This is a genomic window from Endozoicomonas sp. 2B-B, assembly GCF_053470045.1.
Map to the genome: position 1 here is coordinate 2,282,501 of NZ_JBLZMU010000001.1, position 57,671 is coordinate 2,340,171.

General features: G+C 42.8%; 50 protein-coding genes, 2 rRNA genes and 2 pseudogenes (2 of these 54 running past the window's edge). 23 read left to right on the forward strand and 31 right to left on the reverse strand.

All coding sequences use genetic code 11. The features are described 5' to 3' along the window. Both ACOMHB_RS09370 and rrf read left to right on the forward strand, forming a co-directional pair. Positions 1 to 658, forward strand: a 23S ribosomal RNA gene (locus ACOMHB_RS09370) (it extends 2,445 nt beyond the left edge of the window). Positions 659 to 868: 210 nt separating this feature from the next. Next, positions 869 to 984, forward strand: a 5S ribosomal RNA gene (gene rrf / locus ACOMHB_RS09375). A 56-nt stretch (positions 985 to 1,040) separates the two neighbouring features. On the opposite strand, the gene ACOMHB_RS09380 is transcribed toward rrf, so the two are convergent. Continuing rightward, positions 1,041 to 1,589, reverse strand: a complete 549-nt coding sequence (locus ACOMHB_RS09380; RefSeq protein WP_448216396.1) for a sugar transferase — start codon at positions 1,587 to 1,589, stop codon at positions 1,041 to 1,043. A 130-nt stretch (positions 1,590 to 1,719) separates the two neighbouring features. On the opposite strand from ACOMHB_RS09380, the gene ACOMHB_RS09385 reads away from it, so the two are divergent. The 4 genes from ACOMHB_RS09385 to ACOMHB_RS09400 all read left to right on the forward strand — a co-directional run bounded on the left by ACOMHB_RS09385 (position 1,720) and on the right by ACOMHB_RS09400 (position 4,903). Further along, positions 1,720 to 2,286 carry an IS607 family transposase gene (locus ACOMHB_RS09385; RefSeq protein ID WP_448216397.1) on the forward strand — a complete coding sequence of 189 codons (567 nt, stop codon included), beginning with the start codon at positions 1,720 to 1,722 and terminating at the stop codon, positions 2,284 to 2,286. Between the two features lie 22 nt (positions 2,287 to 2,308). After that, on the forward strand, positions 2,309 to 2,914 hold the full coding sequence (locus tag ACOMHB_RS09390) for a hypothetical protein (RefSeq protein ID WP_448216398.1): 606 nt from the start codon (positions 2,309 to 2,311) through the stop codon (positions 2,912 to 2,914). After that, on the forward strand, positions 2,857 to 3,297 hold the full coding sequence (locus ACOMHB_RS09395; protein WP_448216399.1) for a zinc ribbon domain-containing protein: 441 nt from the start codon (positions 2,857 to 2,859) through the stop codon (positions 3,295 to 3,297). Before ACOMHB_RS09390 ends, ACOMHB_RS09395 begins: the two co-directional genes overlap by 58 nt. Positions 3,298 to 3,338: 41 nt before the next feature. Further along, a protein-coding gene (locus ACOMHB_RS09400) for an IS3 family transposase (RefSeq protein WP_448215008.1) occupies positions 3,339 to 4,903 on the forward strand; the annotation gives its coding sequence in 2 pieces (ribosomal slippage) (positions 3,339 to 3,792 and positions 3,792 to 4,903; 1,566 coding nt in all). 64 nt (positions 4,904 to 4,967) lie between these two features. Here the strand turns inward: ACOMHB_RS09400 and ACOMHB_RS09405 are convergent. Next, entirely contained in the window at positions 4,968 to 5,525 is a 558-nt protein-coding gene (locus ACOMHB_RS09405) for a sugar transferase (protein WP_448216400.1), read from the reverse strand. A 1-nt stretch (position 5,526) separates the two neighbouring features. Then, positions 5,527 to 6,495, reverse strand: a complete 969-nt coding sequence (locus tag ACOMHB_RS09410) for a UDP-glucose 4-epimerase family protein (protein ID WP_448216401.1) — start codon at positions 6,493 to 6,495, stop codon at positions 5,527 to 5,529. Between the two features lie 187 nt (positions 6,496 to 6,682). Between ACOMHB_RS09410 and ACOMHB_RS09415 the strand changes: the two genes are divergently transcribed. Further along, positions 6,683 to 7,036: a hypothetical protein gene (locus ACOMHB_RS09415; RefSeq protein WP_448216402.1), complete on the forward strand. Its 354-nt coding sequence runs from the start codon at positions 6,683 to 6,685 to the stop codon at positions 7,034 to 7,036. Between the two features lie 162 nt (positions 7,037 to 7,198). Here the strand turns inward: ACOMHB_RS09415 and ACOMHB_RS09420 are convergent, their stop codons facing one another. From ACOMHB_RS09420 to hutI, 24 genes and pseudogenes are all read right to left on the reverse strand, one after another. Then, entirely contained in the window at positions 7,199 to 8,311 is a 1,113-nt protein-coding gene (locus ACOMHB_RS09420; protein ID WP_448216403.1) for a glycosyltransferase family 4 protein, read from the reverse strand. Between the two features lie 25 nt (positions 8,312 to 8,336). After that, on the reverse strand, positions 8,337 to 9,050 hold the full coding sequence (locus ACOMHB_RS09425) for a sugar phosphate nucleotidyltransferase (protein ID WP_448216404.1): 714 nt from the start codon (positions 9,048 to 9,050) through the stop codon (positions 8,337 to 8,339). 5 nt (positions 9,051 to 9,055) lie between these two features. Then, positions 9,056 to 9,646, reverse strand: a complete 591-nt coding sequence (locus ACOMHB_RS09430; protein ID WP_448216405.1) for a D-sedoheptulose-7-phosphate isomerase — start codon at positions 9,644 to 9,646, stop codon at positions 9,056 to 9,058. Between the two features lie 575 nt (positions 9,647 to 10,221). Next, a pseudogene (locus ACOMHB_RS09435) lies at positions 10,222 to 10,887 on the reverse strand (TylF/MycF/NovP-related O-methyltransferase). Positions 10,888 to 11,152: 265 nt separating this feature from the next. Beyond that, positions 11,153 to 11,731, reverse strand: a complete 579-nt coding sequence (locus ACOMHB_RS09440; protein WP_448216406.1) for an ABC transporter ATP-binding protein — start codon at positions 11,729 to 11,731, stop codon at positions 11,153 to 11,155. Positions 11,732 to 11,872: 141 nt separating this feature from the next. Next, positions 11,873 to 12,655, reverse strand: a complete 783-nt coding sequence (locus ACOMHB_RS09445; protein WP_448216407.1) for an ABC transporter permease — start codon at positions 12,653 to 12,655, stop codon at positions 11,873 to 11,875. 444 nt (positions 12,656 to 13,099) lie between these two features. After that, a complete protein-coding gene (locus ACOMHB_RS09450) occupies positions 13,100 to 14,218 on the reverse strand; it encodes a glycosyltransferase family protein (RefSeq protein WP_448216408.1) in 1,119 nt (372 codons plus the stop codon). Beyond that, positions 14,218 to 15,321: a non-hydrolyzing UDP-N-acetylglucosamine 2-epimerase gene (wecB, locus tag ACOMHB_RS09455; protein WP_448216409.1), complete on the reverse strand. Its 1,104-nt coding sequence runs from the start codon at positions 15,319 to 15,321 to the stop codon at positions 14,218 to 14,220. The genes ACOMHB_RS09450 and wecB overlap by 1 nt, the downstream gene beginning before the upstream one ends. Positions 15,322 to 15,335: 14 nt before the next feature. After that, the gene (locus ACOMHB_RS09460) at positions 15,336 to 16,319 is read right to left on the reverse strand and encodes a GHMP family kinase ATP-binding protein (RefSeq protein ID WP_448216410.1); all 984 of its coding nucleotides are present in this window, start codon (positions 16,317 to 16,319) and stop codon (positions 15,336 to 15,338) included. A 656-nt stretch (positions 16,320 to 16,975) separates the two neighbouring features. Then, a complete protein-coding gene (locus ACOMHB_RS09465; RefSeq protein WP_448216411.1) occupies positions 16,976 to 17,749 on the reverse strand; it encodes a hypothetical protein in 774 nt (257 codons plus the stop codon). A 249-nt stretch (positions 17,750 to 17,998) separates the two neighbouring features. After that, a complete protein-coding gene (locus ACOMHB_RS09470) occupies positions 17,999 to 18,166 on the reverse strand; it encodes a hypothetical protein (protein WP_448216412.1) in 168 nt (55 codons plus the stop codon). 150 nt (positions 18,167 to 18,316) lie between these two features. Continuing rightward, complete coding sequence (locus ACOMHB_RS09475) at positions 18,317 to 18,556, reverse strand: hypothetical protein (protein ID WP_448216413.1); 240 nt, start codon at positions 18,554 to 18,556, stop codon at positions 18,317 to 18,319. An 83-nt stretch (positions 18,557 to 18,639) separates the two neighbouring features. Next, positions 18,640 to 18,705 carry a hypothetical protein gene (locus ACOMHB_RS09480; RefSeq protein WP_448218624.1) on the reverse strand — a complete coding sequence of 22 codons (66 nt, stop codon included), beginning with the start codon at positions 18,703 to 18,705 and terminating at the stop codon, positions 18,640 to 18,642. Between the two features lie 58 nt (positions 18,706 to 18,763). Beyond that, positions 18,764 to 18,881, reverse strand: a pseudogene (locus ACOMHB_RS09485) (IS66 family transposase); the annotation flags it as partial. A gap of 215 nt (positions 18,882 to 19,096) precedes the next feature. Then, positions 19,097 to 20,017, reverse strand: a complete 921-nt coding sequence (locus ACOMHB_RS09490) for an NAD-dependent epimerase/dehydratase family protein (RefSeq protein ID WP_448216414.1) — start codon at positions 20,015 to 20,017, stop codon at positions 19,097 to 19,099. Positions 20,018 to 20,021: 4 nt separating this feature from the next. After that, complete coding sequence (locus tag ACOMHB_RS09495) at positions 20,022 to 21,245, reverse strand: methyltransferase domain-containing protein (protein ID WP_448216415.1); 1,224 nt, start codon at positions 21,243 to 21,245, stop codon at positions 20,022 to 20,024. Then, complete coding sequence (locus tag ACOMHB_RS09500; RefSeq protein ID WP_448216416.1) at positions 21,215 to 22,195, reverse strand: class I SAM-dependent methyltransferase; 981 nt, start codon at positions 22,193 to 22,195, stop codon at positions 21,215 to 21,217. The genes ACOMHB_RS09495 and ACOMHB_RS09500 overlap by 31 nt, the downstream gene beginning before the upstream one ends. A gap of 387 nt (positions 22,196 to 22,582) precedes the next feature. Next, complete coding sequence (locus tag ACOMHB_RS09505) at positions 22,583 to 23,086, reverse strand: FkbM family methyltransferase (protein WP_448216417.1); 504 nt, start codon at positions 23,084 to 23,086, stop codon at positions 22,583 to 22,585. Positions 23,087 to 23,845: 759 nt separating this feature from the next. Beyond that, positions 23,846 to 24,712: a class I SAM-dependent methyltransferase gene (locus ACOMHB_RS09510; RefSeq protein WP_448216418.1), complete on the reverse strand. Its 867-nt coding sequence runs from the start codon at positions 24,710 to 24,712 to the stop codon at positions 23,846 to 23,848. Positions 24,713 to 24,798: 86 nt separating this feature from the next. After that, positions 24,799 to 27,705, reverse strand: coding sequence for a glycosyltransferase (locus tag ACOMHB_RS09515; RefSeq protein WP_448216419.1), 2,907 nt, complete (start codon positions 27,703 to 27,705; stop codon positions 24,799 to 24,801). Continuing rightward, positions 27,702 to 29,534: a glycosyltransferase gene (locus tag ACOMHB_RS09520; protein ID WP_448216420.1), complete on the reverse strand. Its 1,833-nt coding sequence runs from the start codon at positions 29,532 to 29,534 to the stop codon at positions 27,702 to 27,704. Before ACOMHB_RS09520 ends, ACOMHB_RS09515 begins: the two co-directional genes overlap by 4 nt. 55 nt (positions 29,535 to 29,589) lie before the next feature. After that, a complete protein-coding gene (locus ACOMHB_RS09525) occupies positions 29,590 to 30,528 on the reverse strand; it encodes an NAD-dependent epimerase/dehydratase family protein (RefSeq protein WP_448216421.1) in 939 nt (312 codons plus the stop codon). 547 nt (positions 30,529 to 31,075) lie between these two features. Beyond that, the gene (lhgO, locus tag ACOMHB_RS09530; RefSeq protein ID WP_448216422.1) at positions 31,076 to 32,257 is read right to left on the reverse strand and encodes an L-2-hydroxyglutarate oxidase; all 1,182 of its coding nucleotides are present in this window, start codon (positions 32,255 to 32,257) and stop codon (positions 31,076 to 31,078) included. An 831-nt stretch (positions 32,258 to 33,088) separates the two neighbouring features. Next, positions 33,089 to 34,330 (reverse strand): imidazolonepropionase, encoded by a 1,242-nt coding sequence (gene hutI, locus ACOMHB_RS09535; RefSeq protein ID WP_448216423.1) that lies wholly within the window; start codon positions 34,328 to 34,330, stop codon positions 33,089 to 33,091. A 280-nt stretch (positions 34,331 to 34,610) separates the two neighbouring features. Between hutI and putP the strand changes: the two genes are divergently transcribed. Next, positions 34,611 to 36,140, forward strand: a complete 1,530-nt coding sequence (gene putP / locus ACOMHB_RS09540; RefSeq protein WP_448216424.1) for a sodium/proline symporter PutP — start codon at positions 34,611 to 34,613, stop codon at positions 36,138 to 36,140. A gap of 93 nt (positions 36,141 to 36,233) precedes the next feature. Then, a complete protein-coding gene (locus ACOMHB_RS09545; protein WP_448216425.1) occupies positions 36,234 to 36,461 on the forward strand; it encodes a hypothetical protein in 228 nt (75 codons plus the stop codon). Positions 36,462 to 36,590: 129 nt separating this feature from the next. Here ACOMHB_RS09545 and ACOMHB_RS09550 read toward each other — a convergent pair whose 3' ends face one another. Beyond that, on the reverse strand, positions 36,591 to 36,923 hold the full coding sequence (locus ACOMHB_RS09550; protein WP_422409404.1) for a hypothetical protein: 333 nt from the start codon (positions 36,921 to 36,923) through the stop codon (positions 36,591 to 36,593). A 242-nt stretch (positions 36,924 to 37,165) separates the two neighbouring features. Here ACOMHB_RS09550 and ACOMHB_RS09555 point away from each other — a divergent pair, with 242 nt between their 5' ends. The 11 genes from ACOMHB_RS09555 to ACOMHB_RS09605 all read left to right on the forward strand — a co-directional run bounded on the left by ACOMHB_RS09555 (position 37,166) and on the right by ACOMHB_RS09605 (position 51,117). Then, positions 37,166 to 38,584, forward strand: a complete 1,419-nt coding sequence (locus tag ACOMHB_RS09555) for an isochorismate synthase (protein ID WP_448216426.1) — start codon at positions 37,166 to 37,168, stop codon at positions 38,582 to 38,584. Further along, positions 38,559 to 40,301, forward strand: coding sequence for a 2-succinyl-5-enolpyruvyl-6-hydroxy-3-cyclohexene-1-carboxylic-acid synthase (gene menD, locus ACOMHB_RS09560; protein WP_448216427.1), 1,743 nt, complete (start codon positions 38,559 to 38,561; stop codon positions 40,299 to 40,301). The genes ACOMHB_RS09555 and menD overlap by 26 nt, the downstream gene beginning before the upstream one ends. Further along, a complete protein-coding gene (menH, locus tag ACOMHB_RS09565; protein ID WP_448216428.1) occupies positions 40,298 to 41,125 on the forward strand; it encodes a 2-succinyl-6-hydroxy-2,4-cyclohexadiene-1-carboxylate synthase in 828 nt (275 codons plus the stop codon). Before menD ends, menH begins: the two co-directional genes overlap by 4 nt. A 12-nt stretch (positions 41,126 to 41,137) precedes the next feature. Next, positions 41,138 to 42,172 carry an o-succinylbenzoate synthase gene (gene menC, locus ACOMHB_RS09570; protein ID WP_448216429.1) on the forward strand — a complete coding sequence of 345 codons (1,035 nt, stop codon included), beginning with the start codon at positions 41,138 to 41,140 and terminating at the stop codon, positions 42,170 to 42,172. After that, positions 42,148 to 43,554, forward strand: a complete 1,407-nt coding sequence (menE, locus tag ACOMHB_RS09575; protein WP_448216430.1) for an o-succinylbenzoate--CoA ligase — start codon at positions 42,148 to 42,150, stop codon at positions 43,552 to 43,554. The genes menC and menE overlap by 25 nt, the downstream gene beginning before the upstream one ends. 83 nt (positions 43,555 to 43,637) lie before the next feature. Then, positions 43,638 to 44,225 (forward strand): RNA 2',3'-cyclic phosphodiesterase, encoded by a 588-nt coding sequence (gene thpR, locus ACOMHB_RS09580; RefSeq protein WP_422133052.1) that lies wholly within the window; start codon positions 43,638 to 43,640, stop codon positions 44,223 to 44,225. Between the two features lie 419 nt (positions 44,226 to 44,644). Continuing rightward, positions 44,645 to 45,076 carry an L-alanine exporter AlaE gene (gene alaE, locus ACOMHB_RS09585; RefSeq protein WP_448216431.1) on the forward strand — a complete coding sequence of 144 codons (432 nt, stop codon included), beginning with the start codon at positions 44,645 to 44,647 and terminating at the stop codon, positions 45,074 to 45,076. 542 nt (positions 45,077 to 45,618) lie between these two features. Further along, positions 45,619 to 47,358, forward strand: a complete 1,740-nt coding sequence (locus ACOMHB_RS09590; RefSeq protein WP_448216432.1) for a dipeptide ABC transporter ATP-binding protein — start codon at positions 45,619 to 45,621, stop codon at positions 47,356 to 47,358. Between the two features lie 134 nt (positions 47,359 to 47,492). Further along, positions 47,493 to 49,052, forward strand: a complete 1,560-nt coding sequence (locus ACOMHB_RS09595; protein WP_422133055.1) for an ABC transporter substrate-binding protein — start codon at positions 47,493 to 47,495, stop codon at positions 49,050 to 49,052. 128 nt (positions 49,053 to 49,180) lie between these two features. Further along, positions 49,181 to 50,161 carry an ABC transporter permease gene (locus ACOMHB_RS09600; RefSeq protein WP_448216433.1) on the forward strand — a complete coding sequence of 327 codons (981 nt, stop codon included), beginning with the start codon at positions 49,181 to 49,183 and terminating at the stop codon, positions 50,159 to 50,161. Continuing rightward, the gene (locus ACOMHB_RS09605; RefSeq protein ID WP_448216434.1) at positions 50,158 to 51,117 is read left to right on the forward strand and encodes an ABC transporter permease; all 960 of its coding nucleotides are present in this window, start codon (positions 50,158 to 50,160) and stop codon (positions 51,115 to 51,117) included. Before ACOMHB_RS09600 ends, ACOMHB_RS09605 begins: the two co-directional genes overlap by 4 nt. Positions 51,118 to 51,171: 54 nt before the next feature. Here ACOMHB_RS09605 and ACOMHB_RS09610 read toward each other — a convergent pair whose 3' ends face one another. Next, a complete protein-coding gene (locus ACOMHB_RS09610; RefSeq protein ID WP_448216435.1) occupies positions 51,172 to 52,332 on the reverse strand; it encodes a glycosyltransferase family 87 protein in 1,161 nt (386 codons plus the stop codon). 273 nt (positions 52,333 to 52,605) lie between these two features. On the opposite strand from ACOMHB_RS09610, the gene hemG reads away from it, so the two are divergent. After that, a complete protein-coding gene (gene hemG, locus ACOMHB_RS09615; protein ID WP_448216436.1) occupies positions 52,606 to 53,220 on the forward strand; it encodes a menaquinone-dependent protoporphyrinogen IX dehydrogenase in 615 nt (204 codons plus the stop codon). Between the two features lie 239 nt (positions 53,221 to 53,459). Beyond that, on the forward strand, positions 53,460 to 54,263 hold the full coding sequence (locus ACOMHB_RS09620; RefSeq protein WP_448216437.1) for a M23 family metallopeptidase: 804 nt from the start codon (positions 53,460 to 53,462) through the stop codon (positions 54,261 to 54,263). Positions 54,264 to 54,429: 166 nt separating this feature from the next. Here the strand turns inward: ACOMHB_RS09620 and ACOMHB_RS09625 are convergent, their stop codons facing one another. Further along, on the reverse strand, positions 54,430 to 55,713 hold the full coding sequence (locus tag ACOMHB_RS09625; RefSeq protein ID WP_448216438.1) for an ankyrin repeat domain-containing protein: 1,284 nt from the start codon (positions 55,711 to 55,713) through the stop codon (positions 54,430 to 54,432). Between the two features lie 381 nt (positions 55,714 to 56,094). Between ACOMHB_RS09625 and msrA the strand changes: the two genes are divergently transcribed. Beyond that, positions 56,095 to 56,736, forward strand: coding sequence for a peptide-methionine (S)-S-oxide reductase MsrA (gene msrA, locus ACOMHB_RS09630; protein WP_448216439.1), 642 nt, complete (start codon positions 56,095 to 56,097; stop codon positions 56,734 to 56,736). A gap of 292 nt (positions 56,737 to 57,028) precedes the next feature. On the opposite strand, the gene mnmC is transcribed toward msrA, so the two are convergent. After that, positions 57,029 to 57,671: the end of a bifunctional tRNA (5-methylaminomethyl-2-thiouridine)(34)-methyltransferase MnmC2/FAD-dependent 5-carboxymethylaminomethyl-2-thiouridine(34) oxidoreductase MnmC1 gene (mnmC, locus tag ACOMHB_RS09635; protein WP_448216440.1), read on the reverse strand. 1,370 nt of this gene lie beyond the right edge of the window; only the last 643 of its 2,013 coding nucleotides appear in the window; the start codon falls outside the window, past its right edge; its stop codon occupies positions 57,029 to 57,031.

A 57,671-nucleotide genomic window follows, 5' to 3' on the forward strand; every position in this document is an offset into this window, starting at 1 on the left:
TTGACTGGGGCGGTCTCCTCCCAAAGAGTAACGGAGGAGCACGAAGGTTGGCTAAGCACGGTCGGACATCGTGCGGTTAGTGTAATGGTACAAGCCAGCTTGACTGCGAGAGGTACATCTCGAGCAGGTACGAAAGTAGGTCATAGTGATCCGGTGGTTCTGAATGGAAGGGCCATCGCTCAACGGATAAAAGGTACTCCGGGGATAACAGGCTGATACCGCCCAAGAGTTCACATCGACGGCGGTGTTTGGCACCTCGATGTCGGCTCATCACATCCTGGGGCTGAAGCCGGTCCCAAGGGTATGGCTGTTCGCCATTTAAAGTGGTACGCGAGCTGGGTTTAGAACGTCGTGAGACAGTTCGGTCCCTATCTGCCGTGGACGTTGGAAGTTTGAGGAGAGCTGCTCCTAGTACGAGAGGACCGGAGTGGACGAACCACTGGTGTTCGGGTTGTGTCGCCAGACGCATTGCCCGGTAGCTAAGTTCGGACGGGATAACCGCTGAAAGCATCTAAGCGGGAAGCCCCCTTCAAGATGAGACTTCCCTGGCCGCAAGGCCCATAAGAGACGTTGAAGACGACGACGTTGATAGGCGGGGTGTGTAAGCGTTGTGAGGCGTTGAGCTAACCCGTACTAATGACTCGAGAGGCTTGACCATATAACGCCAAAGCGATTTGCGCAGCGAAGCTGCCAGCAAAAGCTGGAAGCCTGAAGCTTGAAGCCGTACACAGTGAACGAGAGTGTTGAGCAAGAATAGGCGACACAGCTTAAAAGAGATTTGGATTCCAGAGCCTTAGTTTTCGAGAAACAGCTTCAAGCCTCCAGCTTAAAGCTTCCAGCTCGAGAGCCAACGGCTCGACCAGTTTTGCCTGGTGACCATAGAGTGTTGGAACCACCCGATCCCATCCCGAACTCGGAAGTGAAACGACACATCGCCGATGGTAGTGTGGGGTTTCCCCATGTGAGAGTAGGTCATCGCCAGGCATTGAATAAAGCAAAACCCCGGTTGAGAGATCAGCTGGGGTTTTTGTTATTACTACTCATCGCACCCGGTCTCCCTGACCTTTCCCCGTCGCAGTCATCAAAATATATTTAAAATAATCCCGAAGAGTTAAGGATCGAATCATCTGGCTGTCTGTCTTGGCAAGCAGTTCAGGGGTAGACATATCAATCTGTCTGACTTGCGCAAGTCCGGTAAGGCCAGGCAGAACGTTATACACTCCGAGTTGTTCACGGGCCTCAATCAACTTTTTCTGATTAAAAAGATTAGGCCGTGGGCCCACCAGACTCATATCGCCAACAAGCACATTCCATAGCTGTGGCAGTTCGTCCAGCTTGGTTTTACGTAAGAAATGACCTAGCGGCGTAATGGATGAGGAAGGGACAAGATGACTTGCAACAGAGAAAGTATCCACTTGCATGGTACGGAACTTCACAAGCACAAACGGCTTTTTATAACGGCCAACCCGTTCCTGGCTGAACAGGGGAGAGCCGGTATCAAGAAGACCCATAATATAAATTACCAGAAGTAAAGGCGAGCTGAGAATAAGGCCGAGTAGAGCCAGCAGGCAATCAAGGAAACGATACACTTCATTTTTTACCTGGAGAATAGGCCAAAACGGTAGCCCGAATACCCTGTTCGACAGTCAAATAAAATTGCAACAATCGCAAAATCAATTACGCCAGACACAAAATAAATCGTCAAAAGGTGAATTTATCTTGTGGGGTTCAACTACAAAGCTAGCCAAGATTGAAGGCGTAACCAGCCAAACTATGAGGCGCAAGATCGAAAGCGGTCACTACGAAAAAGTGAAGCAAACCAGTGGTGGTCACTTCCGCATATTCATTAACCAGCAGAGGAAGATATGCTATACAAGAGTGAGTTCTGAAAAGCAAAAATCCAGCATTGACACGCAAAAGTGTATCTTACTCAAAGAGCACCCTGATGCAGAATTTATCAGCGACATTGCCAGTGCTTTCAACTTTAAGCGAAAGGGACTGCAAACCATTCTGGAATCAGCGGTGTGCGGAAATCCAACCCATATTGTGGTTGCCACAAAAGATCGCCTTGCCCGATCAGGGTTTGGACTCATCAAATGGCTTGTTGAATTATCGGGAGGACACATCGAGGTTTTGGATGACCCGGATAACGCCAGTGAGTCATTCGACACCCAAGAGCTTATCGGTTTCATTACCTCATTCTGCAATAGCCACTACGGGAAGCGATCTGCTAAAAGACGCAAAGAGAGTAGCGTCAAAAAAGATCAGGTTTTACCCAGAGAATAAGCAAGCCTATCACGATGCCCTGATGCTCTACCGCAGGTCGTACAACCTTGCTGTTGAGCGTTTCCGCAACGATGACTATAAAGATGCCAGCGGAAAATTCATCAACATGCGACCTGCCATTAAAGCTCAAGTGAAGCAAGAGCAAAAAGAAAGTGGCAGGGCTTATAACTCGCTTGTTTCTGATAATGGAACACTGGCGGCAGCGACTACATTCAAAGCGGTCTGCGTGCACAACAAGAAGCTCAATGGAGCTAAAGAGGGCTTTGCAGAAATCAGTTTCAAAAGCCGCAAAGGTAGCAGGCACTCATTCTCTATTGACCGTTTGCCAAAGGGATTAAATCCCTGCGTACAGGCTCTTGGCAAGATTCACCTGACAGAAGATGTGCCAGCAGAAGCGATTGGTAAATCTTGTGTCGTAACCTACGACAAAGGTCGCTGGTTCATTCAGGTTCAACAACATATTGAGCTAAATCCCGAAATCCGAGGGAAGGTTAGATGCGTTGGAGTTGACCCCGGAGTTCGCACCTTTGCCACGTGCTACAGCGAAAAAGAGGCGTTGAGTTCCCCGACATGCCCCAGTGGGCAAGAGATCGGATTATTCATTTCAACAGGGAAATTGACCGGCTGAAATGCAAAAAGGATGACATTGTTCTTGATCTGCATAACCGGCTGGCGTTCGAGTTGGTGTCGAACTACGACGTTGTATTTTTGCCAACCTTTGAGACAAGAGGTATGGTCACACGCAAAGATAAGAAGGTTCGCACCATTCGCCGTAACACCTGCCGCCAGATGCTTGACCTCAATCACTACCCATTCAAAAAGCGGCTTAAGTGGTACGCAAAAAAGTATGGAAAGCATGTAGTTGATTGCAACGAAGCCTATACATCCAAGACTCAATCATGGAACGGGACCATTGACGAAAAATTAGGTTCTTCCAAAATTATTAAGGGTGAGGGCTTCACCGTTGATCGTGATATCCCGCTGTGTCAGGATAGTTGTCCCGCTCACTGATTAACCAATAAAAGCTAGACAGTGGGCGATGGACGTTGAATATGCCTCGTTTTTCAGAGGAACGTAAATCAGCTGTTTTGAAAAAACTGTTACCACCACACAATCGCTCTGTGCCGGATGTTGCCAGAGAGGAAGGTATCAGCGAACAAACCCTGTATAATTGGCGTAAAAAACTACGGGACAAAGGATTACCTGTGCCAGGGAACGAACAAAAATCAGAACAATGGTCTGCTGAAAGCAAGTTTGCCGTGGTCGTCGAAACCGCTGCTTTGTCAGAAACAGAGTTAAGTGAATACTGCCGTAAAAAAGGGCTTTATCCTCAACAAGTCAAGGAGTGGAAGCACGCTTGTATTTCAGGTGCTGTTCAGGCTTCTCAGCGTGCAGACCAGGAAAGCAAGCAATTAAAACAAGAGCGTAAGCGCAATCAGAGCCTTGAAAAAGAGCTTCGCCGTAAAGACAAGGCGTTGGCAGAAGCTGCAGCCCTGCTGGTGCTATCAAAAAAGCTCGATGCCTTCTACGGGATAGACAGCGAGGACAACTGACACCTGTCGATAAGCGCCGCCAACTGCTGACATGGTTTGATGAGGCTATAGCAAACGGCGCTTCTCGCTGGAAGGCTGCTGAACAATTGGAAATATCCCTGAAAACACTGAATCGCTGGCGCGATGACAATGGTGCAGTGTTAACGGACAAACGCCCGGATGCCTTGCGCCCGGTACCCTCTAACAAACTGACTGAGGAAGAGGAGCAACGTATTCTGACTATCAGTAATGAAGATGAGTATGCGAGCCTGCCACCATCGCAGATCGTGCCAGCCCTTGCAGACAAGGGAGTATACGTTGCTTCTGAATCTAGCTTTTACCGTGTGTTGAAAAAGTATGGTCAGTTGCACCACCGCGGTCGTTCAAGAAAGCGATCGAAAAGCAACAAGCCGACAACCTATGTTGCTACTGGCCCTAACCAGGTCTGGTGTTGGGACATCAGTTACATACCTTCCAGGGTACGCGGCCAGTTCTGGTACCTCTACCTGATACTGGACGTTTACAGTCGTAAGATTGTTGGTTGGGAGATTCATAGCCGTGAGTCTGGTGAGTTAGCCAGTGAACTGATTAACCGGACAATGGTGGCTGAAAAATGCACTAAAACACCGCTTGTACTGCACTCAGACAATGGGGCTCCAATGACGTCGAGTACCTTTAAGGCCAAGCTTGAGGAATTGGGCATTATTCCCTCTCATAGTCGCCCAAGGGTGAGTAACGATAACGCATTTGCAGAATCGATCTTTAAAACGGTGAAGTACTGTCCTCAGTGGCCATCTCAAGGTTTTCTGACGTTAGAACACAGTCGACAGTGGATGCTGAAGTTTGAGCGCTTTTATAACAATGAACACCGCCATAGCTCAATCCGCTTTGTGACACCTGCGCAACGGCATGAGAAAAGAGATCAGGAAATCCTGAATCACCGGAAACAGGTGTATACCAAAGCGCGAGAAGCTAATCCAACGCGCTGGTCAGGAGTTATCAGAAACTGGGAGCCTGTAGGTGCGGTTGCACTGAATCCTGAGCGGTTGTCTGAAGCAAGAATTAACGAGAAAAAGGCAGCCTAAAATTCAGTTTTCGGGACAACTATCTTGAAAAACTCCGATATCAACGGTGCCAGAAATGTCTTTCTTAAGTGTTTGACAAGGTAGCTTGAACCTTATCCATAACAGCGAGCGTTGCGCTCGTTGCGGTTTTAATCAAGAGCCTCGTTAAGGTTTGGATCATTTGGTTGTCTGTTCTGGCAAGAAGTTCAGGGGTAGACGTATCAATCTGGCTGACTTGTGCAAGCCCGGTAACGCCTGGCCGCACATCATAAATACCTAGTTGTTCACGAGCTTCAATCAGTTCTTCCTGATTAAAAAGATTTGGTCTTGGTCCTACCAGACTCATATCGCCGAGCAGAACATTCCAGAGCTGTGGTAGTTCATCCAGCTTGGTTTTGCGTAGGAAACGACCCAGCGGTGTAATGGATGACGAGCAGACAAGATGACTGGGAACAGAGAAAGTACCTACTTGCATGGTACGGAACTTCAAAAGAACAAACGGCTTTTTATAGCGCCCAACTCGCTCTTGGCTGAACAAAGGAGAGCCAGTATCGAAAAGACCCATAATATAAATCACCAGAAGCAGAGGTGATCCAAGAATCAAACCTATTGAAGCCAGCAGGCAATCGAAAAAACGGTACACTTTATTCTTTATCTTTACCTTGGGAGTAGGCCGCAACGGTAGCCTGAATACCCTGTTCGACAGAATAAGGGGGTTCCCAGTCTAAAAGATGGATTGCTTTTGCGGGATCAACCTGTAAATCACCAATCAGCTTGCTTGTCAGCTCTCGTTTACCAACAAGAATTGCAACAGCACGGAGCATACAGGAAGGAACCGGTAATAAATGAACAGATCGTCCGAGTGAAGTTCGTAATAGCCTCACGAGCATAGCTAACGAGAGATCGTTATTATCTGAAATCAGAAATGTCTGGTTTGCTGCTGCCGGATGGTCAATGCATCTGACGATAAAATCAGCCAGATTGCCAACGTACAGCATACTTCGGCTGTTGTTTATAGCGCCAAAAGGTAAAGGCAAAGCGCTATCAGCAACCTTTATCAGGCTGAAAAAATTGGCTTTGACACCAGGGCCGTAAACCAGAGGTGGGCGGATAATGACCAGATCCATAGCGGTCTCATTGATAATACGCTTTAAGCCAATTTCAGCCTCACATTTTGAAATAGCATAAGGGTCTTGTGGAGTGAGCTTTGACGTCTCGTTAAAAGCAGGTAAACCGGATGTGGTTTCACCGTTGACTTTTATGGTGCTAATAAAAATAAAACGTTGAACACCTGCTTTGGCAGCTTGTCGAGCGAGGTTCAATGTACCGTCAGTATTTATCTTCTTGTATTCATTGCGCGAATCGCTGGAGGAAACAACCGTAATATGCGCACGAGCGGCAAGATGGATGACAATCTTGATATTGCGTAATGGCAAGCGCCAGTCAGTTTTACCATCAATATTTCCAACAGTGACTATATTTTTCTCAGGGGATAAATCAGAAAATGCTGTTCGATCTCTGATACAACAACGGTAGGGTAGAGTCATAGTTTTGAGTTTGTTGACCAGTGATTTCCCTATAAAACCAGTGGCACCAGTGATTAAAATAGTCACGATTTAAATTTTTAAATAAAGGTTAGGTTAAACCTCTACTTTTAACTGTTGTCAAAAATCGTGGGTACCATATTACTATGGTGTTATATGGCTAAATCCATTTCTAATTTTTTTATTCATATTTCCAACTCACTGATTTGTTTTGTCTGCTATGTTGTCCCTCTCATTCACTTTTCAGGAGCACAGCATGAGCTTAAACGCTAAACAAACGCCCGAAACAGAGCTTGACCATATCCGAGACACCCTGACGGGGCTTGTCAGCTACGCCAGTAAAACCCGTGCTGAAATGCACCAAGGGTTCGCTCAGATAGACGAATGTTTCGAGCAGGTAGACAAAAGTTTTGAAGAGGTAGACAAACGCTTTGAACAGGTAGACAAACGTTTTGAACAGGTAGACAAACGTTTTGAACAGGTAGACAAACGTTTTGATCAGGTAGACAAACGTTTTGATCAGCAAGGCAAAGATATTGCTGAACTGAAAGCCGACAATGCGGAAATCAAAGAAACCTTAAAGCTCATCCTGTCCAGATTGCCCAGCTAAACGTTGCATACCAAATCAGAGGTCTGCCCTGTCGGTCGGCCTTTGAACAAAGGGTTAGTATGATTAGAAAAAAATCACCGCTGAAGCAGGGCTTGCAAGTAAGACAAAAAAATAAACGTTTGACAATCAAGTTCGTAGTCGTAGCGTTCTAGGCGTGACTTGCTATCGAGCCAATACACTTTTGTACAGTTCAGCATAACCCCTCACCATTTTATCAACGGTAAAAAACTGTTCATAACGGGCTCTGGCATTAGTGCCGAGGTGGGTAGCTAATTGAGGGTTATTCCAGAGAGTGAGCATTGCCGCTTTTAAGGCGGTGGAATTGGAGGGTGGTACGACAAGACCTGTCTCATTGTCAATATTGATATATGTAGTGCCTGTGCCGATTTCGCTTGAGATCAGTGGCTTGCCATACATTGCGCCTTCAACCAGAGTGATGCCAAAAGCCTCTGACCTAAGATGGGATGGAAACACAACACCTAAACATAATTCTAACAGCGCACATTTATCTTCATCAGACAATGCTCCTAAAAAATAAATGTTTCGCAGATCTAGCCTGTGTGCTTGCCTCTTGAGTTCCTTCTCAAGCTTACCGATGCCAACAAGCACAACCGGTAAATCAACACCTTTCATGGATTCCAAAAGAATATGGAGGCCTTTGTAATAGCGAAAGGAGCCAATAAAAAGGAAAAAAGGCGAGGGGATAGTTTGTTGCCACTTGAGTTTTAGAAGGGTTGGAGCAGGTGCGGCAGCATGATCATTTATGCCAAGTGGAATAACGTCAACTTTCTTTTTTATATTTTTTAGCACACAGCTGGTTTTTAAATAATTTGAAGAGGTAGCGACAACCCGATCTACACTCTTCAGAAATAAATACATCAATGGTTTATAGAGATAATATAGATATTTTTGTTTAACAATGTCTGAATGGTAAGTGACTACGGTAGGTTTTTTTATCCTGTTGAAAAAGTGAACAATATCCATGAATGGCCAGGGAAAATGATAGTGTATTATATCTGCGTTATCAGCCAATTCTCTGAAGTCGTTGAACACAGAATATGAAAAACCCATCGACGCCAGATAAAAATCAAGCTTAGAGCGATGTGCCAGATGGTTATCAATTCTTTCATTTCGTGCACCCCCATTTGAACTTAATGACAATACCTCTGATTGAATACCCTGCTTATCACCGTTACTTGCCAGCTGAAAAATAAGATTTTCAATGCCGCCATAACTATCAGGATAATAGGTTTTAAAAAAATGAAGTACTTTCATAAACTCTATCATCAAAAAATGCTATTCAAGTTTTAAACAGTTCCGGGAGCTGATTCCTCAGTTCAACTTGTGCCAACTTGTAAGTCTCTGGTGTGCCAATGTCGATAAAATAGTGTTGTGAATGGAACAGTCGAAAATTATCTTCTCTGGTTAAAGATTCAAAGTAATCATACTCAATAGAAAATGCTTTACCCGAAGGGAAACGGTCCAGTGCTTTTTTTGGTAGTATATAAACACCAGCGCTGATAGTACCGGGGCCAGTACCAGATTTCTCAGCAATTTTTGTTATCAGAGTGCCTTCAGACTCTATACGGGCATAACGGTGTGTATCATCAATATCATAACCAAAAATAACCGGTGATTTGTATTTATCAAAGAATAGAGAAGCGGCATTAATATCTATATCCAGATAAGTGTCACCGTTCATCACCAATGCAAAATCTGTCGACATTTTTTCGGTAGCCAGCTTAACTGCGCCGCCAGTACCCAATAGTTGATTTTCCACAACGTAAGAGAGTGTTAGCGAGAATTGTCTGTTTTGAAAGTGCTGAATGATCGACTCAGCTTTATAACCTAAGGACAGGATAATGTGCTGTATTCCTTCAGTCTCTAGCTTATGGATCAAAATCTCAAGAAAGGGCTTGCCGGAAATCAACGCCATTGGCTTTGGTATATCCCCAATCTCCGATCGTAAGCGCGTACCCAAGCCACCAGCCAGTATAATTGCTTCAGAAATCATATTGATTACCCGTTATCGAAAAGCGTAGATTCTACAGCGCCACATAAAATATGTCCTAATAGCAAATGTCCTTCCTGAATACGAGGTGTTAAATCATGAGGGACTCGCAAAGTAATATCACATCGTTCAACCATTGCCATACTTTCTGGCTTGGCACCCGTAAGGCCAATGCAGCTAATATCACGAGTACGGGCAACATCAAGTGCTTGTAGGATATTGGGTGATGTTCCAGAGGTTGAATAGGCAATGAGCACATCACCTGAGTTACCAACGGCTTCAATTTGACGTGAGAAAATAACATCAAACCCATAATCATTACCAATAGCGGTTAACGCAGACGTATCCGTGGTTAGCGCGATTGAAGGTAGGCCCGGGCGGTTAAACATAAAGCGTGATACAAATTCAGCAGACATATGTTGTGCATCAGCAGCGCTGCCACCATTGCCTGCAAACATTACTTTTCGATTATTCTCAAAGCAATGAATGACTTTAGCAACTGCCATATTAAGTGAATTGATAAGCGTTTCATCATCCTGCATTTGAGCAATCAGAGAGTAATGTTGAGCCAGGCTATGTGTAATGTAATTGATACTCATTGATTAATCGTCCAGCATTGTGAGCCTTCATAACAAAACTGGCAGTTACTGTACAGCAACCATTTTCCTCTAATTGTTGCATAGTCATCCATGTCCACTTTGAACCACTGCATACCGTTCTCTGATCCTTTTTTTGAATGATTCTGGTATCTGATCTTTAGTAAACAACTCCACCCATAAGGTCAGATTACTTTACTTAGAGGCTTCTCGAAGCTTGGAAATAGCCAATGACCGTTCTGCACTGACAAAAGCAACCAGGTCAAGATCAGTTGCAGGTTTAGCATGGCCATTCACTCTTGGCCCGCATGCCCAGACCTTGGTAATGGGTGAATGTTACCTCAATAGCTTTTGGATTTGCTTTGGCATATTAGCATTCAGGTCGTTTCCAACGCTGTTTTCATAACCAGGTTTCACCGCTCAAGGATTGATAAAGGTTTATGGAATCTTTGATAATGGCTATGATACATTCAGGTGAAGAGAAATTATGGCTAAAAGTACATTTGCATTGTCCAGTTAATTACTAATTTATGTTCTCCTGTAATACTTTGATCTATTTAGGTTTTACTGTTAGATTTCTATGGCCTATTAACTCTAAAGTATAAACTACCCATTGCATTACAGTTAAGGAATGTGAACATTAATCTAATATCCTTTTCTGTCCATTCTTTGAATGCTTTTGTTTCTCCTTTGTTAAGGTCCCAAGTCCAATCATCAAAAACTAATATTGCACCATCAACTAGTCGGTCTTGCAAATATTCTAAACACTGCACTGATGATCGATATAAATCACAGTCACCTCTGGCAAATGCAACATTTTTAATTGATTGGGCCTATTCAGATTTTAATGAATCTGTAAACCAACCTTTAATCAAATGTATATAGTTTCTATTTTCACAATCCAGGTATTTATAGACTGAATCAAAGTTAGCTTTATACTGTCCCTCATTCCAACAGTCTAAATCATTCTTATCAGTTTTTGGAAGTCCATCAAAACTATCAAAACCCCAGATGTCTCTTCCATTGTTAAAAGATTCCACATGATTGGCTAATACAGATAACCACATACCTTCAAAAACACCGAATTCAACGATGTTCCCTTTGATGCTCTTTTTTTCTAAATCATTGATCAGGTCGCAAGCATAAAGGAACTCTGCTTTTAATGCTGCTTCATTGATTATTTTGAAGTATTCAGTTTCAGGCGGAAATGATGAATATAACCAGAAAAAGGTTTTCTCATGCATTTATCAGCTTTGATGAAATTAGTAGCCCATGCATCGTAATCATCAAGACTATTTTTTTGATCTGTCATTTCATATTTTTCCATGGCTATGTTCCCTTTAATGGTTAGTTGATCCAATGATCAACAATAGCTGCTGTTAATTTTTCTGAAGTCAGCTTCTGGGCTTCTGTCAGCCGCCTTCTCCAGCCCAGGTAATTAGCAATTAACTCTGGGTTGAATATTTTTTTAGATAATGTAGAAGAATTTATTTTAAAAATAGGTGTAGTTTAACCACTTATGTCACTTATTAGACCATTCTTTATATGAAGTATTTTAGTGCAGAGGCTCTCTAAAAAAGAAATATCATGAGAAGCAAATATCAAAATAGAAGTTTTTTCTATTTTATCCTTCAACAGTTTTTCTGCTTTATTCTTAAAATTATTATCACCAACGCTAAAAAACTCATCCATCACTAGAATATCAGGGGTACTAACAGTTGATACTGAAAACATCAATCGCATTAACATTCCTGATGAGTAAGTCCGCACAGGTAATGACAAGAAATCCTGAAGCTCTGAAAATTCTGCAATGCTTTCGGTTAATGTCTGAGCGTCGTCATCTGAGACACCCTGTAGCCTCAATAGTCGTTTGATATTGTTATAACCTGATAATTCAGGCTCCATACCAGCTCCAATTTCTATTAAGGGGGCAACTGAGCCTTGTCGCTCGATGGTCCCAGAAGTAGGCTGATAAATTCCAGTAACACATCGAAGCAACGTCGATTTACCTGCTCCATTATGACCAACGATACCAATGCGATCACCATCTTTAATATCCAGATTGATATTAGACAGCGCTTTAACCACGGTATTTTTGCGCGAGTTGACAGCTATTCGCCCCCCCGTAGCCATACGCAGTAAGTGATGTTTTATTGATGTGCTCTCTATATTGTAAAGGGGGTATTCGAGAGATACATTTTCTAACCTGATACAGGGCATTTTTGCTCCCTATAGCCAGAATGGGATTCGGTATCGGTATTTATCAATCATGATAACTGTAATGATAAAACCGACTAGCAAGGTGCTTGTCATCACAACATAGGAAAAAAATGGGCATGCATGGCCCGTAAGTGGGTCACGGATTGCACAGATAAAGTAAGTAAACGGGTTTAACCATATGACCAACTCTTTAATACCTAACTGTTCCGGTTTGTAGATAACCGGGCTAAGAAAGAAAAGGATGGTCATCATTGATGAAATGGCTGGTGAGAGATCACGATATCTAGCGCCCAAAAAACCCAAAATTACAGAGATCCAGGTAAGGTTGCCAATAACCAAAACAAGTCCTGGAATAATCAGCAAGGTGTTATAATTCAGGTTCGGCGGATAGAGATAAAAAACTACAAATAAGATTAGAAAGTTATGTGCTAGAATAATCAGATTTCTGATGATTGCTACAAGAGGATATATCAATATCGGGTTTATGGTATTTCTAATAATAGGTGCGTTTATGATAAAACAATTGGGCGTCTCCAATATGCACGACGAAAGAAACTGCCAGTTAACCAAGCCTATACATAGGGTAGGAATAAATGTCTCTTTATTTTGATTGAAGAGTATACTCCACACATAACCTAAACCCAATGCACTGATCGCTGTGGTCATTACCAACCAGAATGGTCCTATGACTGATCGGGCGTACCGTACCTTGATGTCATCCCATGCAAGATTAATAACCAGATTTTTCTTTCGATAGGTTTCGGATAATTCATAATAAGAATTTTTGAACATGCGACCTCTTTTTTATTACGACCTAGAAATTATTAGGCACAGTGTTACCTCTATAAAGCCTATTTAAAAGCCTGGCAATGCATAATACGGCAAGGGTTACGTACTCATAGCAGCTTGCATTAAGATATGATGCTCATGTGGCCGTTCTGAAAGGTAAGGTTTGCCCACGTTTTTTAAATCTTCTTAAAACGGTGCACCACATTCAGAAGTGGTAATCCTACGTGATATAAAACGGTTGCCGGTTTCAAGTATTGCCTTAACAGCAGCATTTGGTAAAGAGCAATTGCAAATCATTGTGATTAAGGTGAAATAAAGCAACATATTGCGTTAGTCATCCATAAATATTTAATGCTCTTGACGGTTCAACTATCTTGAAAAAACACTTAAACAGAACTATACAAAATATTTATACAACTCACATAGATGAATGCGTAAAAATATTTATTAAGAAATTATTTTCTCTGAATCAAAAAAATTTGTCGAATTAAAACGACTTTCCCAACAATTGTTTTCATTAAAAAAGTTTTTTTGGTAGTCTGAGAAAGTAAACTCGCTAGCTTTCTTTGCCATAATTTCTATATCATCATAAGATTTACTTATAAAAACGCCTGGTTCATTGCTTCGATGCTTCATTTCACCGAAGTTAGTTGAGATGACTGGAATCCCGGTACCTATATATTCATAATATTTAATGGGGTCTACATAATCAGTTAATACGTTAGATTTAAATGGGATAAGTCCAACATTGAAATCGCTTATTAATTTCATGGCTATGTCATGTTTCTTTGGTGGTAAAAGTTCCACATTTTTAGGTAACAATAACTTGGGGTTGTAATAAATTTTCCCGATTAATTTAATAACATCATTCGGTCTTTTGTTAGCAAGCTTTTCTACCCAAAACCAATCAAACCAAGTAGCCATCACTCCTAAATAACCAAACACAATAGAATTGCCAGGATTTGGCCTTGGCCTTGTGTAAGATATGGATTGAGTATCAAAAGCATTAGGAATAAGTTTTATTCCTGGCTGATATTTTTCCCATTTCTTTTTTAGTTTACTACTGGAAGACCACATAGTGTCAACTGCATCAACAACCTGTTGTTCTATTGCAGTCATTGATCTTCGGGATATTCCTTGATAAAAAGCTGGAACATTATCCATTGCGTCATAAACAGAAACCAATCTCTCAAATTTCTTAATAATAAATAATGCAAAACATGATGGTTTACCAATTACAATCTTTGTATCGTAGCCAGTGATAAAATCTGTAATAGAGTCTATTTGGTATTTCCAGAAGACTGTGTTTATAACTCTAATACAAGGTATAGGCTCTATAGGTAGAGAGACTGGTTTAAACAATTTAATCCATGAAGGGGTGGGTTTGGAATATTGTCCATTAAAGTGCGAAATTCGTCTGAAATCAGCAAGATTTGGTAGTCTTGTCGGATATGGTTCTACCCATAATACTTCTGATTTTGAATATTTATGAAACCATTCGACAAACTTATGCGGTCGCTGCACAAAGCCTTGCCATGGGACTGGAGAGAGATACAGCAGTTTCATTAGGCTAGCTCTGATTTTAGTGTATTTACTATTCGTTCTGATGCACGTCCATCGCCATAAGGTGAAGTTCCTTTGGCCATAGATTTGTAAGCTTGTTCGTTATCAAGTAATTTCTGAGCTTCAGAAACAATTAATTCATAATCACATCCTACTAGTTTGACTACTCCTGCTTCGATAGCTTCAGGGCGTTCAGTTTTATTTCTCATAACAAGTACAGGTTTACCTAGGGCAGGAGCTTCTTCCTGAATACCACCGGAATCTGTCATAACAATATAAGACTGCATCATCACAGCTACAAATGAAGCATAATCCAAAGGTTCACAAAGAATGATATTCGATACGGAAGCTAAATGCTTATAAGCATTCTCTTTAATATTTGGATTAGGATGAACCGGATATAATAATTCTATAAATGGGTTGTTTTGAGCAAGTATGATTAATGCACGACAAATATTTGAAAAAGGTAAACCGAAATGTTCTCTTCGATGTGATGTTATAAGTATAAGCCGTTTCTTTTCATTAAGTCTTATTTGATGTTTTGGTTTCTTTTTAGATATCATTAATAAAGCATCAATAACGGTATTGCCTGTAACAACGATATTTCTGTCAGAGATACCTTCTTTTATCAGGTTATTTCTTGAACTTAAAGTAGGTGAAAAATGCCATCTCGCCAATCTAGCAGTGATAACACGGTTGATTTCTTCAGGAAATGGACTGCTCATATCCCAGGTACGTAATCCAGCTTCAATATGACCAATGGGAATATGATGATAGAAACAAGCAATCGCTGAAGACATTACAGTAGTTGTATCACCTTGTAATAAGACAGCATCAGGCTTTTCGTTCAGCAAAACTTTATCAATCGATGTTATCAAATCAGCCGTTAACTGATGAAGTGATTGATTGGGACGCATAAGATTTAAATCTATATGTGCAGTAATATCAAACAGATTAAGAACTTGATCCATTATGTGTCTATGCTGTGCAGTACATAAAATGCGTACTTTTACCCAATTTTGATTTTTTAACGCAAGGATGACGGGTGCCATTTTTATGGCTTCTGGGCGGGTTCCAACTATGCAAAGAATTTTTTTCTGAACCATAAATTCACAATCTCTCAGGGTTGATAATAGATAATTTGACTACCCGTTGATTCAAATTTAAAGGGTACATAAATCAAATTACTAAGAGATGCCCTTACTGACTCCTGTTTAGATGGCTCAACAAAAAAAAGCATAAAACCACCGCCCCCAGCACCTATGACCTTACCCCCTATAGCACCAGCTTTAATAGCCTTACAATATATTTCTTCAATCTGAGAGTTACTTACCAAGTGAGAAAGTGACTGCTTGTATTCCCATGCTGTATTTAGCATTTCACCGAAAAGACGAATATCTTCCTTTGAGCTAAGTAAATCAACAGCTTCATTTACCATATGATATAAATGTCTGAGTTCTTTGCTTTTATCGACAAGATTTTTTATTTTTGATTTGGCTATATTAGAGGAAATACGAGACAACCCTGAAAAAAAAAGCATTAAATGATCGTTTAATTCAGATCTTCTTTCATTAGAAATAATGACGGGATTCACTTCAATCTGGCCATTTTTAAAGAAAGTTATGGTGTTCAGGCCTCCATGTGCGGCCGCTGTTTGATCCTGTGAGCCTACTGATTCTTTTAAAATCTCTTGTTCAATACGAATAGCCTCATGACTCAACCATTTTTTTGAAACGCGTTTCCCTTTAAATGCCTGAATCGAGTGTAATATCCCTACAACAAATGATGAGCTAGAACCTAGCCCAGAGCGTGCAGGCAGATCGGCGTCACAATGTATTTCCAAACCCTGTGTTAAATCTGATTGTTCTAAAACAGCTCGGACTGCTCTATGTTCTATATTTTCAATGTTTTTTGCATCTTCAACTTTTGAATAGGCGATACGGTATTTATGATCAAAAAAAGGTGGCAGCTCTCTACAGGTTATATAACAATATTTATCAAATGTTGTTGATAAAACGGCGCCACCATTATTCCGATACCAGTCAGGATAGTCAGTTCCACCACCAAAAAAAGAGATGCGAAATGGAGTTCTTGAAATTATCATGTCATTTGTCTACCTTTCTCTGGAGGTATACATGAAACCCAATTTCCGGATTAGTAAGAGCGCTCCAGTCCATAGCTCTGGGATTACCGGTCCCACGAGGAAAATCTTCTGTTAAAAAATAGGTTTTGAACCGTTTTGAAACCAAAATTATCAAATTTATCTAGCCACCACTCTTTCGGTTTTTCGGTAACGTGTCAGACAGCACAATAATTGGGTAATAATCCTCAGTTAAAGCAATAGAGCTGCAAACGTAACTATTTGGACTGCATATTCTGGTCAGCTTGAACACCCATTCTGCTCTCTTTCTAATCAAGCCATAATCGACGCCTTCAATAGCAACTGCTTCATGACCACGCATAATAAAAACAAGAACAATTCAACCACCTGCGCAACCCAAGTCTGAAAATGAATTTTTCTACCATCTACAGTTTCTGCTGCACGGACATAGCGTAAATGACGAGTATTGTCATTCTTAGTAACCCCCCCCCCAAAAAAAAATGATACGTGGAAGAGGGCTCGACTGATAATCACTGGTTAACACTCCTAGATTAACATGTAAATATTATCAGTTAGTAACAGTAGTATTGTTTATATATGTTAATCATTTTTTAAGAAGATCTATGGCTTAGGTTTTGGAAGAAATATATAAATTTGATCTAATTGTTTTGGAAGGTTGACAAGATTTTTGCTTCACTAGTAAATTCATTCACTACGAGAGTTTTACCATAACTAACCCCAAAGAAGGGGAGACAATTTTTATAAAAGAAAAGATGAGATACTTGTTCTAAGAGTAAACTGAGAGGTTTAAAATTCCTGAAATTAACATCACGCTCAACAATATTCTCACTCAAATAGTCCCATTTTATCTCTCCGTATTCGTCAAAGATTTTATTGAATATAGGCAAATAAAATTCGACATAATCTTCCAGATGTTTTCTGCTTTGAAAACCAACGTAATTACACCAAAAATCAGATACCAAGCAGTATTCATTAAACATATCTATACAGAATATGTCTTCTATAAATTTAAAGCCGGATTCCGTAGAGCCTAAATAACCTTTTTTAATATATTCTTTTATATCAATAAATGCGAAATCTCTATCATAAGATGGCAAGTAGCCGTATCCATATTCCCTCAACCCTTTAAACGCTATGTCTAACAAATCTGATAAATCTATAGCTAACCTTTGATTCTTCTCAAAGAAACGTGAAGATATACAATAAAATGGATATTCACAAAATTTATTCTCGTATTCGTTCAGAATGAAGCTCCATTCTGCGATATGTCTTTTACCTGCTGTAGTCCATTTTTCTGAGATTTCACTTTCGAACAGTGATATAGGTGAATACTTTATCGGTACATTTTCTCGCCTGTCAAAAAAATAGAAACGCGTTCTTTTGTCATCTAAAAAACGAGTGTCAATATCCATATTCCGCTCTAGATGACTAAATCTAAAGGCTGTCAAAACATAAACAGTACCTTTAGAAGAAAATAGCCTATTTAGTGCCTGCCCTAAAAAAACCACAAAGAACTCAACCTTTCAGGCAATAACCAAAATCTTTGGTCAAAATCCAACCTATTTGCTTGAAATCGCACATTCCTCGATGATTTCTAACCATTTTATGAACGAATTTTCATTTTTTGCGTACGGGCCAGCGTCACCCGAAGCCACTTTTCATTAAGCCGTTGCTCTTTTCAGGCCGCTCTTTGCTCTGCCTGGCAGGCCTTCTTCTGCAACAAGGTAACCAACCGATACAGATTGGTGCAGAACATCCAAGGCCACATGATGACGGTTACCATCAACCTCGGTGACCGGGCACCAGACCAGCCCGTGCTGGTCCGGCATTAATATCAGATTCTACTGTAAAGTGTTTCCTTTTGGCTCTGATAAACTCCGGGTGTCGCTCTCGAAGCCTGACCTGTTCTGCCCTCTGCCTTTTTTGGGCAACACTGCCCGGTCGAGGAATTCTTCCAGCTTTTCAAGGTTCTCTTGTGACTAAAAACCCCGGTCATAACCGTCTTGTGTCACCTGTGGTAACCGTTGTTTGACACCTTCGGCAATCAATACCGTGACCTGTTCGTCGATTTGTTTTTCCATAGACAGGTGATGCAAGGTAAAGCCAAATTGATCCTGTAATACGCAGACCCTCTGGTCCAGTTCTACTGGCATACCTGACTTGCCTTTGCTGATCCATTCGGTATGGCTTTCGAACGAGGGTAAGCGCTTAGTCAACAAAACCTAACCCGCAGTGCTTAAGTGGGATATTTTAAAGATACCAGTTTGATGTTCATAGGCAACAGCTGTTCCACGTCCGCGTCTTACTCTGGGGCCGGTAGAATCGTCAATACATGCCGTAGCCACGCGTAAGGCTTATGTCTGTGGATTTTGGCAGTTTACACCAGGCGTACAGAATCGCACCGCTGCGTGTAGCAACGAAACTGTCTGAGTATAGCCAGCTTTTGCGCCCTACCACGAAGGGTTTGATCGCCCGTTCTGATGCGTTGTTATCGATAACCGCAAGACCATTGTCCAGATAGCGCACAAGGTACGACCACTGATTCTGCATATTGCGGATCGCCTCCCACTGTTAAACCTTAAGAACTAAAAAAAGATGCGAAATGTAGTTCTTGAAATTAACATGTCATTTAAAAAAACTTTGATTCAGGTCGCAGTTAGTGGAAATTAAAAAACACTGCATAGTGTAGGAATCGCCTGCTAATACTCAAGATGTTTTTTAAATGATGATGTGATTTATTGAAATTAAATTGCAAAACTCTAGTCTATTTTGTAGGCTTGTGAACGATAAAACCAGTTAATCGTTGACTTTATTCCTGATTTCAAACTAGTAAACTCATAGTCATCCAATACGTTCGATAGTTTATCTATATCAAGAAACTTGGATTTTGCGCCTACATATCTTTCTGTATCAAAATTTACGTGACTTAATGGAAAATCCACTTCATCACAAATGAGTTTTGCGTAATATCGTATAGTGAACTCTTTGCCCGTTCCGATATTGAAAATATCATTATTGTATTGTTCAGTTAACTTCCAGAGTATGTGAACAAAATCATCTATGAAAATAAGCTCACGTTTTTGATGCCCATCTCCCCATAAAACAACATCGTATCCATACTCTTTACCTCTGATGATCTTTCGTATTAAATCGAATATAAAATGCATTTGGCGACCATCAGTATGGTAACCAGGGCCGTATAAAGTGGATGGAACTACATATAGATAATCTAATCCATACTGTTTGTTTAATGCCCTTGCTCCCTCGTAGAGCATTCTCTTTGTCATTGCATATGTATACAAGCTATCAATGGGCTGCCCTTCCATATAGTTGGTCTCAGTGTGTTTTATATCTGGTGCATAGCCGCAACTTGTACCAATCATTATTAGCTTGGAATGTTGCTGATATGAGGCCCACCAATCTAAAACATTCGTGTTGATATGCTGATTAATAATCCACTGTTCCCCAGGATAATGAATACAAAATTCCCCCGCTTGCGTCCAAGCTGCCAGATGAAATAAGTAATCAAACTTTTGGCTGGTAAAATTTTTTAAGCTGTCAGAGTTTCTTAGATCACAGTTTCTTGAATTCAAACACACTAATTCATGGCTCAATGACACAAGATATGAGCATAAAGACGTACCGAGGAAGCCACTACTTCCAGTTATTAAAATTTTCATATGATCACTTAATCTCTACGGGGAAGTAAAATTCGACACCTTTTTCAATGAGATGCTGATTGTTTTTTAAAATTTCATCTTTAAAGTTCCACGCGAGTACATAGTAAATGTCAGGATAAGAATTTAAATCTGACTCTATTAAAATCGGTATGTGCATGCCAGGAGAATAGAGACCACGACGTAGTTCATTCTTTTCAATCAATGCTTTAACTAATTCTCTGTTAATTCCAAAATAATTAAGCAAGGTATTACCTTTAACTGGTGCGCCAAAGCCATAAACAGTTTTACTATCAGATTTAGCGGATTGAAGATAGTTCAGATTCTGTTGCTTCATGACCTTGATGTCATGACTGAATTTTTCATAAGCTTCAAATTGATTACAATTAGAAATTGCTTCACTTTTACATAGATCCAAAAATCGTTGAGATGTAGGAAAAACTCCTTTGTGGGAAACGAAGCAAATAGCTGATCCTCCATGTATAGGACTAAGGTAAGCATCAAACATTTGAAGATTATGTCTTTCTAGCAAGAACTGGATTGTTTCAAATGTATAATACAGTAGATGTTCGTGATAAATTTGATCAAAAGCATTATTTTCCAGAATGTTCTTCATGTATAAGAACTGTACAACAAAAATGCCATCTTTTTTCAAACCATTTTTTATGGCTCGGCAAACAGAATGTAGTTCCTCAAGATGAAAAAAAACGCCGGCTGCATTAATAACATCAAATTTTTCTCCAATATTTTTCATTGTACTTTCATTAAAAAAATCATTGATAGTAGGAATACCAAAGTCAAGAGCAATGTTTGCTGTTGTTTTAGACGACTCGACTCCAAGAACGTCATAACCTAAAGATTTAAAATGTTTTAACTGAGTTCCATCATTAGAGCCAATATCTAATACTGTTTTGTTATTTTTACCACGCATGAATCTTTTATCCACATCACTGGCAACTTGTTGAAAGTGTGAGGATAAGGATTTGGTAATGCCCGAGAGATAGGTATGATCTCCGAACATAACTTCTTTTTTTACGGTATAACTGAGCTGCGCTGCATGGCAGTCATGACAGAACATCAGAACAAGTGGGTAAAACTCTTCCTTACCTATCTCTCTTTTTTTAAGAAAATCATTGCCCCATGGTTGTTCACCAAGATCAACAGCAGCCTGAAGATTACTAGAGTCGCAGATACGGCACATCATAGTTGGTCGTCCAGCTTCGTGAACCACATTGAGCCACCACCCCTCCATGACTGATTCAACTCATCATTACCTAGACCAATAAATTCGAAGTTAATATTCTTGCCGAAGAAATTATTACGACAGATCCAGGCTGTTGGCAATATAGGCCTGATACGTTCAAATGAGGCCATTAAATAGACGGCCAAGAGATATTGTTCATTCCAATACCAGTATTTGAAACTTTCAGGATAATCCCAAGGTAAAGTTACATCATGAATATGGATAAGAACTCCAGGCTGTATTTTAGGTAGGATATCAATAAAGAATACTGTTACATCAGAGTTCATAAATGATCGATGGGAACCATCAATAAATATAATATCATTTGGATTTAGTGAGTCAAAAATTGACAAATCACATATTTCTAAAGGGCTGCGAACTACAAGATCACATATGTCATCTATTTCTTTTCGTGGTTGCGGATCAATGGAAATAATCTTGGTTTTAATTTTTGAATCATTAATTGCCAATTTGGCAAACGATGTGGTCATTCCAGAGCCAACCTCTAAATATATTGATGGCTTGTATTTGAAAATCATTGTGTAAAGTGCAAGCGAATCAAATGCACATATTGGTCCACCAAGCCAAGAGGGGGTTATAGCGTTTTGTGTAGAACTAACAGGGATGTGATTAATTTTTAAACTATGCATTTCATCTAAAAAAGTCAGGTAGTCGTCATTGTAGAGCTCAAAAAAATCGCTAATTAATCTTATTCTATCTGATTTATACCCGTATCTAGGCGAAAAATCCTGTGATGGCTTGTAATCTAAGGGTATAAAGAACTTCGAGTATTCAGTACCTTCTAGAATTTCCATGTCTTTATACCCTGAATTCTTTAGAGTATTTAAAGATTTTTCTAATTCAAATACCCTCGACTCTAACTTATCCTTATTCGTTAGCTTACTTATCCAAGTCTTAATAGTTTGCTCTAATCTCATATACAAATCCTCATGTGTATAGTAAAATCTTTTAAAAATATGATTCGTACATAATGAGTAAATTATTATCGAAATCAATTCGGTAATGAGTGATTACAGGTGTACGCAATATCTAGAAATTAATTAAGATTTAGTCATTAATCCAGTAGTAATTTTTTGAATTAAAGGGGTGAGTAGTGTCCAGGTTACTGTACTCAGTTCTACGATCATCCCGATAATAAGTCATTCAGCTATTTTAAAACTATCCACACTCGTTTCTTCAGTTAAAAGAATACTGAAAAATTCATTTTTAACACTGATGATTACTGTTTAAAACAGTTTAATTAGAAAGAGCGTTAACATAGTTCTACCGTGGTCGTGCAACCTACTATTACTAACATAAAGAGATTAAAAATCTGAAATTTTTGCAACTAATACATGACCCATTCTAGAAAACTTATAACCCAGAGGTGATAATATCCTAATGCATGCATCATCTGTTAGAATATCAGATTTTGGGTGGTTATGAATGTCAATGTAAAGAATAGGTTTGTATTTTACCAAAGTCTTCAGCCCACCATTCAGGACTTTGTCTTCAAATCCTTCAACATCGATTTTAAATAACATTCTTGCAATAGCATCAATCTTTATATCCGATACAACAGAGTCAAGTGTCCCAACTTTAACAGGGTAAATATCTTGACCTTCATAAGATTCTTCCTCATTGTCAATCTCTAACCATGATCCTTCAGGAAGAAAAGGGTTTTTCCCGGTATCATCCTCGGGGAACTCTATGAAGTTCGACTCTCCATTAGTGTCAGATATAGCAAATGGTAAGATGGTGATATTTTGAGCCTGATTGCGTACAGTAAGGGCCGTGGCCAAGCATTTGTCTAAGGGTACCATGTTCATTGGCAAGCTCTCTCAGACAGTCGAAGTCGCATTTAGTGACCAGCCGGAGTGTACCCGGTACTAAGATTTTCCAGAACTCCATGCCAGGGCGATCATTGTTCTGGTCGGTGGTGGTCATAGTATCAAGTACCTGTAAGACCTGGTTGCGTAGTTCGATATTTGTTCATATGTGCTGTAAAGCCCGCAATAATCGTGGAATATCGTCCCTTGATTTAGCATCTAAGGTGATGGCAGAGACATCAACCTCTCCCAGCTGCATTTGTGGGTTTATGGTTTGGCGCATAAATGTGAAAACAGCCTGTTTTGGTAAATCTTCAAGAACTATATGGGGCTGAAGGCTTCTGTATTCAAGTGCTTGAGGGTTTTCGGACAGGCACTACTTACCAAGATTGAGGGGGATTTTGTTCGAAACGATTTGATTACCATTAATATTATTAAAAACATTTATCTTTATATCAAACAAGCTGCTAAATTTTGCAGGTATTTCAAATTTAAGCTCATCAACTTTTTTTTGTATGCATAAGCAATGTTTTTTATTTGCGCTTCTGATTTAAACAAGACTGAGTCATCTGTTACGCAGTAAGTGGAGACCAGTTGGATTGTTGCTCGAGAGATTTTATTTTCTGCAGCGACGGGACCAGCGTTGATTATCTTGAAAAACACTGTAGCCTACACATTTTAAAGTAAATACTTTATGTATGTATTTTGATCCACTTAAAGCAACCACAGCAGAGCAGTTTATTAACTTCAAAAATTATTTTATTTTTTGAAGATTAACCAATCTTGGAAGCTCCTTTCTGGTGGCTCTTTATGTTCTAAAAAAGTAAGATAACGAGACCAGTATTCTATCGCTATCTCTTTTTTCCAAAAAACTTGGCTAACGCTAGCATCACCATGATAGAGATAATCAACATCCATTAACGGATTATCATAAACCCTAGAAGTGAGATTTTCTCTAACCCAGTTTTCATTTCTATGCTGATAATAAAATGACCAAGCATTCTCAGCGTGTATCGTTTGAAGCAAAAGACCTCTAGGTTTCAATATACGCTTTAACTCAAGTAACCATGCATCCCATTGATACTTTATATGAGTAAAGACTGAAAAACCGTAAATCACATCAAAAGTATTATCTTCATAAGGCAAATGAGGTAGCGTAGATGAGTTCATGACATTAAAGTATGAAGGAAAGTTCTGTCGCATCCATTGAATAGCTCGAGCCTGAACATCACAACCGAATAAAGACCAATTATGTTTCAGATATTCACTATTGAAGTGTCTAAGAACTCTTCCTGAAGAGCAACCAAAATCTAATATGCTTAGATCACTTTTCTTATTAGGTAAGTATTTATTAATTACATCTTTGATTAAGATTGAGTCATCCTTTCCCCACCGAATATACTCCTTCTCATTGTCTATAGCATAACCAAATCTGGCATCATTACCAGGTATTGGAAGCTCCGATAACTCCTCATTCAAAACTGACTCATCATAAATAACCGGCTCAGTTACATCAAGATAATCTAAAGGTTGATGATAACCAAACCTGGGCATAACGGTGTATTCTGACCTAACACGTTCTAAGACATGATCAGATAACTCGTTTATAAATCGTAGATCATCCATTGCTAAATTACCTTCAAACCTTGTGCTGCTTTTTAAGCATTCGATCAAATATCATTATTAAAAAACAAGTGTCTATTAAATAAAACTTACCAAATGTTTGAATGCTGTTCATAGCGATTATCATTGAATATATTGTATGTTATAGGTAATTCCATGTCTCCAAAAAATGCTCTGTGCTTATTTTCATAACATTTGAATTTTTTCATAACTCTTGCAAAGTTCAAACTATTAATAAAAGGGCTTTTCAATTTTAATGAAAACTCAAAATCTCGAATAAGAGACTGCATGTCTAGTAAATCATCAAACAGCTCTTTAAACTCGTGATCTTTCTGTTTAATAAACATACAAGCAGAGATTGCGTACTCAATGTCGCAGCTCATGTGTTTGCAATAGGATTTTCTGTAACCAAGAGCTAGAGACAGCATTTCTATAGAATCAGATAAAAGCCGTTCCTCAAATGCATAATTGTAACCATCAGTAGTACGATGTATGTACCAGGCCCTAAGATCTTCTATTTCAGCAGTTGGACTACATGTTGTTTGACCATCAGGGTAGTTTAGGAATAAACCCAGTACTTTTGGGATGTATTTTATTTTTATAAATGGTAATACTCTGTTTTTAAATTCCGTATCACCAGCAGCTTTAAATGTCTCATCATAATAACCGCATCTTTCATGAATATTTTTTCGATACATGCCGCCAACCCATGATAAATAACAGGTTTCAAGATATACATGTTCCTTTTTGCCTCCTGTACGATCATAAACCATGATATCTCTATTAAATAGACCATTTGGCTCAACTTCAGTTACCAGACTATTAGCCATGACCCAATCTATTTTAGAGTTATCATCCAATTCATCTGAAAGTATTTCCAAGCAATCAGGGTAAAGTGTTTCATCAACACCCAAGAATACAAGATATGGAGATTTTGAAAGTTTTATACCTCGATTCCACGCACTTTGTATAGTCTCACGTTGTTGTGATCGGGCATAGACTGCATTTAGTTGATTTTCTAGTTGGTATCTACGAAATAGCTCATACTCATTGCTTGGTGAGGCACTGTCTATGAGAATAATCTCTACACAATTTTTTTTTATTAATGTTTGATTTTTCAGTGCTGTTAGAAAGAAAATTAATTTTTCCGCAGCGTCATAAATTGAAATAATTATTGATACCTTTGTTTTAATAGAATATCTATCGTCACTAATCAGTTCCCATTTTTTTTCAACATATTCACTATGGTTTTTTTTGCGCTCGTGCAGGTATTTATATATGCTATTTTCTGCTTGATTGTTTTTGTCATACATTAAGCTTAATACCGTTGCTTCTTCATGGTAATTATATTTATTCAGAATGCTAAGTGTGTTATTCAATATTCCTAAATTATCACTACCTAGACATCTAAGTATTCTTATTTGGTAAGTTGCTGAATTTAATTCGTTACCAAGCATAGCCTCTATACGTGATAACTCACGCCAGAAATTACAACGCGAGAATATTTTATTATTACTAGCTGATATTAAACTTTTCTTATACTCAAGTAGACCTCTGCAATTTTCATCTATCTTTCCTAATAGTTTTATTTTTTTGTTTTGTTTTATTATGATATTAAATGGATATAATTTCTCTTTTATTGAACGAAGATTATCTGAATTTATTCTGGAGTGAATATAGTCGTAAGGAGAACTTATAAGGTATTTAACGTTATGGACTATTTGTTCTGGGATTAATTTTATTGATCTATTTATAATTGATCGTATTTGTAATTTCGTCTCTTTATACTCACACAGATAAAAAGAAGAATCATTATTCTTTGCTTCTTTATCAATGAAAGATTGGTATATTTTTAAAAAATTTAGTTTTCTTTGCTTTTCATTTGAATGAAACTTTTGTAGAAAACTTTTAAGACGGCTTCTGTAGTATTCGTAGTTGTCGATTAGGGATTGTAGTTTATTGATAGACGAATATAAGTTATCCATATTTATTTTCACATAAGGTAGGCTTGGGTGGTATCTATCTAAATAATTACAAACGCCTGCTTTGTCGGAGATCGCTACTGGACATCCAGAAAATAAGGCTTCAAGTGCCACTAGATTCAGTGTGTCATATCTAACAGGCAATAAAATAATGCTTTTTCTCTTATATATACTGAACATTTCTTCCTTATTTATTGGAGACATGTGATTAATAACTATTTCTCTATTTTTTGCGATTTTTTCTAATAGAACACTTGAAGATATTCCATTAAATGAATAGTCATCATCTCCAATATCATATAATTTGTCGTATGTTCTTTGAGACAACCATTTTACAAGTTCTGTATAAATATCATTTCCCTTTCTTCTTTCCCTCCTTCCAATGCAATAAATGTCAGGTTTTTTATTACTGAATGCTTCATCTGTAATTTTTGATTTTATAAAACAGATTGGATCAACAAAAGTTATTAAGTTGTGTTGCTTGCCTATCCATTCTTCCATGTAATATGGCGAAATTGAATAAACACCGTCCGAGCTTTTGAACTGTAACTCTTCCAGATGTACTAAATCATATATGTTCTCGCTTTTTGTCCTATCCCAGTTTAATTTTATTGATGTAGATATATTGCCATGGAGAGAAAGTAAAATTCTTTTGAATGTGACTTTATTTGATTTAAGCGTTAATCTTAGAACTGAACCAATGGTAAGGTAGTCTGGTTGGTCAATAATGTCGAAAGTCATTCCAGCTACAGAACGTGAATATTGATGAGCTTCTTCAATTGCATTCTTAATAAAGGATGGCGGGGCTGGAATCATTGATAGTTCAATTTTTTTTCGAGGAAGTAGTTTAATTGAATGTGCATTCTTTGGCTTTCTGTATCTGTATTTTGTTATGTTTTTTTCTTCAAAATAATAAAATTCGACTTCAGGCGTAGATTCTATGATTTGACGATAAATTGTTTGACCACCACCAACACTATTGTACAAGTCTTTTTCTACGATTAATACTTTCATTGACTGCTAATCCTCGGGGTCGTTAATGTATTCAGACTTGATTTTTTTAACCACTCATTTCTTATATCAACCATTTTTTTTTCATAGTATGATCGCTTTTTTATTAATTCAAAAATTGCGCTTGGTATGTCTTTATCGTTTGAGTATAAAACACCACCTTGGTATATTGTTGAATTTGACGATAATTCAATTTCATAAATGTATATTGATTTTATCATATGAAAGGATTTTAATTTTCCATCTAAAAAAAAAGATAGTGTGCTCGAATTACTGCTTGGAATGCAAATTAAACCTAATGCGGTTTTGTTTCTCAAATCTAAGCTAATTGACGAGATGTACTTTGATTTATTAACTGTACTATTGTAACTATTTCTCCATGTTGCATCCATATATGTTCCAGGGTTTTCTCTATACTGTTCTATTTTTATTATCAGGTTTGTTTTTTCTGTGTTGGATTTACATTTAATAGTAATGTTAAAGTAGGAATGTATTCTTTTAAGTATTATCGTTTGATGTATTTTGTTACTAAGAAGTAGTAACTCGTAAAAAAATTGATTGTATCTATCTGCTTCGTATGCCATCCATGTTTTACTTGGTATGATAAATGGCACTCCAGCCGCTAAAGCCTCTGCAAACACACCTGAGCTTCTAGCATAATAATGTTCATGGTTGTAAGGTATTAAAATAATATCTGAATCGTTTATTAAATCAATATATTTTTCACTATTGAATGGTCCATCGATTATTTTTACCATATCACTGTAATTCTCTATTAACTGATATCTTGCCTTTCGTGTCTTTGACTCACCGCCTTTGATATTGAAATTACTTTGGATGGTGAATTTTATTTCATCTGAAGAATACCCTGCCTCTATTGTTTTTCCAACAATGTCTGGCAAGAGATGGAATCCTTTTTCATCTCTTGCATCTCCTATGTACGATATGTTTAGTGTGCTTTCTGATGTTTTTTTATGTTTATTAAGCAAGGTGTCTTGTGGTATTGGTAATGTGCAAAATTTCACCAAGCCTAATAAATTATATTGCTCTGAGAGAAGGTCTGTATCTGTATAAAAATTTAAGCATAGAGGTTTTCTTAAAGATATTTGCTTGCACAATGAAAGGGTTTCTATTAAATTTAGTTGATATTTTATTTGGTTAGAGTAATCAAACTCACGGCCTGAAAATATATTTCTTCTAAATAAGAAGTGCCAATTAATTTCATTTTTTAAATGATTCTTTATTGCTTTGTAACAGCCTTTCAACTCAATATTCCCTATGGTTGGAATAAATACTATATCATTGTCAGCTATATTTATATTTTTATGTAAAAGTAATAAATCTTTATAAAATTGATTGTTGTGACTATCCATATTTTTTTTAAAAAACACATGTCTTACTAATTTGTTTAATAAAATTCTGATGACTGGTTTTACAATAAGTATTGCTTTTTTTAACTTATTTCGTGTGTCGTATTTTCTATCTATATCTATGTGTTTAAGTTGGCTTATTTTCTCAATAAAATATTCAAATCCTATTTTTACGAATTCCGAAACAAGTTTTTTTTTAATTATACCTGCTCTTCTTGCTAGTGCTTTAATAGCTTTTGAAGTAAATGTTTGTTCACTTTTTAGGTTTTCCCAGAATGTATACTTGAATATATTTTCTACTATGTCGATTCCATTAACTTCCATGTTTTTGAAACTTTGGTTTGTCACAAGAACTGTTTTAAATCCATTTTTTTTTGCCGCTTTCAAAGTTCGCAGTGCATATTCAAGATGATGACCTCCTGAATCAGTTATAGATTGATCAATGAGGATGAATTTTCTCACTTTCACTCACTCTTGGATTTAATTAAATAGATGGTCTTACATGAAAAAACTCTGCTCATAAATTTTGATAGCGTGAGTTTGAAATCATTTTATATCCCTTTATTAATTCTCTTATACCATCATCAATTGTGAAGCTTGTTTTATACTTTGTTGCTTCGATTTTCTTGTTTGAGACAATATAGTTCCTCTGATCTGGATCTTTCCTGATTTTCTCTTCAAAATAAACAAAATCAGGTATTTGCCTTTTTATATGTTCACAAAGTTCTTTTTTTGATAAATTTGCATCAGATAATCCGACGTTGTATATTTCACCTCTCATTATCGCATGATTATCTATCCCATGCTGAAAAACACGACTAACATCTCTTACATGAATATAATTTCGCTTAAAATTGCTCTCAAACAACACCTGAAATCGGTCATAAACAGCACGGTAAGTAAAGTCATTAACTAGCAAATCTATCCGCATTCTTGGCGACATGCCAAAAACGGTTGCAAGTCGGAAACTTATTGCATTGCTATGATCCATTAAATATTTTTCAATCTCAGCCTTTTCTCTGGCATACTGACTTATTGGGTTCAGTGGAGATTGCTCGTCAAAATAACAGTTTGGCTCACTTGTGCCGTATGCACTATTGGTAGTCGGCATTAGCACTAACTGATCTTTAGATAATAGTTTGAGCATCATCTTGATAGCATCGTAATTTGTTGATGTAGCGCTTATTGGATCAAAATTGCAAAGCGGTGCACCTACCAACGCAGCAAGAGGTATAACTATGTCAGCACTTTTAAGTAACGTTGCTACAATTGATTTATTTCTGATATCTCCTTTAATTACGGTAAAATGTCGATGATATGCACAATGATTCAGACTTGATTGCTTGTACATGAAATTATCCAATACAGTAACTTCATAACCTTTTACAAGTAATTCAGGCACTAGTATTGAACCAATGTAACCAGCTCCACCTGTAACAACTATTTTATAACTCATATAAATCTCAATTCATCACAGAATATTTAATAAAACAAACAGATTATGCTCGAATTAAGCTTTCTTATTTTCTGTACTGTCTGAGCCTCCAGTCTGTCAGGCAATGTCCTCAAGACAGCCCCTTTTTTTCTGGCTTGCTTTATCATAGGGTAGTCCTCTCGGTTGATCATTGCTCCTTTCCCTGAGTGCTGGTAGCACTATGGTAATCGGCCATGAAGTGGTTAATCGAGAAGTCATTTCGAACCTGTGATTTTAGATCGCTGGAGGTAATAACAGAAAGCGAAACCTCTGGTTGAATAGTCCCACAACTAGCTTGAGAAGCAACAACCACCATCCAGCTCGAGATAACCGAGAGCTGAACCAGCGAATTTGGAAAGAGAAATTAGGGGCCAATCCGTTAAAATCTGATCACGACAAACAGATGGAACCTGCGCTAAGCTTGAACGCTTAAGGCTTCGGTTTAGAGTTTGTCACTTCACAGATTCTTGTTCCAATCTCCTGCTAATAAATCAGCTTTCAAGTGAATTCACCCGATTTAATAGTTCAGTCAAATGATTCTTTGGGCTATCATCTTTCCGATAGGCATAGCCGAAGTTGCTGCGGGTGATGGTGCGTTGCATACATGTAGCATCCTATTAGTCTCAAGAAACAAAAAATCATCCACAGCTTCACCATTTTTGGTTATGACTTGAGCACGTATTCCAGAATGTCTTGAAGTTAGATCACTAAGGCTAAGTACCGAACAATATTTTTGACACTCCAAAAGATACGCTGACTTCAAAATACTACCTTTTAGTTCATGTAATGCGTTACTTCGGTGTTTCCATATTTTTTTCCAAAATCCTGAAAAAGTTATGAACGACGACAAATCTCTTATGTCAAATGAGAACCTAGAATACTTCTCGCGCGCGAAACTTATGACAGCATTTGGTCCAACGGTGACTCCACCTTCTATGGTTCGGGTGAGATGGATACCTAAAAATGGAAGACTTGGATCTGGAACAGGATAAATTAAGTGGTTGATGATATTATTCTTGCTTGCTGGAAGTCGGAAATACTCACCCCTGAAGGGGACAATACGAAAGTCAATCTCAATTCCTGCTAATCGTGCAAGCCTGTCAGCTTGTAAGCCACCACAAACAACTAACTTTCTTGCCGACCAACTTTTACTATTAGTCGAAACTTGCACCACATCATTCTTCTCTATTATCGAAAGAACCTTTTGCCCAAGAATGAAATCAATACCAACTTTTTCAAGTAACTTTGCTATTTTTATTGCGAGTTCATTGTAATTTACTATCGCCGTTTTCGGACTTAGAAGCGCAGTAGTGCCTCTAATGTTCGGTTCGATAGCTCGAATTTCTGCTGCTGTAAGATGTTTGAGATCTATGCCATTAGCCGCTGCTCGTTGATAGAGCAACTCAAGACGCTGTTTTTCAGTTGGATTAGTTGCCACAATCAACTTACCACATTGTTCAAAGGGCACTTTGTGTTTTTTGCAAAAGTCTCTCGTCATTACCTGCCCTTGGCGACATAATCTCGCCTTTAAACTACCCGGTGTGTAGTAGATTCCAGCATGAACGACACCACTATTGTGGCCAGTCTGATGTGTGGCTAGACGTTCCTCTTTTTCTATTAAGCATATTGAAGCTTTACGGCTCTCCAAGACGGCCTTAGCCGTTGCCAGACCTATGAGGCCACCACCTATAATGCAATAGTCATAAATCATAAGGGGGAGTAGTGAGACGAAGTACAGACAATTAGGTTGTTTAACTTTTTAAGCATAATGATTTTCTGATGGATCTGAGTTCTGTGCCTACGGTTGAGAAGGCTTTGAAACATGCTTACGGTTCATCGCCCTTGGGTGAACAAATAGACAGATAAATTCAAAAGAAAGGCTACCGCCCGTCCAAATTTTTTTCGCTATTTTCTGTTGATCATCTGAAGGCACAAAACACCGATTTCTCCGCACACGGAGAAACATACGACAAACAACATAAAAATTTAGAAAAAACGTCTTTCTTTGGCAACAGACAAACGACACCCTTGAGTAAGCAAAGCCCACTTTCAAGTATGCAGGATTATAAAAACGACAAACTATATAAGTCTCAATGATATAGAATGGTTAGCTCAATGTTCTTGCGCTAACCGGCTTGGAGAAATAGTCTAGCAAAGCTTTTTAAATTTACATGTAAGGTGTCGATTTTTTTTACATGTTGACCCTTATAATTTGCTAAATCAGGTCCTCAGTCTTTTATCTGTATACTCTTCCAGTAATTGCTATCTTGCCAATGGCAACTGTCTCGTGCTTAAAGGTAATAACTGCAACCCCCCCCCACCTCGCTGTCTCGGTCAGCACTGATGACTACTGCAAAAAAGTATCGGAAGATATCAATGATATTTCCAACAATTCCCGATTCAGATGTACTTTTTAACTGCAGACATGTGTCGTGCGACATTGAGGTCTATGAGTAGCTTTTCCTGTTTTAAGAAGTTCAGGCCTGCTTTCGATTAAGAACTGATAGAAAAGGAGTGTGGGAACTCCCCCTGTTTGAGTCCATCAGTCACTAACATCACTAATCACCCCATCAACAACCCGCTGCCGCAAAGGACAGTGCCCCAGTTGGTAAGCCAGTTCATTGGGATGATCAATATCCCACAGGCAGAAGTCTGCCACCTTATCCTCTTCAAGGCTGCCATAGTGGTCGGCAATACCCAGAGCTCGAGCAGCATTAACAGTGACCCCTGCCAGAGCTTCTGCGGGTGTGAGTTCAAAAAAGATACATCCCATATTCATCATCATTCTTATTGAGGCCAGAGGTGAGGTCCCTGGGTTGGTATCTGTGGCAAGAGCGATCGGGACTTGATATTGCCTTAGCAGTTCCACGGGGGGGACAGTCTGAGAACGCATGAAGTAGTAAGACCCGGGAAGCAGTACCGCAATAGATCCGGATTCGGCCATATCGACAATACCCTGCTCAGAGATATGTTGCAGGTGATCGCAGGAGAGTGCATTCATTTGTGCTGCCAGAGAAGCTCCCCCATTTTCTTTGAACTGTTCGGTATGGCATTTTGTCGGCAGGCCGTGGTCTATAGCTGCCTGAAAAATTCTGGCTCTGTGGGTCATGGTGAAGGCAACATTTTCACAATTTACATCCACGGCTTCTGCGAGTTTTTTTTCAGCTAATTCCGGGATGAGTTGTTGGCAGATCATGTCAACGTATTCATCGGTTCTGCCCGCATACTCCGGAGGCAATGCATTGGCAACCAGCAAGGTATTGATAATTTTTACAGAATGGCGATTGCGCAGCTCTTTGGCCACTTCCAGCATCTTGATTTCATCCGTCAGGTTCAGGCCATAGCCTGATTTGATCTCGATCAGCGTAACGCCTTCAGTGGTTAATGCCTTGATGCGGGGCAGAGCCGATTTAATCAGTTGCTCTTTGGAGCGCACCCGGGTGGCCCTGGCAGTGGCAAGAATACCACCGCCCTGGGCGGCAATCTGTTCATAGGGCACGCCTTTCAGTCTCAGTTCAAATTCCTGAGCTCTATGGCCGCCGAAAACCAGGTGCGTATGGCAGTCTATGAGGCCGGGTGTCAGCCAGCCATTATGACCATCGATTACGTCATAGGGCAGTCGCGTAGCAGTAACCTCGGACATGGATTCGATGCGTGCGATTTTTCCACTGTGAATACCCAGGGCACAATGGTGTTTCAAGCCATAAGGATCTGACACGGCAGGATCAAAAGTCGCCAGATTGACGTTAATCCAGACTCGGTCGCAGTCTTTAAGTTGGATCATGGGGTGCATTGCCATGGGTTGAACTCAGGACAGTTGGCTCCAGACAGAAGCCAGTATCAAGATGCCGGCAGTTCATAAAGACTGGATATGGGAGATAAGGATAGCCAGATAATCTTAATTCGAAAGGAAATCTGAGTTAAGTAGGTGGTTAAGGTTGGTGAGTTGGGAAAAATAGTCGATTAATCCATCTGACTATAAAAAATGCCTGAATATTACCGAAGATTCATAAATGAACTACCTTGATTAAAAAAAAGCACCAACAACAATCATGGAATTAATTATGCCCGAAGGAAACCTGCAGATAATCCTGACCTTTCTGGTTTATTTTACCGTGATGCTGGGGGTTGGCTACATCGCCTGGCAGAGAACGCTCAGTTCGGCAGATTATTTTCTTGGGGGCCGCTCGCTGGGTCCATGGTCTGCAGCCCTCAGCGCGGGGGCGTCGGATATGAGTGGCTGGTTGTTGCTGGGATTGCCGGGCTATGCTTTTGCCGCAGGTCTGGAAGCATTTTGGTTGGCTGCAGGCTTGTTGGGGGGGACCTGGCTGAACTGGTTGATTGTTGCCCGACGCTTGAGAGTATACAGCGTAGTTGCCGATGACTCACTGACCTTACCGGAATATTTCGCCAGTCGTTTTGAAGATCGTAAAGGGTTTCTGCAACCTGTATCGGCAGCCTTCATCCTTGTTTTCTTCCTGTTTTATACCAGCTCTGGTCTGGTGGCCGGGGGCAAGCTTTTTGAATCTGTTTTTGGCATTGATTATGAGTGGGCAGTAGTCATTGGAATGTTGTCGGTGATCTCTTACACCCTGTTTGGAGGTTTTCTGGCGGTTTGCTGGACGGATCTGATTCAGGGTTTGCTCATGGCAGCCGCTTTGCTGATTGTGCCCATTGCAGCACTGCAGGTCAGTGGCGGGGTGGATCAGGTGTTTGTGGAAATCGGTGCGCTGAATCCGGAGCTTCTGAACCTTTTTACAACCAGTGAAGGTCAGGCGCTTTCACTCATTACCATTGTCTCTCTACTGGGTTGGGGGCTGGGTTATTTTGGTCAGCCTCATATCCTGGCCCGATTTAAGGCGGTGCAATCTTCAGACCAGCTGACTTTGGCCAGAAGAATTGCTGTGAGCTGGACCGGCATTTGTATGCTGGGCGCCTTAATGGTGGGTCTGGCGGGTATTGTTTATACGCAGCGGTCCGGTATTCAGCTGGATGATCCGGAAGCCATCTTTATGTTGATGGTGAATACACTGTTTCATCCGGTGATTGCTGGCATATTACTGGCAGCCATTCTGGCGGCCATCATGAGCACTGCCGATTCTCAGTTGCTGGTCTGTTCTACGGCTTTTGCTGAAGACTTTTATCGGGATCTTTTCAAAGTTGGCGCCGATGCCCGGGAAGTTTTGCTGGTGGGTCGACTGGCGGTTGTAGGCATTGCGGTGATCGCCACATGGTTGGCGATGAATCCCGACAGCAGTGTTCTTGCAATGGTGTCTTATGCCTGGGCTGGTCTGGGGGCGGCATTCGGTCCGGCCTTGCTGCTGTCTCTTTACTGGAAAAGAATGACCGGGCTGGGAGCCTTGGCGGGTGTTGTTACTGGTGCTGTCACCGTGCTGATATGGAAACCGTTAACCGGTGGCCTGTTCGATCTTTACGAGATAATACCAGGGTTCGTGATTTCTATGGTGGCTTGTATTTTGTTCAGCTTTTTGGGACGCCAGCCCTCGAGGAATATGTTAGATCGTTTTGAAAAAGTGTCGAGCAGGACTTGTATTGTTTCCCGTGTTGATGATGAAGAGCCCTCGTTGTCATAATTGCTTAGCATTACGCAGAATTAATCCATCGGGTATAGAGTAAGAGGTGTCTTTTTCCATTAACAAATCCTGAGTTCACAGTGGGAGGATGCCATGAAGCAATTGCAAGTGGCTGTCAAAAAGCGTCATCAGGAGAGTGATGAGATTGATCCTCATGATGCCGAGTTGAAACAAACCCTGGAGCGACTGAAGAAGAAAGGGTTGAACCCCATGCAGATGTGTCACAAGTTGATTGAGCATGAAGAACCTGCTCCCGAAGATCGGGTCTGGAGTTATGATCTGGTGGTAGCGGAGTGCAAGCGGCTGAAAGTTTCATACTGAGCGTTTGATTGAAAAAATGCCAGGGCTTTCAGCGTGGCACCAAAAGAGATCAGTGCGGTGCCACAGTCTTGTGTAAGGTGTTTTTTAACTTCGGTAGCTGTGATCACAGAGGTTGTGAAGGTCTGAGCGTTAGACTTTCCCGGTTTTCAGCAACTGCTGAAACTTCAACTTTTTCTCTTGGGCGCTGAGTTGAGGGGTTTGAAGGTCGGATTGAGGAACCAGCGGGCCCAAGTCCAGGCTGGCAGATTCACTTTCTGGTGCAGGTGAGTCACCTTCTTGCTGAAGCAGATGATTATCCATCACATCCAGAGCTTCCAGAAGACCGGGATAGGCCTCGTCGGATTCATCGAGATCCTGTAGTTTGTTTGAGATGTTATCTCTAATTTGTCGTATACGTTCAACAGAAACCTTATCCTGATTTTCTTCCAGCCATCTTTTGGCAGATTCGCCATTGGTTGCCATACTCGATCCAGTTCCAGAGTATTTATGTCGGGTTCTATAATATCATTTTCATTCGGCTTTTGGTCATGCTTTTGTTGGGGCTTTCGGGTGGAGTTATTTTGTGAAATTGTCTGAGCCTTTTGTCTTTCAAAATGCTGTTCTTTCCTGACTTACATAATGCTTTGGAAAATACCATCCTGAAGGGATTGATTCTGATAGGTAGAATTTATTATCTGAATTTGACCCAGGCGCTTGGGAGTAGGATGTTGATAGAAGAAGTCCGAAGTCAGGTAGCAGAGCTGACTGAGAGGCTGAGGCAGCTTCGGCTGTCCGGTGCACCGGAGCAGACTCTGGTACGGATAGAACAGCCCCTTCCCATGATTAATTTATTCAACTGGCTGTCAGGTCAGGCATTACCGGGAAAAAGCTACTGGCAGGATCGCGAAAGTGACTACAAGGTAGCGGGTCTTGGCAAAGCCTGGCGGTTTAAAGTCAAAGATCAGGCAGAGGTGAACACTTGCTTTCAACAGGTGAACGCAATGTTGGATAAAACAACGCGTTGCCTCGGATACCTGTCTTTTTCGGACAGTCAGAAGATGATCTGGCCTGAATTTGGGTATGGCGAATTCTTTTTTCCGGTGATCGAAGTGGTTCAGACCCGAAAAGGCTGTTCTTTGGCCTGTCATCTGCCGGGGCATGATGAGCTGTTATGGGGCACCAGTATTGAGAGGGTCCTGGGCTATCTGGCGCAAGTCAACTGGGCACTTGAAGAGGTAGGTACTCACTATTTATTGGGAGACCCGAAATTCATACCCGATCAGGCACACTGGACTTCTTTGATTGGGCATGCCCTTGAGGGTTTTGAGTCAGGAGCCTTGCAAAAAGTGGTGCTTTCCAGAGAGGCACAATTGAGCCTTCTGGAAGGTCAGCTGAACCCCTGGATGCTGCTCTATCACTGGCAATTGGCGAACCCGAGATCTTATGTTTTTGCTTTTGAATCCGATCAGGGTTCACTTTTCTTTGGTTGCTCTCCGGAGCGTTTGTTTCGCCGGGTTGATCGCGTTGTTCAGACTGAAGCCCTGGCAGGGACGACCCGGCGGGGCAGCAGTCGCCATGAAGATTTCAAACTTGAGTTGTGTCTGCTCAATGACTCTAAGAACGTTCATGAGAATCGTCTCGTGCTGGATGATATCCGCAGGCGTCTGGAATCCATCTGCTGTGATCTGGAATTTGACCGCAGTCATTCTGTGGTCAAACTAAAAACGATTCAGCATCTAAGGCAAGTAATAAGGGGCGTGCTCAAAGACGAAGTCAGTGACAGTCAGCTTCTTTCTCTCTTGCATCCTACGCCTGCGGTGGGTGGTGAACCCAGGGAGATGGCAAGACACTTCATTGAAGAACGTGAAGTCTACAGCAGAGGACTCTACGCCGGAGCTTGCGGTGTGCTCGGTAAAAAGCGCAGTGAGTTCACGGTATCGATTCGCAGTGCTTTGTTGGAAGAGAAACGGCTCAGGGTGTTTTCAGGTGCCGGGATAGTCAATGGCTCAGATGCTCAGGATGAGTGGCAGGAGTTGGATAGCAAGATCGGAACCCTTCTGTCATTGCTGGACCCTGAAGCCCCTGTGCTGAATGCATCTAACCAAATTGGAAGATCTAATGACCTTTCCCACCAGACATCCTAGCCTGAATTTTCTCTGGTCAGCACTGATTCTGGAAGAGCTCAGCCGGTTGGGTGTAGAGCAGGTATGTATTGCACCAGGCTCCCGCTCTGCGCCATTGACGCTGGTGGCAGCAGAATTCAGTCAGTTTGAAAAGCATGTCCATTTTGACGAACGCGGTTTGGGTTTCTTTGCTCTGGGACTGGCTAAAAGTACGCGGAAACCGGTTGCAGTGATCACAACTTCCGGGACAGCGGTTGCAAACCTTTATCCAGCCATCATAGAAGCCAGGCAGTCTGGTGTTTCTCTGGTTATAGTCACGGCTGATCGACCTCCCGAGCTTATTGACTGCGGTGCCAATCAGGCCATTGAGCAGCAGGATATTTATGCCGGTTATCCCGGAGCTGCTCTTAAGTTGCCAACACCTGATGAGAATATTCCCCCCAGCTGGCTATTAACCAGTATTGATCAGGCCTTTGCCCGCTCCTGCCAGCAGGGGCTTCCCATGCATATCAACTGCATGTTTCGGGAGCCTTTGTATCCGGAAGGCAAGGCCCATGATTTTTCAGGTTATCTGAGTCGACTGTCGTTCTGGTGCTCAGCCAGAACGCCTCACACTGTCTACGACACTGGGATGAATATATCACTCAACAAAAGTCCTGTTGCCTGGTCAGATTTTTCGACGGGCAAAGGTTTGATCATAGTGGGCCGTATTAATGAGCAAGAGTCTGCCGAAACGGTTGCAGGGTTGGCCCGGGCATTGGGCTGGCCTCTTCTGGCCGACATTCAATCTCAGCTTTATGGCCATTCGTTGGCTGTTTCCCATCCTGATCTGCTTCTGGCCAGCAAAGCCGGAAAAGCGCTGTTGAGTCAGGCTGATCGTATTCTTCAGGTGGGTGCTCATCTGGTTTCAAAGAGACTGGATAAGTTCATTTCTTCCGGCGACTGGCAGCATTACTGGATGCTTGGCCAGGCATTTCGCCGAATGGATACCGGTCACTGCCAGACCTATCGGCTGGTCGGGCCTGTTGCAGACTGCTGTCGTATGTTGACTGAACTTTCTGATGACCAGGGCTCTGATCCATTATGGAAAGGACAGATCGAGCAGTTATCGCAATCGATTCATACTTTGGTGGTCAGGCTGGACTCGGCCCCGGGGTCATTGACTGAACGTTGGCTGGGGGCGTATCTGACCAAACTATTGCCTGACGACAATTGTCTTTTTGTTGGCAACAGTTTGCCCATTCGACTATTGGATATGTTCTCCCTTGCCCCGGTCGGGCAGGTATATGCTAACCGTGGTGCCAGTGGTATTGATGGATTGCTGGCAACGGCAGCAGGTTGTGCTGTGGGCGAAAAGAAATTTATGGTGGCTGTCGTCGGTGATCTATCATTTCTCCACGATTTAAATTCCCTGCAATTACTGAGGCAGTTGAATTCACCCTTTGCTCTGTTGGTCATCAATAATGATGGCGGTGGTATTTTCAACCTGTTGCCGGTTGAGGATCGACCCGAAGCCGCGCAGAAATATTTTGTCAGCCCTCATGGCTTGAATGCCCGTCAGGCTGCGGAAATGTTTGGATTGCCCTACCATCAGCCGGACAGTCGAGAGACGCTGGCAGCTTTGCTGAAACAAGTGAGGCAAAAGCCGGGTGCATCAGTCATTGAAGTGATGACGCGACCCGGTCAGGCTGCTGAGCAGATAAAGCAGGCGTTGAGCCAGCTGGAGATGTTGTCATGAACGCAACCAACCTTGCTTATCGAACCTGGGGTATCCGTGAAGGTGTGCCGCTGGTTTTGTTGCATGGTTTTCTCGGAGACTCCGGGGACTGGGAGGAGTTCGCCAGACACCTGGAAACTGATCTGTATCTGATAGCCGTTGATTTACCCGGGCATGGCAAAAGTCGTGATGTCAAAGTCAGTCAGGATAATGCTTTTGAAGCGTTCAGCGATCTGCTGCTGGGAACGCTTTATCAATTGGGACTCGATCATTACAGTGTGTTGGGCTATTCACTGGGCGGGCGACTGGCCATGAGCCACCTTGCTCAGGCAGGAGAGGCTATTGACCGGCTGCTGTTGGAGTCGTCCCATCCTGGTTTGGAAGACAACGCTGAGCGTCAGGCTCGCTGGAAGAATGATCAGGATTGGGCGGAGCAGTTTCGCAATGATCCACTCAATGAAGTTTTGCAGCGCTGGTATCACCAGCCAGTCTTTGCGGACCTGAACAGTCGCGAGCGGGAGCGACTAATGCGGCATCGTTGTTCAAGTCATCAAATTGAAGGCTTATCTCCCGACAAAGCCGGTACGAATGGGGAATCTCTGGCATGGGTACTGGAAGCGTTCAGCCTGTCCCGGCAGCCAGAGTTCTGCGGGGTGCTCAATCGTTCTTCAGAAGCGTCACATTATTTTTGTGGCGAACGTGACCTGAAATTTCAGGACGTCGCTCATCGTCTACTTGAGATGGGGTGTGTTCATAGTGTTCATGAGATTAAAGAAGCAGGCCATAACATCCACCGGGAGCAGCCAGAAGCTATGGCCGCAGTTACAAGGCAGCTACTTTTGTGATCTGAGTTCATTATGACACTTGCTCTCTTTCAGTCCTGCAACCTATATCGATATCGACAACCACTGAGCAAGCCTCTTTCGTTAAAAACGATGACACTGACAATCCGTGAAGGGCTCATTCTTGAGATGGTCGATCAGAATGGGCAGGTGCATTACGGCGAAGCTTCGCCACTACCAGGTTTTAGCCGGGAAACTGTCTTTGAAGCTCAGGAGCAGCTGAAAGATGCGGCAGAATACTATTGTTCCCGGGGGGTGATTGATCAGAGTCTTCTATATCCGTCGGTTGCTTTTGCCATCGAGAGCATTCAGTTCAGTCTCGGCAAAGAGCATTGGAGTCAAGAGAGGGTCTCTGAATCACCCTTGCTTATGGGAGCCGATGCATTGACGCTCAAACGTCTGGATGACTGGTCCGGGAATTGGCCCGATGAGTTCAAGTTAAAGGTCGGGGGCAATAGCATTGGGCAGGATGTGGATGCGGTTAATCAAATTCTTGATCGGATTCCGGACGATGTAAAACTGAGGTTGGATGCCAATCAACGGTGGTCTTTCGATGAGGCTTTAGAGTTTGCCAGGCAGGTGCCAGCCAGCAGAGTCAGCTACATCGAAGAACCTACACAGTATTATGAAGAATTTCCGCAATTATTCCAAAAAACCGGTGTCGGGTACGCGCTGGACGAAACATTGCAGGAGTCGGCACTCGGCACGATGCTGCCGGAAATGAATAGACTCAGAGCTGAAGACGGACTCAGGGCTGTCGTATTAAAACCAACCCTGGTGGGTGGTGTGTCCAGATGTTTGACTCTGGCTGACTGGGCCAGAGAAAAAAAGGCCAGAGTCGTTTTCAGCTCATCCTTCGAAAGTACTTTGGGGTTGACTCTGATCGAGCAACTCAGCCTGCAGTGTGACCCGATGGAAAGTCCTGGCCTTGATACGCTCTCTGCTTTTCAGAACCCCGGATTTTGCCGGTTGCCTGAGTACGGTCGACGAATGTCTTTAGATTTACTCAATGCCATGGAGAATGTATGGAGTTATCGTTCTGCCCTCTGAGAGACTGGTCACTCAAAGATCCTCAAAGGGTCGTTGCCAGAGTGAATGGTCAGCCTGTATCCAGGGCTGAGCTGGACGCAAAGGCAGAAACACTCCTTGATGCATTTTATAGTCAGGGTGTCAGGAGAGGCGATCGGATTCTGGTACCGATAACCTGTGCATGGGATGCGGTCATACTGAGCATAGCCTGCCTGAGAGGCCGGTGGGTCTTTTGCCCGGTCAATCCGCAAATGCCGGACGTGCAGAAGAGGCAGTATTGCCAGAAGATCGGTGCCCAGTGGACCCTTCATGAAGGGTTTGGAGCAATAACGGGCCTGGAATGGCCCAGCTTCTCTGACCAGCCTGAAGCAGCGGATTCCCGTTTGGTCATCGAGCCAGAAGCTCTGTTTGATCTGATTGCTACGTCAGGCACTACCGGTGTGCCCAAAGCCGTCAGTCATACTTTCTCCAATCATGTTTACAGTGCCAAAGGCTCTCAATCCTGTACGCCTCTGACAGAGCATGACGGCTGGCTGTTGTCTCTGCCACTGTTCCATGTTGGCGGCTTTGGCATTGTGGTTCGTTGCCTGCTCGCAGGTGCCGAGATAGTGATAGATACGCAAAAAATGTCATTAGAGCAATTGCTGTTGGAATACAGAATCACCCATGTATCTCTGGTCAATACCCAGTTGCGCAGACTGTTGGTAAGAGGAGCCGATCTGCTGGATAACAGTAAGCTGAAATACATTCTATTGGGTGGAGGGTTTGCGTCTCCTGAACTGGTATCTCAGGTTCAGGAGAAAGGTATTAATATTCTAACCACTTATGGTATGACAGAGATGAGTGCCCAGGTTTGTACCGGAACCCCGAAATTTACCCGCTCAGGAGTAACCTCAGGTGAGCCTCTACCTTATCGGGAGCTGCAAATCGTTGCTTCCGGAGAGATTCTGGTCAGAGGCAAAACCTTATCTGCGGGCTATTTTGACGACGGCAGAATTATTCCGATTGTCGATGAGCGAGGTTGGTATCACACAGGCGACATTGGTCGGTATTCCGGTGATCAAATAATGGTTATTGGTCGTATAGATAATATGCTGATTTCTGGTGGGGAGAACATCCATCCGGAGGAAATTGAAAAGGCCTTGCTCAGCATTGACGACATCATTATGGCGGTTGTGGTGTCTGTAAGCGATGATGATTATGGGCAGAGGCCTTTTGCATTTGTGCAAACCGAGTCGGGCTCTCTGAATGAGGTATTTACAAAACAAAAGCTTGCAGGCATCATTAGCCGATTCAAGATTCCTGATATGATTCGCTTGCTCCCGGCTGAGCAGATACCCACCGGTCTCAAGCCCAATCGTCAAACCCTGAAAGCATTAGCTGACAGGCTAGCAAATCCTTAATCGTATTTTAACTGATTATCGTCGCTATCTGACCCGGACCAAGGCATAATGCTGGCAAATAGCGGTGATAATTGAAGTGTCTGATGAAAACAAAAGATCAAAAAAACATCCGTGCATTCATCGCTGTCAGGATTCCGCTGGAGCTTGCAGCGATACTGCACAAAAAAGCGCGCCACCGCGCCGGTGATGTGCTTCAGCACAAACTTCGCTGGATGGTGCCTCAGCAGCAGCACATAACACTGCGCTTTCTGGGTGAATGTGGCGAACAGAGTCTTGAGCAGTTTTCCAGTTATATCGAAGATGCCCTGGCAAATGTGCACGGATTCGACTGTATGACCGGGTGTTTCGAATTTTTCCCTGATGCACACAGACCCCGGGCACTGGCCTTGAATATACATTCAGGCCAGCAGTTGAATGCGTTGTCCCGAATTTGCGAAGAAGGCGCTCTTATGTGCGGAATGCGTCGTGAAATGCGCAACTTCCGACCCCATGTCACACTGGCTCGTTTCAAGCAGCATCATCATGTGACTCACAGCCATTTTTTCAATATGCCCAGTTACCGCATGACGGTTAATGAAGCGGTATTGATGAAGAGCGAAACCACGGCTGAAGGTACTCAATACTCGGTACTGAAAGAATTCCCTCTATTGCCCCTGGCTAAGTCAGCCTGACACTGAACTCCACAAGTCCAAAGGAAATTGAAACCCTGCACTTTCGTTGAAAGGTGGGGTTTTTTGCTATCTGGTCCAGTCTCGCTGTATGCCTTGATCAAAAACTCACCAGAAATTTGAAATTCGATTAAGAAGTTAATTTTTCGTTAGTAAGACTTTTGGTTCTGATGGGCCAGGCTGGCTTATTATTTTGTTAAATGATTTATTAGCCAAAATATATCTTGTTTTTATATAATAAAACAAAGTTTTTCACTGTTGTAAATTGTTCTTGTCAGGTATAAATTATGCCGCGTCAAACAGGTGTCTTAACCGCTCGAAACCAAGCGGCCTGTGTCTGACAACCTATTAATTTTTTTCAGACTTTTTCTGATGTGACTTACGTCAGAGGTTTTCTATTGTCTGCATTCAGGGGGAGTGATATGTCAATTAAACGCGAAACACTGGCAGATACATTTGCCCTGATCAGTTTTGGATTGGTTGTTGGATTACTGGTTGAGATTCTGGTGGCCGGGTTGACTATTGAACAATCCCTGCAGTCTCGTTTGATGAGTATTCCGGTTAATATGCTGGTTGCCCGTCCTTACGGAATCTATCGTGACTGGATAATGAGTTACAGCCATATCTTCAAATCAAGAAAAGTTGGAGATACTGTTCTTGATATAGTGGCGTTTATCTCTTTCCAGATTCCGGTTTATGTTGTTCTGGTTGCTGCCACAGGTGCAACAATGGAACAGATTATTACTGCCTGTCTGGGTCAGACTGGTGCTTTAATGCTGATGGCTCGTCCTTACGGTGTTTACATGCAGATTTGTCGTAACAGATTTGTATCAGGGGGTATGAGAACCGCTTAATAATATTTTTCATATTAGTACTTAGCTATATAAGTAATCTCCGAAATTATGCCGTTTTAATAGCTGTCATTAATTAATGAGGCTTCCTATTTTCTAACTATCTGGTTATAGTCCCCTCCAGTTTACCCGAATGTGTTGTATGGGTTTGCCTGTTTTAACTCCGCCAATAGTGGAGTTGGACAGTCTCGGTTGCCTCTTTATTATACAATTGCAGCGTCGTCCGGTGGACCCCGGATTCGCACAATTTCCGCCTTGGTCGTTGCGCGACTGTATAAATAGAGTGTTTGCCAAAAGGCGAATGTGCACCTTTCAGGTCGCGAAGCTTTGATTGGATCTTTCTTGTTTCTATGGCCGTAAGTCCGTTTAATTCAAGAGTGAAAGGATTGGCAAAGCACGAATAAGAATTAGATGAAAAAACAGTCATCAATAAAAGAATCCGCTGATAAACGATTAGCAGGACAATAGCTTTTAAAAGTTTTTCGTTTATTGGAACGGTTATCAAGAAGCGACTGTGTTTTCACATTGAATTTGAGGGGGGGAGCATGTCCTTATTGGAGGTCAATGACCTGCGTATTGAATTTCCTTCACGTCACGGTGTTGCAGTGGCTGTAAAGGGAATGTCTTTTACAGTTGCCAAAGGTGAGATTCTGGGCCTCGTGGGGGAGTCTGGAGCCGGTAAGTCCACGGTTGGTAATGCCATTATTGATTTGCTCAGTGCTCCCGGTCGCGTCGCGGGTGGTGAAATCAGGTTGAATGGTGAAATCATTTCAGGTCTCTCTGGTGAAGCCATTCGTAAAGTGCGTGGCAAAAGAATTGGATTTATTTTTCAGGATCCAATGACTTCATTAAACCCGCTTCTGACGATTGAAACCCAGTTAGTCGAAACCATTATCGAAAATCTCGGATTAAATCCGGCTGAAGCTTTCATTAAAGCAATCGATTTGCTGAAGGCCGTGGGTATTCCCGAGCCGGAAATCAGAATCAAACAATATCCCCATCAATTTTCCGGTGGTATGCGTCAACGGGTAGTTATTGCAATTGCTTTGGCCGGCGAGCCCGAATTGATTATTGCTGATGAACCCACTACTGCCCTGGATGTTTCCATTCAAAACCAGATTCTTGATTTGATTCGTGAACTCTGTAAAGAGCGGGAAGTCGGATGTGTATTGGTAACCCATGATATGGGTGTCATTGCAAACGTTACAGACCGCGTTGCCGTAATGTATATGGGAGAACTGGTAGAGATTGGTGAACCTGGCAAGATTCTGAAAAATCCTGAACACCCCTATACACAGAGTCTGATCAGTGCTGTGCCAAGAACCGATGTCAAACTGCATCGTTTTCCGCGGGTTGAATACATTGAGAAAGTCGAAAGCCGCAGCATTGATGTCAAAAATCACTGGCTGGGTCAGCGTGAATCCTTTGGCTCTATAAAAGATGAGAATCTTCTGAGCGTTGAAAATGTCATGCTCAAATTTGAAACCCAGTCAGCTTTCTTGAAAAAGAACCGTCGTTATGTGACAGCATCCAATAATGTTTCATTCAAAGTGCGTGACGGTGAAACCTTTGGTCTGGTGGGTGAATCGGGCTCGGGCAAGTCAACCATTGCCCGTGTGATTGCGGGTCTTTATCAACCTGACTCCGGGCAGGTCTTTTTCGCAGGTAATGATATTACCCGGCTGAACGAAAAGGCCCGTAAGCCTTTAAGACGACAGATTCAGATGGTATTCCAGAATCCCTATTCCAGTCTGAATGCCCGTATGAATGTTAACGATATTATTGCCGAGCCCATTCGTTTTCATGGCCTGGCTCAGTCTGAGCAGCAGATTCGACAGATCACTGCTGACCTGCTGGACCATGTTGGCCTGGGCAGTAGAGCCGGAATCAAGTTTCCTCATGAGTTTTCCGGTGGTCAGCGCCAGCGTATTTCCATTGCCAGAGCATTGGCGACCCGTCCCCGCTTCCTGATTTGTGATGAACCTACATCTGCGCTGGATGTATCGGTTCAGGCGCAGATTCTCAATTTGCTGAAAGATCTGCAGGAAGAGCTGGGCCTGACCATGCTGTTCATCAGTCACGATCTGACGGTGATCCGCCAGATGTGCGACCGGGTTGGGGTTATGAAGCATGGAACGCTGGTGGAAGTGGATGAGACCGAAAAGCTGTTCAAATCGCCCGAGCACGAATATACCCGGAATCTGATTGATTTGATGCCGAAAATGGATCATCTCTCCCATCGGGGTCTGAAGGAATTACAACAGGCACCCGTTGCACTGGTGTGATGTCTGATTGGCCAGCGCGTTAAAGCCCGTGTTCTTTGCCATGAGCGCAGAATCAGTTTTATTTTTTGTTCCAGAAAAAGTTGTTTCTTACAAAAGTATAAAAACGTTTGTTGACCTGCCCAGAGGGTAAAATAATGAAAAAAATGATCAAGTCACTGGCTGGAGTTGCTCTGGCTTCTACATTGGCCATGAGTGTACAGGCCGCTTCGTTGAAGGTTGCTTACGACGCTGACCCTGTATCTCTGGACCCTTATGAGCAGCTGTCGGGCGGTACCCTGCAGATGGCACATATGTCCTTTGATCCACTGATTCGCTGGAATCAGGACTTGAGCTTTGAGCCTCGTCTGGCTGAGAAGTGGGAGCGTATTGATGACCTGACCATGCGCTTTACCCTGAGAAAGGGGGTTAAGTTCCATTCTGGCAACACATTGACAGCCAGGGACGTCAAGTGGACCTACGATCGTATGGTCGACAGTGCGGACTACAAAGCCATTTTCGCTCCTTTCGCCGAGCTGAAAGTGATCGACGACTACACCTTTGATCTGGTCACCAGGAAGCCTTATCCACTGGTTCTGAACTCTGCCACTTACATCTTCCCGATGGACAGCCAGTTCTATAGCGGTAAAGATGATAAAGGCCGTGATAAGGGGCTGATTGTCAAGCACGGTGATAGCTTCGCTTCCCGTCACATTTCCGGTACCGGACCTTACGTCGTCAGTGAGCGTCAGCAGGGCGTGAAGCTTGAATATGAGCGTTTTGATGGCTATTGGGACAAACAGTCTCCGGGTAACGTGGACAAGATTACACTGACGCCGATCAAGGAAAATGCGACACGTGTTGCTGCTCTGCTGTCCGGTGGTGTGGACTTTATCTATCCGGTACCACCTAATGATCATGAGCGTATCAAGCGTTCAGACGATGCTGAATTGATCACTCTGACCGGTTCCCGTCTGATCTCTTTCCAGCTGAACCAGGATCGTGTTGAAGCATTCAAGGATAAGCGAGTTCGTCAGGCCATCGTTTATGCTGTCAACAACGAAGGCATTGTTAAAAAGATTATGAAGGGCTTTGGCGAGGCTGCCGGTCAGCAGGGACCTGAAGGTTACGTTGGCTATGTTGATGAGCTGGCACCACGTTATGACCTGAAGAAAGCCAAACAACTGATGAAAGAAGCAGGCTATGAAGATGGCTTCTCTGTCACCATGATGGCGCCAAATAACCGTTACATCAACGATGCCAAGATTGCCCAGACCGTGGCCAGCATGTTGGAGCGTATTAACATCAAGGTTGACCTGAAAACCATGCCCAAGGCGCAGTACTGGCCAGAATTTGATGAGCGTGCCGCTGACATCATGATGATCGGCTGGCACTCTGATACCGAAGATTCAGCCAACATGACTGAATATACGACTGCCTGCAAGGATGACACTACAGGCTGGGGTCAGTACAACAGTGGTAACTACTGCAACGAGTCCATCGATAAGCTGGTTAAAGCGGCAGGGACTGAAACAAACCTGGACAAGCGCGCCAAACTGCTGCAGGAAGTTGAGAAGGAGCTTTATCAGGAAGCGGCTTACGTTCCTCTGCACTGGGAGAACCTGGCCTGGGGTGCCCGTAAAGGTGTGAAAGCCGAAGAAGTGGTGAACATCATGAACTTCCCATACCTGGCTGACCTGGTCGTTAGTGAGAAGTAATCCCCACAGGGCCGGTTTATGCTGGCCCTTTTTTTATTTTTTCTGATCGATAATTTTCTCTGGTCAGTCTGTGTCGTCATCTGAGTAGAGCGGCATTTTCGCAACTATAAAACGCTGCAGGATTTTTTATGTTGTTATTTTTATTCAGGAGACTGATGCAGGGTCTGGTGGTGATGTTTGTCATCAGCCTGATCAGTTTTTCCATCCAGGATAATCTGGGTGATCCTCTCAGGGAGATGGTGGGCCAGTCCGTATCAGAAGCTGAAAGAGAGGTGCTGCGTGATGAGCTGGGCCTGAACGATCCATTCCTGGTGCAATATGGGCGCTTTATGTCCAAAGCCGTTCAGGGAGACCTGGGAACCTCTTACTTCTTTAAAGAGCCCGCCCTGGAAGTCATTATGGATAAGTTACCAGCGACGCTTGAGCTGGTATTCAGTGCTACCCTGCTGATTATTTTGATCTCCATTCCCGCAGGTGTTTACAGTGCTATTCGCCCGAACAGTTTTTTGTCCAGATTGATTCTCGGAGTCAGTATTCTGGGTATTTCTGTCCCTGTTTTCCTGACCGCTATATTCAGTATTTATCTGTTTTCCATTGAGCTGGGGTGGCTGCCTTCCTATGGACGGGGTGATTTAACCCACGTTTTTGGCAGTTGGGAAACTGGCTTCCTGACCAAAAGTGGCTGGCTGCATCTGATTCTGCCGTCTATTTCTCTGGCCAGCATCATGCTGCCGCTGTTTATTCGTTTGATTCGTTCCGAGATGGTGGAAACCCTGCACAGTGAGTATGTGAAGTTTGCTAAGGCGAAAGGTCTGCAGAAAGCGCGTGTTTACTTCCTGCACGCTTTGAAGAACACCATGTTGCCTGTTATTACGGTAGGGGGGGTCCAGATTGGAACCATGGTCGCCTATACAATTCTGACGGAGACCGTCTTCCAGTGGCCCGGCATGGGCTTCATGTTTCTGGAAGCGGTAAACCGTGTCGATACACCCTTGATTGTTGCTTATCTGATCGTTGTTGGCGGCATCTTTGTGGTGGTGAATACCCTGGTCGATCTGATCTATGGCCTTATTAACCCAACTGTAAAACTGGCAGGAGGCAGCCAATGAGTGAGTTGCCCATGAATGAAGCAGAGGCACAAAAGGTGCCTTCTATCTGGCAGAAGATTTGTCAGTCCAATGTCTGGTACAGTTTTGTCAATGATCGTCTGGCCATGGTGGCTGCTTTTATATTGGCTGTTATGGTTGCCGCCGCCCTGCTGGCACCGGTTATCGCTCCGACGAATCCCTATGATCTTTCGACCATTGATATTATGGACTCCGAGATGGCGCCGTCCTGGAGTGAAGACGGCGATGAGCGATTCCTTCTGGGAACAGACTCTCAGGGCCGGGATATGCTGAGTACCATTCTGTATGGTGCCAGAATCTCCATTACCATCGGTTTCTTTGCAGTGATACTGCAGGCGCTGCTGGGCATTGTGATTGGCCTGACAGCCGGCTATGTCGGGGGGCGGGTTGACAACTTCCTGATGCGGATGGCGGATATTCAGTTGTCCTTCTCAACCATGATGGTGGCCATTGTCGTGTTGGCTGTTTTCCAGGCATCCTTTGGGTCAGAGTTATACAGCAAGCTGGCGATGTGGATGTTGATTCTGGTGATTGGTATTGCCGAATGGCCACAGTACGCACGTACGATACGTGCGTCGGTTCTGGCTGAGAAAAAGAAGGAGTATGTCGAGGCTGCCAGGGTCATGGGCTTTGGCTCCGGACGCATTATGTTCCGTCATATTCTGCCAAACTGCCTGTCTCCTATTCTGGTGATCTCAACCGTTCAGATTGCCAACGCCATTATCAGTGAAGCTGCTCTCTCTTTCCTGGGACTGGGGATGCCAGTGTCAGAGCCTTCATTGGGCTCACTGATCTCCAGCGGCTTTGAGTATATTTTTTCTGGCAGCTGGTGGATTACGGTCATCCCCGGTGTGATCCTGGTCACTCTGGTTCTGGTGATTAACCTGTTGGGTGACTGGCTGAGGGACGTGCTTAATCCCAAACTTTATAAAGGTTAAATCAAATTTTCTTCAGGAAAAAGGCCGTTTAGCGGCCTTTTTCCTTTTTTGAACTCATGGGGCAAAAACCCTTTTTCTGCTCAATTGCCAGATCAGAACGCCGACGAAAACGGCAGCCATTAAAGGGTTGAACCAGCTGGTGGTATCTGTGACCAGCGTTCTTGAAATATCAAATGCTAACAGGACACCCAGGGCGATTAAGCCGATTATCCATGTCAGTGCTTTATCTCTCCATTGAAAGGCGGCAGCAGCAAACCAGAAGGCCAGAACGGAACCAAGAATAATATAATCGGTATTGACGCTTCTGGGGTTGAACATAACGTGATAGCAGGCTGCAAAACTCAATAAATAGATCAGGCCATTCCTGGTGCCATGACGGACAATGGCATAAAAACAAACGGCCCAGGTGGTGGCAGCCAGAATGATTTTTATTATGTTCTGCAAGGCTTCGGGTACTGAGTAGTTGAAAAGCTGCATGGGAATGTTAAAGAAACTGGCCCAGTTAGGTGTTGTTACTCCACGGTCAACTGCAGACTCGGCCATCTCAAGAAAGTTGTTGTACTGTTCAAGTCCGTAATCGAGCCCGCCAAATATCAGAGGCAGTGCAAGAAATGCCAGCAGCATCAGTGGCACTCTTAGCCAGAAAGGTCTGAACAAAGTGGTCACCAGCAGGAAAAAGACAATAAAGGTGGGTTTCAGACTCATGATCAGGGCCAGAACCAGGGCTGCCGAATTCCAGCGCTTCTCTATGATCTGGCTGATCACCAGCATCATGGCCGCAATAAGGATCACATTCACCTGGCCATTTCGAAAACCTGAAAAAGCAATGGGAACGGCAATCAGGCTGAATAATCCAAATCGGTTAAAGAGTGTCTCCTGTGAGTATTCCTGAAAGTGTCTCAGCAGTCTCAGGCTGGCCCAGGCATAGAGACCCATGATAAATAAACGCCAGAGCAGGTCAGCGAGAAAAACAGGCAGTTTGGTGACAGGAACAAACAGTAGGGCAAAAGTAGGTGTATAAATGAATCCTCCCGGTCCCGAATAGAGCTTTACCCGGTCGATCCATCGGTCAGCGCCCAGCAGGTAGCTGTCCAGCACTGTGTGCTGACCCGGTTCCAGCGCGACTTTGGCAAAGATCAGGGCCACGGCCAGCCCCCATAGAAACATTCCGAAAAGGGCAGCAGGATGATTTTTAAGGAGGGCTATGTCCTTCATCAGTACTCTTTCTTTTTTGAGTTATGACAAAAAATGGATAACTCCCAAATTGGCCGAAAGTCATCTGTTTTCTCCGAGGCTGATTACAACATACGATGAGAATGTCTTTTCTGCCAGTGGTCTGTATGAATTCCTGTCTGAAATTTCCTGTCCATTGGTTAAAGCAGCGTATTTGAAAGGGGCTTGTTTTCCGGTGTTTTTATTTGACTGTTCAATGTTAATTAATAGATTCTCTGCGATCATGGTATGTATTGCAGAGTTTTGAATAAAGCGATGTCTAAAGTTCTGATGCTGTTTGCATCCAGGGAAGGTCAGACACAGAAAATCATCGAAAGGATGCGCTCCATAGTGAGCCATGCCGGTCACGAGGTGGATTTGGTCGATCTTAAAAGGCCGACAACGGGGATTCGTTTGCAGCAGTACGATGCCTTTATGCTTGGCAGTTCTATCCGATATGGCCACCATCATGCTGATTTTTGTCGTTTCGCAGAGCAGAATGCCGGGGCGTTGAACAGGAAGCTCTGCTACTTTTTTTCGGTGAATCTGACGGCGAGAAAGGCTAACAGGAGTGAACCTCATCAAAATCCCTATCTGACCCGGTTTCTGCGCAATGGATCACTGCGCCCCGACAGTGTAGAAGTGTTCGCGGGTGCTTACAGGTTGTCCCGTTATAACTTCTTCCAAAAACTGCTTTTGCGTTTGATCTTCAGGGTGAGTGATGGCTCAAGCGCCCCAACAGAAGATCATGAATTTACAGACTGGAGTCGTGTAACACAGTTTGCTGAACGATTCGTTCAGCAACTGGCGGGTGAATTAAATGGGCATAAGCACCCTGATGATCAGGTTTCGGGCTCAAAAGCCAGGGACATTAGTAAAGCAAAACCGTAAATGGTGGGAAAAAAAAGCGACAGAGCCAGAATAATGTAATCCATGTTCATGGAAGGGTACCTGCTGTTATTCTTTTTATATCGAAAATCTCATATCCTGTTTTGCAGTTACTTTGTCGGGTAATGCAGGCTGGATGAGATCTCCTGAGCCGGATAGCCTTATATCAATCTACCAGTTTGCTGTAACGTTTGAAAAGTGGTGGCGATAAAATAGTGATGCTTATAAGACATGGAGTCCGTATGCGTTTAATTCTGTTACTGCTTTCCTTTTGGGTGTTGCCACTGGCCATGGCCCAGGATGTCGTTTCCCTTAAGTCCAAACTGATTCAGGGGGGCTTTTATGTAGGGCAGGTGAAGCCGGGAACTGAAGTCATCTATAAAGACAGGTCCGTCAGAGTGTCGGAACGGGGCCAATTTATCATTGGGTTTGGACGGGATGCCCGGCTTCTGCAAACAGTACGGCTGGTCGCTCCGGGTGGTAAAAAAGAGCAACTGAAACTCAGGTTGTCAAAGCGAGACTATAAAATTCAGCGAATTAATGGTATTGCCCGCAAATACGTCAGCCCGGCGGAAAAAGTGTTGGGTCGAATATCCGATGAAAACCAGCAGGTTAAATCAGCCAGACAGTTTGATTCCGTCCAGAAAGATTTTTTTGCAGGCTTTACACGTCCGGCAGAAGGACCTGTCAGTGGTGTCTATGGCAGTCAGAGAGTGTTTAACGGTGAGCCGAGGCGACCGCATTTTGGACTCGATATTGCCGGTCCCGAGGGGGCTCCGGTCATGGCGCCAGCCAATGGTATTGTCCGGCTGGCCGAGTCCGATTTGTACTTTTCCGGTGGCACAATCGTTATCGACCATGGTTACGGCATCACTACCAGCTACCTGCACCTGAGCCAGTTAAAGGTGGTTGACGGGCAGAAGGTAAAGAGGGGAGATGTGATTGGTGCTATTGGTGCAACGGGCAGAGTGACAGGTGCTCACCTTGACTGGCGGGCAAACTGGTTCGATGTCCGGCTTGATCCTGCTCTGATGATGCTTCAGTAGGAGATGGGTCTGCATGCTCTGCATTTTCTGATACGGTTTCGCAATCACTACCAGTTACCGGTTACAGAGGCAGCCAGGAACATGGCTTACTCTGGCGTTTCGGATACGGCTACGGGTCGCCTGGATAGTTTGACCAATACCTGATGAAGATGTTCAAACTCTGTTATTACCCGTCTTCGCTTTGAGTGCTGCCTGCTTGATTAAGAATTTCAACAAATGCCTGTTTTTGTTCGCCCAGATGTTTTAACAGAATTTTAAACATGAAAGTGCCAAAGCCGGGAATGCTGGCATCAGCTTTGGCCCCTCTGGCAATAAGTTTTTGAACCGCTTCTTTATCTTTTGCCAAAAGTGCGAAAAAAAGAAGTGTTTCTCCAGAAGAACAAACTGGCAGATTGACATCGGCAAAGGCAGCCATGCCAGCCGGAAGTAATTCCTTGAGCAACTCCAGAGAAAGAGGGTCGTCCGAAATTGCATCAAAAGCGGAATGCCCCGCCTCAGTAAAAAGGTCAATCCTGGCTCCTGCCGAAAGGAGTATCCTGGCAAGTTCAGGCGCATTTTTCTTCAAAATTCCCTCACTGCAGGAGAGAGAATCAGAAGTTGCACAGAAAAGAGGTGTGCATCCATCCAGATCAACCGCATTAACATCTGCGTGTTTGGCTATCAGTTTTTTCAGTGCCCGCTCATGCCCTGATTGTGCAGCTGCGTGCATGACATTTCTGCCATTTCCATCTGTTTTATCGAAGGAGGCGCCATTATCGATTAGGGTGTCAAATAAATCAGGGTTTTCAGGATCCTCGGCAGCCATGTGAAGAGCTGTATCACCACCTTTGTTCTGGAGATTCATATCTGCTTTGAGGTCCAGAATTATCTTTAATGTCTGAATATTGCTGTTACATACAGCATGGTGTAGAGGCGTCATCCCTTTTTTATCTTGCAGATTAATATTTGCCCCAGAGTTTAGCAGTGAACGGATCAATTCCGGGTTACCGTTTTTTGCGGCAATATGAATAGCTGCCATGCCCGCCTCTGAATGAAGAACGTTTGGGTCGACACCATCGGCGATCAGTTCGAGTGCTTGTTCTTCCCGGCCGACCTCGACGGCATGGGCAACGGGCGAGAAAGAGAGGTCTTGGTTAATAGGGGCAGGTGTGCGACAGGAAGGACATCTAATGTCCAATACAGGAGAAGATGAACGGCAATCACGCAGACACTTATTATGGAAGAAATGCCTGCCAGGTTTTTCGGAGTCGCGCATGTATGAAAGATTATTTTTATGCAGCATCGTAACAGTATGTGGGCCGAATAGACTTTTCAGGCATATTCCGCAGAGGGGATTATCATCTCCTTGGGCAGTCACATTGGAATTAGTTCCATCTGATGCAAGTCCGGCCTGAAGAGAAAGCATTTCATCCATTCGAGACGAATTAAAACAGTGAGGAGTTAAATTCATGAGTAGTACCTCTTTCAGGTTTTAAAGAATAAGTATCAAACATTTGCCATTCCCGTTAGCGGTAAGGTGTAATACTGCTTTCATTTTATTTTCCGTGAAAATTTCAAGTTTCTGAGTCAGGCAAAAACATGCCGTTCATAAGTACTTTGACCAATAGTGCTGGAATAAGTTCCCTTTCTAAGAGTCAGCTCAGTTTCGGGGCAGTGGGCAGAGTGACAGGTGCTCATGCTGGCGGGCGAACTGCTGCGATGTACAGTTTGATCCGGCTCTGAGGGTGCTCGAGTAAGCTTGGGTCTGCGAACTCTGCACCATGGCAGTATTGATTTTCAGATCGGCGGCTCCATAAAGCTATTATGATTGTCAGGAATTGGAGGGATTAGAATGTTGTTTGAAAAACATCAACTGCCCAGTGAGGAAAGCGCTTTGAAAGGGCGTGATCGGGCGATTAAAGTACCTGCAGAACACTTTGTAAATGGTCATGCTATTGTGCCCCCATTTCCCGGTGCAGTGGAGGTGATTTATGTCGGTATGGGCTGTTTCTGGGGGGCGGAAAGGCTGTTCTGGAAGCAGGAAGGTGTCTGGACGACGGCAGTAGGGTATGCGGGAGGTTATACCCCTAACCCGACTTATGAAGAAGTGTGCACCGGTGGCACAGGCCATGCGGAGGTGGTCATGATTGCTTTCGATCCGGGCGTTATCAGTCTGGACGCTTTGCTGAAACTGTTTTGGGAGTCTCATGATCCTACCCAGGGTATGCGGCAGGGCAATGATCGGGGCACTCAGTACCGCTCTGTGATTTATACCACTACCGATGAGCAGAGTGAGAAAGCTCGTGAATCCATGGCCCAATACCAGACAGCGTTGAATGAAAGGGGTAGAGGCAGTATTACTACAGAAATTGTTGATGCTCCGGCCTTTTACTATGCCGAGCCTTACCATCAGCAATATCTGGCCAAGAACCCTCAGGGATACTGTGGTATCGGGGGGACTGGAATCTGCATGCCTCCCTCGTTGCATGGATAAATTGAATTGCGTTTCCCTTGCGGTGATGAATAGTTACAAGGCAAAAGTTACAGGGCAAAAAAAACCGGACAGTCTCACAGAGGGGAGAACTGTCCGGACGCAACTGTATGAATGATTACTTCAAGGTGTTATTAACACCTGTGGTCGAATGATAGATGTGCTTTTGTGGCTTCGCCCTGAGTAGATGTCCTTTTGACGATTCGCTATACCGATGCTTGCTATCGGTTATTACTTGTTTGAAACAATGGCTCGAATCTTCAGCGCAATAGGGAGTTAGAAAGCACGATTGGTATTAAATCTGATTTCGACTCATTGCCCTTACCAGAAACCGGGTTGGGTTCAAATGTTCCAGAAGATCAGAAGCGACAGGTGAGCACTCTCCATTCATCTGTGCAGCCAATAATTCTCCCGACAGAGGTGCTGTAATCAATCCTCTGGAGCCATGACCGGCATTGATATACAGACCATTCAGGTATTCAGGAGGATGAGTGAATGGGTGCTTCATGTTTTTGCGCAGCATGGCAAACTCATTCAGAAAGTCTTCCTGATCAACAATCCCACCCACAGCAGGCATATAATCAGGCGTCGTGCAACGAAAGCTGGCTCTGCCTCCTGAAATGTTGGCCTGTTCTCCTCCCAATGCCCGGAAGAGTCCGGGCGCACATTTCTTTTGCATGGCCAGGTTTTTCTCATGATCTTCTTGTAACACCTCAGCCGAGTCACTGTGAAAGTCGAAAGTGGCTCCAATGGTATGACGACCATGGACGGCAGGAGCTGCATAGCCTTCGCCGCAGACGGTTGTTTTTAGCAGGGCACTGTCGTCAGTACAGCTTATCTCGGTGATTTGCCCTCTGATGTTCTTTAGTGGAATAAAGTTCAGGGCGGGCAATTGGCTGGACGCTCTGGCACAGGCAATGATGACATTACGGGACTTC

What these genes read in the sequence shown, in the direction of transcription:
- ACOMHB_RS09390 (WP_448216398.1), top strand. Translation starts at nt 2,309, where the DNA reads ATGCTCTACCGCAGGTCGTACAACCTTGCTGTTGAGCGTTTCCGCAAC.
- ACOMHB_RS09395 (WP_448216399.1), top strand. Translation starts at nt 2,857, where the DNA reads ATGCCCCAGTGGGCAAGAGATCGGATTATTCATTTCAACAGGGAAATT.
- ACOMHB_RS09415 (WP_448216402.1), top strand. Translation starts at nt 6,683, where the DNA reads ATGAGCTTAAACGCTAAACAAACGCCCGAAACAGAGCTTGACCATATC.
- ACOMHB_RS09420 (WP_448216403.1), bottom strand. Translation starts at nt 8,311, where the DNA reads ATGAAAGTACTTCATTTTTTTAAAACCTATTATCCTGATAGTTATGGC.
- ACOMHB_RS09425 (WP_448216404.1), bottom strand. Translation starts at nt 9,050, where the DNA reads ATGATTTCTGAAGCAATTATACTGGCTGGTGGCTTGGGTACGCGCTTA.
- ACOMHB_RS09430 (WP_448216405.1), bottom strand. Translation starts at nt 9,646, where the DNA reads ATGAGTATCAATTACATTACACATAGCCTGGCTCAACATTACTCTCTG.
- ACOMHB_RS09445 (WP_448216407.1), bottom strand. Translation starts at nt 12,655, where the DNA reads ATGTTCAAAAATTCTTATTATGAATTATCCGAAACCTATCGAAAGAAA.
- ACOMHB_RS09450 (WP_448216408.1), bottom strand. Translation starts at nt 14,218, where the DNA reads ATGAAACTGCTGTATCTCTCTCCAGTCCCATGGCAAGGCTTTGTGCAG.
- wecB (WP_448216409.1), bottom strand. Translation starts at nt 15,321, where the DNA reads ATGGTTCAGAAAAAAATTCTTTGCATAGTTGGAACCCGCCCAGAAGCC.
- ACOMHB_RS09460 (WP_448216410.1), bottom strand. Translation starts at nt 16,319, where the DNA reads ATGATAATTTCAAGAACTCCATTTCGCATCTCTTTTTTTGGTGGTGGA.
- ACOMHB_RS09465 (WP_448216411.1), bottom strand. Translation starts at nt 17,749, where the DNA reads ATGGATATTGACACTCGTTTTTTAGATGACAAAAGAACGCGTTTCTAT.
- ACOMHB_RS09470 (WP_448216412.1), bottom strand. Translation starts at nt 18,166, where the DNA reads ATGCCGGACCAGCACGGGCTGGTCTGGTGCCCGGTCACCGAGGTTGAT.
- ACOMHB_RS09490 (WP_448216414.1), bottom strand. Translation starts at nt 20,017, where the DNA reads ATGAAAATTTTAATAACTGGAAGTAGTGGCTTCCTCGGTACGTCTTTA.
- ACOMHB_RS09500 (WP_448216416.1), bottom strand. Translation starts at nt 22,195, where the DNA reads ATGAGATTAGAGCAAACTATTAAGACTTGGATAAGTAAGCTAACGAAT.
- ACOMHB_RS09505 (WP_448216417.1), bottom strand. Translation starts at nt 23,086, where the DNA reads ATGAACATGGTACCCTTAGACAAATGCTTGGCCACGGCCCTTACTGTA.
- ACOMHB_RS09510 (WP_448216418.1), bottom strand. Translation starts at nt 24,712, where the DNA reads ATGGATGATCTACGATTTATAAACGAGTTATCTGATCATGTCTTAGAA.
- ACOMHB_RS09515 (WP_448216419.1), bottom strand. Translation starts at nt 27,705, where the DNA reads ATGAAAGTATTAATCGTAGAAAAAGACTTGTACAATAGTGTTGGTGGT.
- ACOMHB_RS09525 (WP_448216421.1), bottom strand. Translation starts at nt 30,528, where the DNA reads ATGAGTTATAAAATAGTTGTTACAGGTGGAGCTGGTTACATTGGTTCA.
- lhgO (WP_448216422.1), bottom strand. Translation starts at nt 32,257, where the DNA reads ATGATTTATGACTATTGCATTATAGGTGGTGGCCTCATAGGTCTGGCA.
- hutI (WP_448216423.1), bottom strand. Translation starts at nt 34,330, where the DNA reads ATGATCCAACTTAAAGACTGCGACCGAGTCTGGATTAACGTCAATCTG.
- putP (WP_448216424.1), top strand. Translation starts at nt 34,611, where the DNA reads ATGCCCGAAGGAAACCTGCAGATAATCCTGACCTTTCTGGTTTATTTT.
- ACOMHB_RS09545 (WP_448216425.1), top strand. Translation starts at nt 36,234, where the DNA reads ATGAAGCAATTGCAAGTGGCTGTCAAAAAGCGTCATCAGGAGAGTGAT.
- ACOMHB_RS09550 (WP_422409404.1), bottom strand. Translation starts at nt 36,923, where the DNA reads ATGGCAACCAATGGCGAATCTGCCAAAAGATGGCTGGAAGAAAATCAG.
- ACOMHB_RS09555 (WP_448216426.1), top strand. Translation starts at nt 37,166, where the DNA reads ATGTTGATAGAAGAAGTCCGAAGTCAGGTAGCAGAGCTGACTGAGAGG.
- menD (WP_448216427.1), top strand. Translation starts at nt 38,559, where the DNA reads ATGACCTTTCCCACCAGACATCCTAGCCTGAATTTTCTCTGGTCAGCA.
- menH (WP_448216428.1), top strand. Translation starts at nt 40,298, where the DNA reads ATGAACGCAACCAACCTTGCTTATCGAACCTGGGGTATCCGTGAAGGT.
- menC (WP_448216429.1), top strand. Translation starts at nt 41,138, where the DNA reads ATGACACTTGCTCTCTTTCAGTCCTGCAACCTATATCGATATCGACAA.
- menE (WP_448216430.1), top strand. Translation starts at nt 42,148, where the DNA reads ATGGAGTTATCGTTCTGCCCTCTGAGAGACTGGTCACTCAAAGATCCT.
- thpR (WP_422133052.1), top strand. Translation starts at nt 43,638, where the DNA reads ATGAAAACAAAAGATCAAAAAAACATCCGTGCATTCATCGCTGTCAGG.
- alaE (WP_448216431.1), top strand. Translation starts at nt 44,645, where the DNA reads ATGTCAATTAAACGCGAAACACTGGCAGATACATTTGCCCTGATCAGT.
- ACOMHB_RS09590 (WP_448216432.1), top strand. Translation starts at nt 45,619, where the DNA reads ATGTCCTTATTGGAGGTCAATGACCTGCGTATTGAATTTCCTTCACGT.
- ACOMHB_RS09595 (WP_422133055.1), top strand. Translation starts at nt 47,493, where the DNA reads ATGAAAAAAATGATCAAGTCACTGGCTGGAGTTGCTCTGGCTTCTACA.
- ACOMHB_RS09600 (WP_448216433.1), top strand. Translation starts at nt 49,181, where the DNA reads ATGTTGTTATTTTTATTCAGGAGACTGATGCAGGGTCTGGTGGTGATG.
- ACOMHB_RS09605 (WP_448216434.1), top strand. Translation starts at nt 50,158, where the DNA reads ATGAGTGAGTTGCCCATGAATGAAGCAGAGGCACAAAAGGTGCCTTCT.
- ACOMHB_RS09610 (WP_448216435.1), bottom strand. Translation starts at nt 52,332, where the DNA reads ATGAAGGACATAGCCCTCCTTAAAAATCATCCTGCTGCCCTTTTCGGA.
- hemG (WP_448216436.1), top strand. Translation starts at nt 52,606, where the DNA reads ATGTCTAAAGTTCTGATGCTGTTTGCATCCAGGGAAGGTCAGACACAG.
- ACOMHB_RS09620 (WP_448216437.1), top strand. Translation starts at nt 53,460, where the DNA reads ATGCGTTTAATTCTGTTACTGCTTTCCTTTTGGGTGTTGCCACTGGCC.
- ACOMHB_RS09625 (WP_448216438.1), bottom strand. Translation starts at nt 55,713, where the DNA reads ATGAATTTAACTCCTCACTGTTTTAATTCGTCTCGAATGGATGAAATG.
- msrA (WP_448216439.1), top strand. Translation starts at nt 56,095, where the DNA reads ATGTTGTTTGAAAAACATCAACTGCCCAGTGAGGAAAGCGCTTTGAAA.